Source organism: Pedococcus sp. P2_D7 (assembly GCF_056404295.1).
The window spans coordinates 1-55,890 of record NZ_JBFUEH010000009.1; the positions used below are offsets into that span (position 1 = coordinate 1).

General features: G+C 71.1%; 53 protein-coding genes, 2 tRNA genes and 1 other RNA gene (1 of these 56 only partly in view). 27 read left to right on the forward strand and 29 right to left on the reverse strand.

Annotated features, from left to right (window positions below; all coding sequences use genetic code 11):
- Nucleotides 1-253 precede the first annotated feature (253 nt).
- Nucleotides 254-330: transfer RNA gene (locus AC1DWJ_RS18670), tRNA-Ile, on the reverse strand.
- Nucleotides 331-562: 232 nt separating this feature from the next.
- On the opposite strand from AC1DWJ_RS18670, the gene AC1DWJ_RS18675 reads away from it, so the two are divergent.
- Both AC1DWJ_RS18675 and AC1DWJ_RS18680 read left to right on the forward strand, forming a co-directional pair.
- A complete protein-coding gene (locus tag AC1DWJ_RS18675) occupies nt 563-1,078 on the forward strand; it encodes a DUF3145 domain-containing protein (protein WP_457256658.1) in 516 nt (171 codons plus the stop codon).
- A 94-nt stretch (nt 1,079-1,172) separates the two neighbouring features.
- On the forward strand, nt 1,173-1,811 hold the full coding sequence (locus AC1DWJ_RS18680) for a hypothetical protein (RefSeq protein WP_477621642.1): 639 nt from the start codon (nt 1,173-1,175) through the stop codon (nt 1,809-1,811).
- A 45-nt stretch (nt 1,812-1,856) separates the two neighbouring features.
- Here AC1DWJ_RS18680 and AC1DWJ_RS18685 read toward each other — a convergent pair whose 3' ends face one another.
- From AC1DWJ_RS18685 to AC1DWJ_RS18710, 6 genes are all read right to left on the reverse strand, one after another.
- Nucleotides 1,857-2,417 (reverse strand): hypothetical protein, encoded by a 561-nt coding sequence (locus AC1DWJ_RS18685; RefSeq protein ID WP_477621643.1) that lies wholly within the window; start codon nt 2,415-2,417, stop codon nt 1,857-1,859.
- 104 nt (nt 2,418-2,521) lie between these two features.
- Complete coding sequence (gene fabF / locus AC1DWJ_RS18690; protein ID WP_457256653.1) at nt 2,522-3,766, reverse strand: beta-ketoacyl-ACP synthase II; 1,245 nt, start codon at nt 3,764-3,766, stop codon at nt 2,522-2,524.
- 133 nt (nt 3,767-3,899) lie between these two features.
- Nucleotides 3,900-4,148, reverse strand: a complete 249-nt coding sequence (locus AC1DWJ_RS18695) for an acyl carrier protein (RefSeq protein WP_457256651.1) — start codon at nt 4,146-4,148, stop codon at nt 3,900-3,902.
- A 92-nt stretch (nt 4,149-4,240) separates the two neighbouring features.
- On the reverse strand, nt 4,241-5,260 hold the full coding sequence (locus AC1DWJ_RS18700; protein WP_457256649.1) for a beta-ketoacyl-ACP synthase III: 1,020 nt from the start codon (nt 5,258-5,260) through the stop codon (nt 4,241-4,243).
- 1 nt (nt 5,261) lies between these two features.
- Nucleotides 5,262-6,230, reverse strand: coding sequence for an ACP S-malonyltransferase (locus AC1DWJ_RS18705; RefSeq protein WP_477621644.1), 969 nt, complete (start codon nt 6,228-6,230; stop codon nt 5,262-5,264).
- A gap of 151 nt (nt 6,231-6,381) precedes the next feature.
- On the reverse strand, nt 6,382-7,572 hold the full coding sequence (locus AC1DWJ_RS18710; RefSeq protein ID WP_457256646.1) for a PucR family transcriptional regulator: 1,191 nt from the start codon (nt 7,570-7,572) through the stop codon (nt 6,382-6,384).
- A 126-nt stretch (nt 7,573-7,698) separates the two neighbouring features.
- Between AC1DWJ_RS18710 and AC1DWJ_RS18715 the strand changes: the two genes are divergently transcribed.
- Nucleotides 7,699-8,865 carry a glycerophosphodiester phosphodiesterase gene (locus AC1DWJ_RS18715; protein ID WP_477621645.1) on the forward strand — a complete coding sequence of 389 codons (1,167 nt, stop codon included), beginning with the start codon at nt 7,699-7,701 and terminating at the stop codon, nt 8,863-8,865.
- Between the two features lie 2 nt (nt 8,866-8,867).
- Here the strand turns inward: AC1DWJ_RS18715 and AC1DWJ_RS18720 are convergent, their stop codons facing one another.
- From AC1DWJ_RS18720 to AC1DWJ_RS18770, 11 genes are all read right to left on the reverse strand, one after another.
- Nucleotides 8,868-9,755 (reverse strand): NAD-dependent epimerase/dehydratase family protein, encoded by an 888-nt coding sequence (locus AC1DWJ_RS18720; RefSeq protein ID WP_457256642.1) that lies wholly within the window; start codon nt 9,753-9,755, stop codon nt 8,868-8,870.
- Nucleotides 9,756-9,877: 122 nt separating this feature from the next.
- Complete coding sequence (aceE, locus tag AC1DWJ_RS18725; protein ID WP_457256639.1) at nt 9,878-12,643, reverse strand: pyruvate dehydrogenase (acetyl-transferring), homodimeric type; 2,766 nt, start codon at nt 12,641-12,643, stop codon at nt 9,878-9,880.
- A gap of 182 nt (nt 12,644-12,825) precedes the next feature.
- Entirely contained in the window at nt 12,826-13,515 is a 690-nt protein-coding gene (locus AC1DWJ_RS18730) for an SDR family NAD(P)-dependent oxidoreductase (RefSeq protein ID WP_457256637.1), read from the reverse strand.
- The gene (locus AC1DWJ_RS18735; protein WP_457256635.1) at nt 13,512-14,786 is read right to left on the reverse strand and encodes a sialidase family protein; all 1,275 of its coding nucleotides are present in this window, start codon (nt 14,784-14,786) and stop codon (nt 13,512-13,514) included. Before AC1DWJ_RS18735 ends, AC1DWJ_RS18730 begins: the two co-directional genes overlap by 4 nt.
- A complete protein-coding gene (locus AC1DWJ_RS18740; protein WP_457256633.1) occupies nt 14,783-15,574 on the reverse strand; it encodes an HpcH/HpaI aldolase family protein in 792 nt (263 codons plus the stop codon). The genes AC1DWJ_RS18735 and AC1DWJ_RS18740 overlap by 4 nt, the downstream gene beginning before the upstream one ends.
- Nucleotides 15,575-15,582: 8 nt before the next feature.
- Nucleotides 15,583-16,569, reverse strand: a complete 987-nt coding sequence (locus tag AC1DWJ_RS18745) for an aldo/keto reductase (RefSeq protein ID WP_477621646.1) — start codon at nt 16,567-16,569, stop codon at nt 15,583-15,585.
- On the reverse strand, nt 16,566-17,462 hold the full coding sequence (locus tag AC1DWJ_RS18750) for an ATP-binding cassette domain-containing protein (RefSeq protein WP_457256631.1): 897 nt from the start codon (nt 17,460-17,462) through the stop codon (nt 16,566-16,568). The genes AC1DWJ_RS18745 and AC1DWJ_RS18750 overlap by 4 nt, the downstream gene beginning before the upstream one ends.
- Entirely contained in the window at nt 17,459-18,379 is a 921-nt protein-coding gene (locus AC1DWJ_RS18755; RefSeq protein WP_477621647.1) for an ABC transporter ATP-binding protein, read from the reverse strand. Before AC1DWJ_RS18755 ends, AC1DWJ_RS18750 begins: the two co-directional genes overlap by 4 nt.
- A complete protein-coding gene (locus AC1DWJ_RS18760; RefSeq protein WP_457256628.1) occupies nt 18,379-19,278 on the reverse strand; it encodes an ABC transporter permease in 900 nt (299 codons plus the stop codon). The genes AC1DWJ_RS18755 and AC1DWJ_RS18760 overlap by 1 nt, the downstream gene beginning before the upstream one ends.
- A complete protein-coding gene (locus AC1DWJ_RS18765; protein WP_457256626.1) occupies nt 19,278-20,210 on the reverse strand; it encodes an ABC transporter permease in 933 nt (310 codons plus the stop codon). The genes AC1DWJ_RS18760 and AC1DWJ_RS18765 overlap by 1 nt, the downstream gene beginning before the upstream one ends.
- A gap of 3 nt (nt 20,211-20,213) precedes the next feature.
- Nucleotides 20,214-21,848, reverse strand: a complete 1,635-nt coding sequence (locus AC1DWJ_RS18770; protein WP_457256624.1) for an ABC transporter substrate-binding protein — start codon at nt 21,846-21,848, stop codon at nt 20,214-20,216.
- Nucleotides 21,849-22,078: 230 nt separating this feature from the next.
- On the opposite strand from AC1DWJ_RS18770, the gene AC1DWJ_RS18775 reads away from it, so the two are divergent.
- The 3 genes from AC1DWJ_RS18775 to AC1DWJ_RS18785 are packed head-to-tail and all read left to right on the forward strand — an operon-like array spanning nt 22,079 to nt 25,215.
- On the forward strand, nt 22,079-23,305 hold the full coding sequence (locus AC1DWJ_RS18775) for a four-carbon acid sugar kinase family protein (RefSeq protein ID WP_477621648.1): 1,227 nt from the start codon (nt 22,079-22,081) through the stop codon (nt 23,303-23,305).
- 41 nt (nt 23,306-23,346) lie between these two features.
- Complete coding sequence (gene pdxA / locus AC1DWJ_RS18780) at nt 23,347-24,381, forward strand: 4-hydroxythreonine-4-phosphate dehydrogenase PdxA (RefSeq protein WP_457256621.1); 1,035 nt, start codon at nt 23,347-23,349, stop codon at nt 24,379-24,381.
- Nucleotides 24,382-24,411: 30 nt separating this feature from the next.
- Nucleotides 24,412-25,215, forward strand: coding sequence for a DeoR/GlpR family DNA-binding transcription regulator (locus AC1DWJ_RS18785; RefSeq protein ID WP_477621649.1), 804 nt, complete (start codon nt 24,412-24,414; stop codon nt 25,213-25,215).
- 42 nt (nt 25,216-25,257) lie between these two features.
- On the opposite strand, the gene fdhD is transcribed toward AC1DWJ_RS18785, so the two are convergent.
- Nucleotides 25,258-26,094 carry a formate dehydrogenase accessory sulfurtransferase FdhD gene (gene fdhD, locus AC1DWJ_RS18790; protein WP_477621650.1) on the reverse strand — a complete coding sequence of 279 codons (837 nt, stop codon included), beginning with the start codon at nt 26,092-26,094 and terminating at the stop codon, nt 25,258-25,260.
- Between the two features lie 62 nt (nt 26,095-26,156).
- Between fdhD and AC1DWJ_RS18795 the strand changes: the two genes are divergently transcribed.
- A complete protein-coding gene (locus AC1DWJ_RS18795; RefSeq protein WP_477621651.1) occupies nt 26,157-26,678 on the forward strand; it encodes a PH domain-containing protein in 522 nt (173 codons plus the stop codon).
- Nucleotides 26,675-28,129, forward strand: coding sequence for a PH domain-containing protein (locus tag AC1DWJ_RS18800; protein ID WP_477621652.1), 1,455 nt, complete (start codon nt 26,675-26,677; stop codon nt 28,127-28,129). The genes AC1DWJ_RS18795 and AC1DWJ_RS18800 overlap by 4 nt, the downstream gene beginning before the upstream one ends.
- Here the strand turns inward: AC1DWJ_RS18800 and AC1DWJ_RS18805 are convergent.
- A complete protein-coding gene (locus AC1DWJ_RS18805) occupies nt 28,126-30,459 on the reverse strand; it encodes an FdhF/YdeP family oxidoreductase (RefSeq protein WP_477621653.1) in 2,334 nt (777 codons plus the stop codon). The genes AC1DWJ_RS18800 and AC1DWJ_RS18805 overlap by 4 nt on opposite strands.
- Before the next feature lie 137 nt (nt 30,460-30,596).
- Here AC1DWJ_RS18805 and AC1DWJ_RS18810 point away from each other — a divergent pair, with 137 nt between their 5' ends.
- The 9 genes from AC1DWJ_RS18810 (at nt 30,597) to AC1DWJ_RS18850 (ending at nt 37,550) form a co-directional block, all read left to right on the forward strand.
- Nucleotides 30,597-31,022: a DUF3052 domain-containing protein gene (locus AC1DWJ_RS18810; protein ID WP_457256612.1), complete on the forward strand. Its 426-nt coding sequence runs from the start codon at nt 30,597-30,599 to the stop codon at nt 31,020-31,022.
- Nucleotides 31,023-31,044: 22 nt separating this feature from the next.
- Entirely contained in the window at nt 31,045-31,515 is a 471-nt protein-coding gene (locus tag AC1DWJ_RS18815) for a peroxiredoxin (protein WP_457256610.1), read from the forward strand.
- 73 nt (nt 31,516-31,588) lie between these two features.
- Nucleotides 31,589-31,661 (forward strand) — tRNA-Val (locus AC1DWJ_RS18820).
- A 1-nt stretch (nt 31,662) separates the two neighbouring features.
- Nucleotides 31,663-32,523: a Nif3-like dinuclear metal center hexameric protein gene (locus AC1DWJ_RS18825; RefSeq protein WP_477621654.1), complete on the forward strand. Its 861-nt coding sequence runs from the start codon at nt 31,663-31,665 to the stop codon at nt 32,521-32,523.
- The gene (locus tag AC1DWJ_RS18830; RefSeq protein WP_477621672.1) at nt 32,520-33,260 is read left to right on the forward strand and encodes a zinc ribbon domain-containing protein; all 741 of its coding nucleotides are present in this window, start codon (nt 32,520-32,522) and stop codon (nt 33,258-33,260) included. The genes AC1DWJ_RS18825 and AC1DWJ_RS18830 overlap by 4 nt, the downstream gene beginning before the upstream one ends.
- 11 nt (nt 33,261-33,271) lie before the next feature.
- Nucleotides 33,272-34,420: a bifunctional RNase H/acid phosphatase gene (locus tag AC1DWJ_RS18835; RefSeq protein WP_477621655.1), complete on the forward strand. Its 1,149-nt coding sequence runs from the start codon at nt 33,272-33,274 to the stop codon at nt 34,418-34,420.
- Between the two features lie 217 nt (nt 34,421-34,637).
- Nucleotides 34,638-35,096 (forward strand): rhodanese-like domain-containing protein, encoded by a 459-nt coding sequence (locus AC1DWJ_RS18840; RefSeq protein ID WP_457256606.1) that lies wholly within the window; start codon nt 34,638-34,640, stop codon nt 35,094-35,096.
- The gene (locus tag AC1DWJ_RS18845; RefSeq protein WP_457256605.1) at nt 35,093-36,292 is read left to right on the forward strand and encodes an O-succinylhomoserine sulfhydrylase; all 1,200 of its coding nucleotides are present in this window, start codon (nt 35,093-35,095) and stop codon (nt 36,290-36,292) included. The genes AC1DWJ_RS18840 and AC1DWJ_RS18845 overlap by 4 nt, the downstream gene beginning before the upstream one ends.
- A gap of 22 nt (nt 36,293-36,314) precedes the next feature.
- Entirely contained in the window at nt 36,315-37,550 is a 1,236-nt protein-coding gene (locus AC1DWJ_RS18850; protein WP_477621656.1) for a low temperature requirement protein A, read from the forward strand.
- Between the two features lie 31 nt (nt 37,551-37,581).
- On the opposite strand, the gene AC1DWJ_RS18855 is transcribed toward AC1DWJ_RS18850, so the two are convergent.
- Together AC1DWJ_RS18855 and AC1DWJ_RS18860 are read right to left on the reverse strand one after the other, a co-directional pair.
- On the reverse strand, nt 37,582-38,760 hold the full coding sequence (locus AC1DWJ_RS18855; protein WP_477621673.1) for an ArsB/NhaD family transporter: 1,179 nt from the start codon (nt 38,758-38,760) through the stop codon (nt 37,582-37,584).
- Complete coding sequence (locus AC1DWJ_RS18860; RefSeq protein ID WP_477621657.1) at nt 38,720-39,469, reverse strand: YaaA family protein; 750 nt, start codon at nt 39,467-39,469, stop codon at nt 38,720-38,722. The genes AC1DWJ_RS18855 and AC1DWJ_RS18860 overlap by 41 nt, the downstream gene beginning before the upstream one ends.
- 74 nt (nt 39,470-39,543) lie before the next feature.
- On the opposite strand from AC1DWJ_RS18860, the gene AC1DWJ_RS18865 reads away from it, so the two are divergent.
- Nucleotides 39,544-40,992: an RNB domain-containing ribonuclease gene (locus AC1DWJ_RS18865; RefSeq protein WP_477621658.1), complete on the forward strand. Its 1,449-nt coding sequence runs from the start codon at nt 39,544-39,546 to the stop codon at nt 40,990-40,992.
- 199 nt (nt 40,993-41,191) lie between these two features.
- Nucleotides 41,192-41,589, forward strand: an RNA gene (rnpB, locus tag AC1DWJ_RS18870) — RNase P RNA component class A.
- Between the two features lie 34 nt (nt 41,590-41,623).
- Here rnpB and AC1DWJ_RS18875 read toward each other — a convergent pair.
- Entirely contained in the window at nt 41,624-42,916 is a 1,293-nt protein-coding gene (locus AC1DWJ_RS18875; RefSeq protein WP_457256599.1) for an MFS transporter, read from the reverse strand.
- Between the two features lie 109 nt (nt 42,917-43,025).
- Here AC1DWJ_RS18875 and AC1DWJ_RS18880 point away from each other — a divergent pair, with 109 nt between their 5' ends.
- The 5 genes from AC1DWJ_RS18880 to AC1DWJ_RS18900 all read left to right on the forward strand — a co-directional run bounded on the left by AC1DWJ_RS18880 (nt 43,026) and on the right by AC1DWJ_RS18900 (nt 46,850).
- A complete protein-coding gene (locus AC1DWJ_RS18880) occupies nt 43,026-43,457 on the forward strand; it encodes a DUF309 domain-containing protein (RefSeq protein ID WP_457256598.1) in 432 nt (143 codons plus the stop codon).
- Nucleotides 43,458-43,517: 60 nt separating this feature from the next.
- Nucleotides 43,518-44,177, forward strand: a complete 660-nt coding sequence (locus tag AC1DWJ_RS18885) for an MBL fold metallo-hydrolase (RefSeq protein WP_477621659.1) — start codon at nt 43,518-43,520, stop codon at nt 44,175-44,177.
- 71 nt (nt 44,178-44,248) lie between these two features.
- The gene (locus AC1DWJ_RS18890) at nt 44,249-44,461 is read left to right on the forward strand and encodes a hypothetical protein (RefSeq protein ID WP_457256595.1); all 213 of its coding nucleotides are present in this window, start codon (nt 44,249-44,251) and stop codon (nt 44,459-44,461) included.
- 17 nt (nt 44,462-44,478) lie between these two features.
- The gene (locus AC1DWJ_RS18895) at nt 44,479-45,303 is read left to right on the forward strand and encodes an ABC transporter ATP-binding protein (RefSeq protein WP_457256593.1); all 825 of its coding nucleotides are present in this window, start codon (nt 44,479-44,481) and stop codon (nt 45,301-45,303) included.
- The gene (locus tag AC1DWJ_RS18900) at nt 45,279-46,850 is read left to right on the forward strand and encodes a hypothetical protein (RefSeq protein WP_477621660.1); all 1,572 of its coding nucleotides are present in this window, start codon (nt 45,279-45,281) and stop codon (nt 46,848-46,850) included. The genes AC1DWJ_RS18895 and AC1DWJ_RS18900 overlap by 25 nt, the downstream gene beginning before the upstream one ends.
- Nucleotides 46,851-46,890: 40 nt before the next feature.
- On the opposite strand, the gene ppgK is transcribed toward AC1DWJ_RS18900, so the two are convergent.
- Both ppgK and map read right to left on the reverse strand, forming a co-directional pair.
- Nucleotides 46,891-47,664 (reverse strand): polyphosphate--glucose phosphotransferase, encoded by a 774-nt coding sequence (gene ppgK / locus AC1DWJ_RS18905; RefSeq protein WP_477621661.1) that lies wholly within the window; start codon nt 47,662-47,664, stop codon nt 46,891-46,893.
- A 29-nt stretch (nt 47,665-47,693) separates the two neighbouring features.
- Nucleotides 47,694-48,557, reverse strand: a complete 864-nt coding sequence (gene map / locus AC1DWJ_RS18910) for a type I methionyl aminopeptidase (RefSeq protein ID WP_477621662.1) — start codon at nt 48,555-48,557, stop codon at nt 47,694-47,696.
- 51 nt (nt 48,558-48,608) lie between these two features.
- Here map and AC1DWJ_RS18915 point away from each other — a divergent pair, with 51 nt between their 5' ends.
- Nucleotides 48,609-48,791: a methionine aminopeptidase gene (locus AC1DWJ_RS18915; RefSeq protein ID WP_457256587.1), complete on the forward strand. Its 183-nt coding sequence runs from the start codon at nt 48,609-48,611 to the stop codon at nt 48,789-48,791.
- Nucleotides 48,792-48,895: 104 nt separating this feature from the next.
- On the opposite strand, the gene AC1DWJ_RS18920 is transcribed toward AC1DWJ_RS18915, so the two are convergent.
- From AC1DWJ_RS18920 to panB, 4 genes are all read right to left on the reverse strand, one after another.
- Complete coding sequence (locus tag AC1DWJ_RS18920) at nt 48,896-49,522, reverse strand: class I SAM-dependent methyltransferase (protein ID WP_477621663.1); 627 nt, start codon at nt 49,520-49,522, stop codon at nt 48,896-48,898.
- Nucleotides 49,523-49,563: 41 nt separating this feature from the next.
- The gene (gene fgd, locus AC1DWJ_RS18925) at nt 49,564-50,571 is read right to left on the reverse strand and encodes a glucose-6-phosphate dehydrogenase (coenzyme-F420) (RefSeq protein WP_477621664.1); all 1,008 of its coding nucleotides are present in this window, start codon (nt 50,569-50,571) and stop codon (nt 49,564-49,566) included.
- 129 nt (nt 50,572-50,700) lie between these two features.
- Nucleotides 50,701-51,765 (reverse strand): M36 family metallopeptidase, encoded by a 1,065-nt coding sequence (locus AC1DWJ_RS18930; RefSeq protein WP_477621665.1) that lies wholly within the window; start codon nt 51,763-51,765, stop codon nt 50,701-50,703.
- 102 nt (nt 51,766-51,867) lie between these two features.
- Complete coding sequence (panB, locus tag AC1DWJ_RS18935) at nt 51,868-52,770, reverse strand: 3-methyl-2-oxobutanoate hydroxymethyltransferase (protein WP_457256582.1); 903 nt, start codon at nt 52,768-52,770, stop codon at nt 51,868-51,870.
- A gap of 326 nt (nt 52,771-53,096) precedes the next feature.
- Here panB and AC1DWJ_RS18940 point away from each other — a divergent pair, with 326 nt between their 5' ends.
- A complete protein-coding gene (locus AC1DWJ_RS18940) occupies nt 53,097-55,409 on the forward strand; it encodes an immune inhibitor A domain-containing protein (RefSeq protein WP_477621666.1) in 2,313 nt (770 codons plus the stop codon).
- 251 nt (nt 55,410-55,660) lie between these two features.
- Nucleotides 55,661-55,890, forward strand: the 5' portion of a protein-coding gene (locus AC1DWJ_RS18945; RefSeq protein WP_477621667.1) for a hypothetical protein. It continues 148 nt past the right edge of the window; 230 of the gene's 378 nt are visible here — the first part of the coding sequence; it begins with the start codon at nt 55,661-55,663; the stop codon falls past the right edge of the window.

Consider the following 55,890-nt stretch of genomic DNA (forward strand, 5'->3'; position numbering starts at 1 on the left):
CCGGCCGCAACATCGATGTCTGGGTCACCGGCCAGGTGCTGCAGTTCTACGACGGCGACTACCTGCTGCGCACCGAACAGCGCCGAAGCGCCGGGGAGGTCAGAGTCAAACGCGCCCAAGTCCCGGGCGGGCAACGTAGGGTCAGATCGAGTGACACCCATCAACCGAAGTAGGTGTCACCCATCAACCGAAACAGTGTTACCCAACAGCCGAAGCCCGGATGACCGGGATCAGCCGAAGTAACACAAGGCACTGGTGGGGCAGGTCGGGCTTGAACCGACGACCGACGGATTATGAGTCCGCTGCTCTGACCGACTGAGCTACTGCCCCGGCACCAGCTCGGCTTGCACCGGCTGGGCGCGGTGAGCCTATCGTCGCCGAATGCCGCGGAGAGGGCAGGTCCGTACTGGTGAGAACGGGGTTCGTGGTGGTGCTGGTGCGGATGTGGTTCGTGGTGCACAATGGGACCCGCACAGCCAACTGAACAACGCGGCAACACGCCGAGCCAGCAGGTGACGAGGTTCGTGGGGAAGACGTCCCTCGCACACCAAGGAGGCCCGGAATGTCTGTCGCGATGCCGCGTGTCATGACCCGCGGGGTGGTTTTCATTCACTCCACCCCCAAAGCGCTGTGCCCCCACATCACCTGGGCCCTCGAGTCCGCCCTCGACGGCCGGGTGGCCATCGACTGGACCCCACAGCCGGCCGGTGCCGCACTCGTCCGCGCGGAGTTCCCGTGGGCAGGAGTGCAGGGCACCGGCGCCAAGCTCGCCTCGACGCTGCGCGGGTGGGACAACCTGCGCTACGAGGTGACCGAGGAGCCGAGCGCCGGCGCCGACGGCTCGCGCTGGTCGCACACGCCCGCCCTCGGGATCCACCACACCTGGACGTCGGCGGCCGGTGACGCGGTGATCAACGAGGACCGGCTGCGGGACGTGCTGCGGCTCTCGCAGGGGTCGCCGGAGGCGATGGCCGAGATGCTCGACGAGCTGCTCGGCACCGACTGGGACGCCGAGCTCGAGCCGTTCCGGTATGCCGGCGACGGAGCCCCCGTGCGCTGGCTCCACAAGGTGGGCTGAGCGCTCTCGAGCAGCCGCGTGACCTGCACCATTGGGGGGTTCGGCGGGGTCTTCGGTAGCCTTTCGGGCTGTCCGATCGACTCTGGAGGAACGTGTGACCCGCCCCAAGCTCATCCTGGGGGTGCTGGCCGCAGCCTGTGTGGGGACGCTGCTCTGGTACGCCTGGCTGATCCTCGCCGCCGACCTGCCTCGTGGCGCCACCATCGCGACCTGGGTGCTCTGGCTGTTCTCGGCGGCCGCCGTCGCGACCTTGGTGGCCTACGCCCGCGAGTTCCTCGCCCACCGGGAGGCCGTCGGGCGCGAGGCCTCGTGGAAGCCCCTGCCGAGCCTGGTGCTCCTGTGGATCGGCGGGCTGACGGCGATGGTGTCGTTCGCGTTCGTGCTGCCCGGCAAGGCGCCGGCCGACAGTGCCGAGGACCCGGCCGCCCCCGGCGCATCGCTGAGCGCTCAGCAGTCCGACGCAACGACCACCAGTGCCGCAGAGGATGCGCGGTCGACGACCACCACCTCCCGGTCGAGCTCACCGAGGACGCCCGCACCCGTCTCGACGTCGGCCTCCACGACCCCGTCGGCGACCGGCGGCGGCTCCTCGAGCTCCACGTCGACCTCCGCCTCGACCCCCGCGTCAACCACCTCGACCGTCACCACGACCCACCATGGCACCGGCTCGCCGACCACGAGGCCGACCGGCGGCCCGCTGATCAGCATCACGCTTCCGCCGCCGCCCCGCTGACCGCCACCCCGCTGACCGCCACCTGACGTCAGGCGCCTGCCGCCGCTACGCCTGCAGCTCGGGCCAGAGCTCGTTGCCCAGGGCCCGGCGGCCGGCGCGAGCGCGCAGCACCTCGAGCGCCACGCCGTCGAAGAGCTCGATCGGCAGTGCCCAGAAGCGTGCGCCGAAGTCCACCACCACGACGTCCCGGAGCATGATGACGCCCCTCACGCACGAGTAGGCCAGCTCCGTGCACGAGTCATGGTCGCGGAAGCGGATCGTCTGGCTCCCGACCGTGAGACCGATGATCCGCCCCGGCACGAACTCCCGGTCGAAGTGCTTGCCGAGGCTGAAGACGGTGAAGCCGAGCGTCATGGCTGTCACCACCAGGTAGACCCCGGGTGCGGCCAAGAGCGTCGACGACAGGGCGCCGGGCTGTCCTTCCAGCAGGTCCGGGACCGAGACGCAGAGCAGGAGCACGGCTGCAGTCAGCACGGACGTGGTCCAGGTCTGCGGACGTCGCAGGACGTGCCGGCGGCCCGCTCGCTTCAGTCGCCCCGCCAGGTGCTCGTCGACGATCACGATGCGCTCGCGACCCCCGAGGGTTCCCCCCGACTTCCCCACCATCTGTGACCTCCCCGGGGCGCCCCTGCAGCGACCGTCGGGACACGATAGAGCGCCCACCCCGAGGTTCGGGGTGGGCGCTCCAGGTGTTGGCCGAACGGCTGAGGTCACACCGAGGTGAAGACCACCGCCACGTTGTGACCACCGAATCCGAACGAGTTGTTCAGGGCGGCGATGTCGCCAGCGGGCAGCTTGCGGGCTTCGCCGTGCACCACGTCGAGCTTGATCGCGGGATCGAAGTCGTCGAGGTTGATCGTGGCGGGGGCGATCCGGTGGTGCAGCGCCAGGATCGTGAGGACGCCCTCCAGCGCCCCGGCGGCCCCGAGGAGGTGACCGGTCATCGACTTCGTGGCGCTGACCGGCATACCGTCGGTGTCGTCGCCGAAGGCGCGCCGGATGGCGTTCGACTCGGCCACGTCGCCGACGGGGGTCGAGGTCGCGTGGGCGTTCACGTGCACGATGTCCTTGGGCGTCAGGCCGGCTCGCTGGACCGCCTCGACCATCGCCCGGGACGCGCCCGCGCCCTCAGGCTCTGGCGCCGCGATGTGGTGGGAGTCAGAGGACATGCCCACGCCACCGATCTCGGCGTAGATGGTGGCGCCACGCGCCTTGGCTGCTTCGTATTCCTCGAGCACGATCACCGCGGCGCCCTCACCGAGGACGAACCCGTCGCGGCCGGTGTCGTAGGGGCGCGAGGCGCGCTCGGGGTCGTCGTTGCGCGTCGAGAGCGCCTGCATGGCGGCGAAGCCGGCGATCGGCAGCGCGTGCACGGCACCCTCCGTGCCGCCCGCGACCGCGATGTCGGCTCGGCCGTTGCGGATCATCTCGTAGGCGTAGCCCATCGCCTCGAGCCCGGAGGCGCAGGCGGAGACCGGGGTGTGGGCGCCGGCGCGGGCGCCGATCTCCAGCGACACGGCGGCGGAGGAGGCGTTGGGCATGAGCATGGGGACGGCGAGCGGGAAGACCCGACGCGGGCCCTTCTCGCGCAGGTTGTCCCACTGGTCGAGCAGGGTCCAGACGCCGCCGATCCCGGTGCCGATGCAGGCAGCCAGGCGCTCGGGCTCGACCTCGGGGGCCCCGGCGTCGGCCCAGGCCTCGCGCGCAGCGATCAAGGCGTACTGCGCGCTCGGGTCGAGCCGGCGCACCTCCACCTTGGTCAGCACGTCGGTCGGCTGGGTGTGGATCGTGGCGGCGAACTTGACCGGGAGCTCGTACTTCTCCACCCAGTCGAAGTCCATCGTCTTGGCGCCCGACCGTCCGGCCAGGATGGCGTCCCACGTCTCGGGGACGGTGCCGCCCACAGGGGTGGTGGCTCCGAGGCCTGTGACGACGACGCGTCGTTCGGCGGTCATGGCTGGGTCTGCTCCTTCGTCGGGTCGTGCGGTGCGGCTGGTCGCCGGTGCGGGGTGGCGGCTGGTGCGACGGTGTCACTGAACGGCAGTGGTATGCCGCGTGGCCGCCACCCGCGCAGGGGTACTGCTGGGCTCAGCCCTGGTTCTTGGCGATGAAGGTCACGGCGTCGCCGACGGTCTTGAGGTTCTTGACCTCGTCGTCGGGGATCCGCACGCCGAACTTCTCCTCGGCGTTGACGACGATGGTCATCATCGACAGCGAGTCGATGTCGAGGTCGTCGGTGAAGGACTTCTCGGACTGCACCGACTCGGTGTCCAGACCGGTCTCCTCGTTGACGATCTCGGCCAGACCCTCGAGGATCTCCTGCTCGCTCTGCGCCATCCGGCTCAGCTCCTTCTGTTGGTGTGACAGTGGGTCGTCACGTGGTGTGGTCACTGCGGTGGCCCGGTTCACCCGCGGGCCGACGGGAGTCTTCAGGGGAGGACGACGACCTGGGCCGCGTAGACCAGGCCTGCGCCGAACCCGATCTGCAGGGCCAGCCCACCGTGCGGCACCTCACCCTCGCGCAGCATCCGCTCGGTCGCGAGGGGGATCGAGGCCGCAGAGGTGTTCGCGGTCTCGGCGATGTCGCGGGCGACCGCGATGTCGGAGGGCAGCTTGAGCTGCTTGATCATGGCGTCGATGATCCGCATGTTCGCCTGGTGCGGGATGAACGCGTCGAGGTCCTCGGCGCGCACGCCGGCGGCGTCGAGCGCCTTCTGGGCCACCGGGGCCATGCCCCAGACCGCCCAGCGGAAGACGGACTGACCCGCCATGCCGATCGCCGGCCAGCCGAGGTCACCGTCCCGCACCTCGATCCACGAGTCGCGCTGCGAGATGGTCTTCCACTGCGAGCCGTCGGAGCCCCAGACGGTGGGGCCGATGGCCGGGGTGTCGGACGGGCCGACGAGCGCGGCGCCCGCGCCGTCGCCGAAGATGAACGCCGAGCCGCGGTCGGTCGGGTCGGTGAAGTCGGACAGCTTCTCGACGCCGACCACGAGCACGTGGCGGGCGCTGCCGCCGCGCACCATGTCGCTGGCCAGGCTGATCGCGTGGCAGTAGCCGGCACAGGCGGCGGAGATGTCGAAGGCCGCGCCACGGATGCCCAGCCGGTCGGCGAGGATTGGTGCGGCAGCAGGCGTCTGGTAGGGGTGCGTGACCGTGGCCACCACCACGGCGTCGACGTCGGAGGCCTCGAGGCCCGAGGCGGTGAGGGCCTCACGGGTGGCCTCGACGGACATGTCGACGACGGACTCGTCCTTGGCTGCGAAGCGACGGCTCTTGATGCCCGAACGCTCCTGGATCCACTCGTCGGAGGAGTCGATCGCCTCGATGATCTCCGAGTTCATCACCACGCGCTCGGGTCGGTAGCCACCGACGCCCATGATGCGGGCGTAGGTCGCCCCGTCGGAAGGGGTGATGGAGCCGGTGCCCTTGGGGGCTGGTGTGCTCATGTCAGGCCTCTTGCGCGTCGGTCGGGAGGGATCCTGCGTCGGCGGGGTCTCCGCCGTGGTCGCGAACCAGCTGCTGCGCCGCCTCGAGGTCGTCGGGCGTCTTGACTGCCAGTGTGGCAACTCCGGGCATCGCGCGCTTGGCGAGCCCGACGAGGGTGCCGGCCGGGGCCAGCTCGACCAGCGCGGTGACACCGAGGTCGACCATGCTCTGCATGCACAGGTCCCAGCGGACCGGGCTGCTCACCTGCGCGACCAGTCGCGCCAGGGCGTCGGCGCCGTCGGCGACGGGCTGGCCGTCGGCGTTGGACAGCAGCGTGACGCCCGGGTCGCTGACGTCGAAGTCCGCGGACAGCCGCTCGAGGGCCTCGACGGCGGGGGACATGTGGGTGGTGTGGAACGCGCCGGCGACCTGGAGCGGGATGACCCTGGTCTTGGCCGGCGGGTCGGCGGCGAACGCCGCGAGCTGCTCGAGCGTGCCGGCGGCGACGGTCTGGCCCGCGCCGTTGGCGTTCGCGGCGGTGAGCCCGTACCGGGCCAGCGCCTCGGCCACCTCGGCGGGGTCGCCACCCAGGACTGCGCTCATGCCCGTCGGGGTGAGCGCGCTGGCAGCGGCCATCCCTGCGCCGCGCTCACGGACGAAGACCATCGCGTCGTGGTCGGACAGCACCCCTGCGAAGGCGGCGGCGGTGATCTCGCCGACCGAGTGCCCGGCGGTGACGCCGACCGTGCCTCCAGCTCCACCGGGCAGGACCACCGCGGCGGCGGCCAGGCCGGCCGCCACGATCAGCGGCTGGGCGACGGCGGTGTCCTTGATCGTCTCGGCGTCCGACGTCGTGCCGTGCGCGACCAGGTCGAGGCCGGCCACGTCGGAGAGCGACTCGAGCCGCGCACGGAAGCCCGGCAGCTCGAGCCAGGGCGCGAGGAAGCCGGGGGTCTGGGAGCCCTGTCCGGGGCAGACGATTGCTAGCACGCCTCCACCCTTGCGGTCGGACCGGGCCGCCCGCGTGACCGTTTGGCACGAACATCGACAAGGTCTTTTGGAGGATGTCTACAAAAGCAGCAGGGAAGTGCGCCCTCGACGCGGTGCGGTGTGAGCAGGGTCTCAGCGGGCTGCGGGCCGGTCACCGCTGGGGGACGGTCCGCTGGGTGACCGGGCGGCTGAGCCGTCCCAGGGCGAGGGCGATGCGCACGGTGTGGGCGTCGTGCGGGTCGGTCAGCTGGTAGCCGGTGAGCTCGGCGATCTTGCCCAGGCGGTAGCGCACCGTGTTCGGGTGCACGAACAGGACACGGGCGGTGCCCTCGAGGCCGCCGCCGGACTCGAGATAGGCCGAGGCCGTCTCGAGGAGGGCGCCGCTGCTGGACGAGAGGGGGTGCCAGATGCGGTCGAGCATGAGGGCACGGGCCGGCGCGTCGCCGACCAGGACCCGCTCGGCCAGGAGGTCGTCGGCGGTGACCGGCCGCGGTGCTCCGGGCCAGGCGTGCGCGCACGACTGGCCGGCCAGTGCCGCCCGCGCCGAGCGCCCGGCGGCGAACAGGTGGGGCACGGTCGGCCCGACCACGAGGGGGCCGTCGCCGAAGTGGTCGGCGACCGCCCGGGCGGCCGCCATCGGGTCGTCGACGTTGCCGAAGATGACGACCAGCCGACGCCCCTGCACGGCGGCCAGGGTGTCCACCCCTACCCGCTCGGCCGCACGCCGCAGGCCGTCGACGACCCCCTCCGACCCGCCCGGTGGGGTGCTGCCCGCGATCACCGCGACCCGTGTCGTGGAGCCCCACCCGAGGGCGGCGGCCCGGGACTGCATGGAGTCGTCGGCCTCACCGCGCAGCACGGCGTCGACGACCAGTCCCTCGAGGCGCGCGTCCCAGGCGCCGCGGGCCTCCGCGGCATGCGCGTAGACCTCGGCAGCAGCGAAGGCGATCTCACGGGAGTAGCGCAGGACCGACTCGCGCAGGGCCTGCTCCTCCCCGGGCTCGGCGAGGGCGGTGGCGTCCTGCTCCACGACGTCGACGACCGAGCGCACCAGGTCGAGGGTCTGGCGCAGCGTGATCGACCGGGTCAGCTCGCGCGGCGCGGTGCCGAAGACGTCGGCCGTGACCGGGGTCTGGTCGCCCCCTTGGCGCAGCCACGCGATGAAGGCCGCGATGCCGGCCTGGGCCACGAGCCCGACCCACGAACGGTCCTCGGCCGACAACACTCGGTACCAGTCGTGCGCCGACTCCATCCGCCGCGTCGCCGCGGACGAGAGCTCACCGGCAGACCGCTCGACCCGCTGCAGGGTGGCGGCCGAGGTGGTCACGCGAGCGGGCGGCATACCCCGAGTCTATTTGTATGCCGCCGACAACCCACCCCGTGTCGCTGGGCAGAGTTCGGCACCCTTTCACCCCCGCGTCACCGAGCGGTCGCCCCCCGCCGGGCGGCGCTTCCTAGCGTCGCCGGCATGACCAGACTCCTTCCCGTCCTTGCCGTCACCGGACTCCTCCTGGTGGGCTCCACCGCCGTGGCGGTCAGCACCGCCCAGGGTGCGCCCACCTCCTCCGCGGTCTCCGCCCACCCCGCAGTCGCCCAGCCCGCCGCCGACCAGCGCCGTGCCACGACCACCCCGCTCGTCCTGGCCCACCGGGGCGCCTCGGGCTACCGGCCCGAGCACACCATCGCCGCCTACGAGCTCGCCGTCGCGATGGGGGCCGACTACATCGAGCCTGACCTCGTGATGACCCGTGACGGGGTGCTCGTCGACCGCCACGAGCCGGAGATCTCCGGGACCACGGACGTGGCCGCCCACCCGGAGTTCGCCTCGCGCAAGACCACCAAGGTGCTCGACGGGGTCAGCACCACGGGATGGTTCACCGAGGACTTCACCCTCGCCGAGCTGAGGACCCTGCGCGCCGTCGAGCGGCTCCCCGCCGTCCGCCAGGAGAACACCCTGTACGACGGCCGGTACGAGGTGCCGACCTTCGAGGAGGTCCTGCGGGTGCGCGAGCGGTTGTCCCGGGAGTACGGCCGCGAGATCGGCATCATCCCGGAGATCAAGCACTCGACGTACTTCCACGCGGCGGGGCTCAACCCCGAGCGCGCCCTGGTGGACGCCGTCTCCCGGCACCACCTCAACCGCTCGTCGGCCCCCCTCTGGGTGCAGAGCTTCGAGCTCGGCAACCTGGTCGCCCTCCGCGAGCAGCACGGCTACCGGGCCAAGTCCGTCTTCCTCGCCAGCGCCAGCGGGGCGCCGTACGACCTCGTCGTCGCGGACGACCCGCGCACGTACCGCGACCTGCTGGCCCCGGCCGGCCTGACCTCGCTGTCCCGGTGGGTCGACGGCATCGGCCCGGACAAGGCCCTCGTCATCCCGAGGCGCGCCGACGGGACGCTGGGGAGCCCCACCGGCCTCGTGGCCGACGCACACGCGGCCGGGCTGAAGGTCACTCCCTACACGTTCCGGGCCGAGAACACCTTCCTCCCGGTCGACTACCGGGTCGGCACGAACCCCGCCGACTTCGGACGGGCCATCGACGAGGTCGTGGCCTACCTGCGCACCGGTGTCGACGGCGTCTTCTGCGACCAGCCGGACATCTGCGTCACGGCTCGCAAGGAGTTCCTGGGCTCGTGAACTCAACCAACATGGTCGCGCCAGGAGTGGGCCGGCTGGTAGCCCAGCAGTCGTCGGGCCTTGTCGATGCCGAGCAGGGTCTCGTGCTCGCCGAGCTCCTTGCGCACCTCGACCCCCGGGAACACCTCGGCCACCAGGTCCGCGCTCGAGCGGCTCATGACGGTGTCGGCGTTGGCGATGACGAAGACCTCGCACCCGGGCTCGGTCCGCTCGAGGCCCAGCCGCACCGCCTGCGCTCCGTCACGGCCGTCGATGTAGCCCCACAGGTTCCACCTGCGCAGCGAGGGGTCGGCGTCGAACGACGGGAAGGCCGCGTAGTCCTCGGGATCCATGACGTTCGAGAAGCGCAGGCCGACCATGACCAGCTCGGGGTCCCAGCGGCAGAAGTGCCGGGCCATCGCCTCCTCGAGCGCCTTGTTCAGCGAGTAGGTCGACTCCGGTCGCGGGTCGTACTCCTCGTCGACGGGCACATAGGGCGGGGGAGTGTCGAAGGGCAGGCCCAGGACTGTCTCGCTCGACGCCCACACCACCCGACGCACCTTCAGGGCACGGGCGGCGGCGAAGACGTTGTAGGTCGCGGCCGAGTTGTTGGCGAAGGTCGCCGCGTTCGTGGTCAGGCCGGACGCGGGGATCGCGGCCAGGTGGACCACCGCGTCCACCGGCGTCGAGTGCTCGTCGACACCCCCTGACAGCGCCTCGAGCACCTGGCCGTAGTCGGTGAGGTCGACGGCGACGAACGAGGTCGTGGAGCTGGCCGGCCGGACCCGGTCGAGCGCGAGGACGTCGTAGCCCTGCTCGACGAGGTGGGCGACGACCGTGCGGCCGAGCTTGCCGGTGGAGCCGGTGACGGCGACGCGGACAGGGCGGGTCGTGCTGGCTTGGGAGGTCACCGGTTCATCCTGCCCCACGGGCTCACCCCACCCCAAGACAAGGTATGCCGCCCGCTCAGGTGAGCGGGCGGCATACCTTGTCGTGCAAGGGGTTTCGTCGGATCAGCAGGGCCAGGCTGCGGTCAGCTCTCGCCGCCCGCGTTGCCGGACGTGCCGGCGGTGACGTCCAGCAGGCGGTAGCGCGAGGCCGCCTCACGGGCCACCCCGCCCTCGATCTCGCCACGCTGGACCAGCATCTGCAGGGCGCGCACCGCGACCGAGGGGCCGTCGATGTGGAAGAAGCGGCGCGCGGCCGGGCGGGTGTCGGAGAACCCGAACCCGTCGGCGCCGAGCGAGGCGAAGTCTCCCGGCACCCACGGCTGGATCTGGTCCTGCACCTGGCGCATGTAGTCCGACACCGCGATGACCGGACCGCGCGTGTGACGCAGCCGCTCGGTCACGTAGGGAGTGCGGGCCTCGCCGTCCGGGTGGAGGAAACGCTGCTCGTCGCAGGCCATGCCGTCGCGGCGCAGCTCGCTCCACGACGTCACCGACCACACGTCAGCCACGACGCCCCAGTCGTTGCGCAGGAGGTCCTGGGCCTCCATCGCCCACGGCACACCGACACCCGAGGCGAGCAGCTGCACGCGGGGGGCATCGTCCGGGAGGCCGTCCGGGATGCCCGGAGCGAAGAGGTGCATGCCACGCAGGATGCCCTCGCGGTCGACGTTCTCCGGCTCCTGCGGCTGGCTCATCGGCTCGTTGTAGACGGTCATGTAGTAGATGACGTTCTCGGGGTCGTCGCCGTACATCCGGCGCAGCCCGTCCTCCATGATGTGGCCGATCTCGAACGCGAAGGCCGGGTCGTACGACACCACCGCGGGGTTGGTCGCCGCCAGCAGCGGTGAGTGGCCGTCGGCGTGCTGCAGCCCCTCACCGGTGAGGGTCGTGCGACCTGCAGTGGCCCCGATGAGGAAGCCGCGCGCCATCTGGTCGGCGGCCGCCCAGATGGAGTCGCCGGTGCGCTGGAACCCGAACATCGAGTAGAAGACGTAGATCGGGACCATCGGCTGGCCGTGCGTCGCGTACGACGTGCCGGCGGCCGTGAACGCCGCCAGCGACCCCGCCTCGTTGATGCCGAGGTGCAGGATCTGGCCGTCCTTCGCCTCCTTGTAGGCCAGCATCAGCTCGGCGTCGACCGAGGTGTACTTCTGGCCGTGCGGGTTGTAGATCTTGATCGTCGGGAAGAACGAGTCCATGCCGAACGTGCGGGCCTCGTCAGGGATGATCGGCACCACGCGCTTGCCGAACTCCTTGTCGCGCATCAGCTCCTTGAGCAGTCGCACGAAGGCCATCGTCGTGGCGACCTGCTGCTTGCCGGTGCCCTTCTTGACGATGTCGTAGGCCGAGTGGTCGGGCAGCTTGAGCGGCTCGTGCTGGACCCGCCGCACCGGGATCGGTCCGCCGAGCTTCTCGCGCCGCTCGCGCAGGTACTGGATGCTCGGGTCGTCGGGTCCGGGGTGGAAGTAGGGCGGGGCGTAGGGGTCGCGCTCGAGCACCTCGTCGGAGATCGGCAGCTTCAGGCTGTCGCGCAGGCCCTTGAGGTCGTCGAGGGTCAGCTTCTTCATCTGGTGGGTCGCGTTGCGGCCGGCGAAGTGGCTGCCGAGGCCGTAGCCCTTGATCGTCTTCGCGAGGATGACCGTCGGCTGGCCGGTGTGGTTCATCGCGGCCTGGTAGGCGGCGAAGACCTTGCGGTAGTCGTGGCCACCGCGCTTGAGCTTCCACCAGATGTCCTCGTCGGACCAGTCCTTGACCATCTCGCGGGTGCGCGGGTCGCGGCCGAAGAAGAAGTCGCGGACGTACTTGCCGTCGTTGGCGCGGAAGGTCTGGTAGTCGCCGTCGCTCGTGGTGTTCATGAGGTGCACCAGGGCACCGTCACGGTCCTGGGCGAGCAGCGGGTCCCAGCCGCGGCCCCAGACCACCTTGATGACGTTCCAGCCGGCCCCGCGGAAGAAGGCCTCGAGCTCCTGGACGATCTTGCCGTTGCCCCGGACCGGGCCGTCGAGCCGCTGCAGGTTGCAGTTGACGACGAAGGTCAGGTTGTCGAGCTCCTCACCCGCGGCGAGCTGCAGCAGGCCGCGCGACTCGGGCTCGTCCATCTCGCCGTCGCCGAGGAAGGCCCAGACGTGCTGCTGGCTGGTGTCCTTGACGCCACGGTTGTGGAGGTACTTGTTGAACTGCGCCTGGTAGATGGCGTTCATCGGGCCGATGCCCATCGACACCGTGGGGAACTGCCAGAAGTCCGGCATCAGCCGCGGGTGCGGGTAGGACGGCAGGGCGAGCGGCTGGCCCGCGACGATGTGGCTCTTCTCCTGGCGGAAGCCGTCGAGCTGGTCCTCGGAGAGGCGACCCTCGAGGAAGGCCCGGGCGTACATGCCGGGGGAGGCGTGGCCCTGGAAGAAGACCTGGTCGCCGCCGCCCGGGTGGTCCTGGCCGCGCCAGAAGTGGTTGAAGCCCACCTCGTAGAGGGTCGCGGCCGAGGCGTAGGTGGAGATGTGGCCACCGACCCCGATGCCGGGACGCTGCGCGCGGTGCACCATGACCGCGGCGTTCCACCGCAGGTAGGCGCGGTAGCGGCGCTCGACCTCCTCGTCACCGGGGAACCACGGCTCCTGCTCGGGCGAGATCGTGTTGATGTAGTCGGTCGCCGTCAGCGACGGCACCCCGACCTGCATCTCCCGTGCCCGCTCCAGGAGCTTGAGCATCACGTAGCGCGCCCGCTGCCGACCGCCCTCCTCGATGACCCCGTCGAGGGAGTCGAGCCACTCCTTGGTCTCCTCGGGGTCGATGTCCGGGAGCTGGCTGGGGATGCCGTTGAGAATCGGTCCGGCTTCCTCGCGTGCGGCCACGGTCGTGAGTCCTTTCTCGCGCCAGTGTTGACGAGGGGCCGCGGGGTTGCCTGCGACCTCCGCGTCCATCTTCCACCCGGAAGAGTCGCAGGTCACAACCGGACCGCCCTACTGGCCAGTATCCGGAGCGTGTGCGACATATATCTCTGCCGGGCCCGCCGGGTGGGGCGGGACGGGGCGGCTCAGAGGGAGGCGCCGGCGCAGATCACCACGTGCTGTCCGGTGACCATCGCGCCGGTGCCTTCGAGGAGGAACGAGGCGTAGGCCGCGACCTCCTCCGCCCGGACCAGCCGACCCAGGGGAGGAGTGCGTGCCGGTGTCGCCGCGCGACGAGGGTCGGCGGTCATCGCCGTCTCCGTGGGACCGGGCTCGAGGACGTTGACGGTGATCTCCCGGTGGGCCAGCTCCATCGCCCACGACCGGCCCAGCGCCCGGAGGGCGGCCTTGGTTGCTGCGTACTGGCTCTTGCCCCAGGCGCCTTCGGCGGTGCGGCTGCCGATGAGCAGGATTCGGCCGCCGTCGACCAGGCGGGCCTCGAGGGACGAGGCGAGCCGCACGGCGGCGCCGACGTGGACCGCGTGCATGCGGTCGCCGGCAGCAGGGTCGAGGTCGGTCAACGGGCCCGACTCCTGGAAACCGGCGGCGTGGACGAGGGCATCGACAGTGCCGAGGTCGGCCACGGCTGCGACGACGCCGGACGAGACAGTGGTGTCGGCGAGGTCGACCGCGCGCCAGTCGAGCCCTGGGAGCTCCTCCGGCTTCGGCTGCCGCCGCGACAGACCCACCACCTGCCACCCGTCGTCGAGGAGACGTCGGGCGATGGCCCTGCCGATCCCGGAGCTCACGCCCGTGACGACGGCGGTCCGGCTCATGCGGAGGGCGACTCGGCGGTCGCGGTCCGTGCGTCGAGGGCGGCCGGCGAGATTCGCACGTGGCGGATGGCGCGACGGTGGTACGTGAAGGCCACGTGCACCGTGCCGGTCGCGTCCTGGCAGACCGAGGGGTAGCTCAGCTCGCGGTTCACGCCGTCGCGGGAGTTGTTGCTCAGGCAGTAGCCGTCGCCGTCCTCGAGGACCCACCGCACCGGCCAGGTCCCCCCGTCGTCATCCGAGACGGCGAGGGTCAGCGGCGCACGGGGAGCGCCCCAGAACGCGCCCCGGACTGCGGCGAGCTCTTCCTGCGTCACCGTCTCGGGCTCAGCTGGAGCGGTGTCGCTGATGCCGTCGTCGTCGATCTCGTCATACAGGGACACCCGACGCGCGACGGCGTCGAGTCGGCTGCTCTCGTTGAGCACCAACGCCGTTCGGTGGCCGGACAACGGCGCTGCCTGGATCGACGAGTTGTTGTTGGGCAGCCCGGTGGGCTGAGGGGCGGACCAGTCGAGTCCGTCGTCGGACACGCTGCGGTAGACGTGGTCCGCCCACCGGCTCCGGTAGTACGCGGCATACCCACCGTCGGCCCTGGGCACGATGCTCATGTGGACGCAGCCCGTCGAGTCCGGCACCTCGCGCTCGGTCCAGGTGCGGCCCTCGTCGGTCGAGACCCACACACTGCTGGTGTCGCGGTCGCCGACCCACTTCTCGCCGGGCACGCGTACGCAGGTGAAGGTGGGCAGCACCCATGCGCCCGAGGGCAGCACGACAGGGGGCTGGCGGACGAAGACCCCGCCCCGTTCGCTCTCGAGCAGGGTGCGGGCCGGGCCCCACGTCGCGCCGTGGTCCGGTGAGGTCCGCGCCCGCACGAAGGAGGTGTCCTGGTCGCCCGCATGCTGTGCCGTGTGGAACAGCCAGAGCTGGCCGTCCGGGGCGGGGAAGAGGACGGGGTTCTGCTCGGAGCGAGTCGGGTCGTCGGACAGCCGGACCGGTGCGGTCCACCGGTCGGTCCCGGGCACCAGGCGCGAGAACCACACGTCGATGTCGGCCACGCCCTCCTGCGTCCCGCCGAACCACACACAGCCGAGGCTGCCGTCGCCGAGCACCGACAGGTTGGCCGCGTGGGACTGCACCGTCGGGGCGGGCAGGAAGGCCTCCTCGACGCCCTCGACGCCCTCGACGCCCTCGACGCCCTCGACGCCCTCGACACCGTCGGCTCCGGTCCGAGGACGCAGGATGCCGTCGGTGTCCAGGGCGGCGGGGGCGGTCACGGCGCCCCAGCGGCCGCCGCCAGGTGCTCGGCAGCCGCGCGCTCGAGGTGGACCAGGTCGGACGAGACCGTCGCGAAGGTGAAGCCCTGGCCGAGCCGTCGCGCGGCGTCGGCCCCTGCAGGAGTGTGGATCCCGGCGGCCACGCCGGCCGCCTCCGCCGCCTTGCTGATGCGTACCAGCGCCGCCTCGAACTCGTCAGCGACGGCAGGGTCGCCGGGGAATGCGCCACCGACGGCCAGGCACAGGTCGGAGGGCCCGACGTAGATGCCGGTGAGGCCGGGGACGGCACAGATCTCCTCGACGTTGGCCAGGCCCTCGGGCGTCTCGATCATGGCCAGGCACGAGACCGAGGCATCGGCCTCCGCCGGGACGGGCCCGACCCGCAGTCCGGACCGCATCGGGCCGTAGGACCGGACCCCGGTGGGCGGGTAGGTCGCGGCGGCCACGGCGCGGCGGGCGTCGTCCGCGGTGTTGACCAACGGGACGATGACGCCTGCAGCCCCGGCATCGAGGGCCTGCCCGATGTGGAACGGGTCGTTGGCCCCGACGCGGACGAGCCCGACCGACGTGCGACCTGCGTCGACCGCCATCAGGCCGGCGAGGAGCCCGCTGTAGCCGAGCAGCCCGTGCTGCGCGTCGAGGCAGACGTAGTCGTAGCCGAGCCGCGCGATCCGCTCGGTGGCCACGGGTGCGTCGAGCACGACCCAGTAGCCGACGGCGCGCTGGCGCCCACTCAACCTCCGGGTGAAGTCCTGTGCGGTCGGGGTGGGCTGCTGCTCGGAACTCACCGAGGCTCCTATCGGTTGTAGGCCGGCATCGGACCGGCCAGGGTGGCGCCGACCTCGTCGCACGCGGCGATGACGTCGGGGGACAGGGGACCGCGTGCGGCCGCGGCGATGTTGGCCCGCAGCTGGTCCGGCTTGGACCCGCCGAGGAGGACGGCGTTGACCAGCGGGCGCGACAGCAGCCAGCGCAGGGCCAGCTCGGGCAGCCCCAGGCCGGCGTCGGCCGCGATGGTGGAGAGGGCGTCGACCGCCTCGAACAGACTGCGGTTCCAGTAGCGCTCGCGGTACATGCTCGAGAGCGCGGAGGAGCCGAAGCGACCCTCACCCGGGGCGTCGTCGAAGCTGTGCCGCCCGGTCAGGAGGCCACCGCCCAGCGGGTTGTAGACGATCGTGGCCAGCCCGTGGGTCGTGGCGAACTCGGCGTACTCGTCCTCCACGCGTCGCGCGACGAGGTTGTAGAGCTGCTGCGCGACGACCGGTCGCGGCGCACCCACCCGGTCACAGGCCGCGGCGAGGTCGGCGATCTGCCAGGCAGCGAAGTTGGACACCCCGACGGCCTTGGCCAACCCGGCCGAGACGATGTCCGCCAGGGCTTCGGCGGTCTCCTCGACACTGACCGAGCGGTCGGGCTGGTGGAGGTAGAACAAGTCGACGTGGTCGGTGTCGAGGCGGCGCAGGCTCGCCTCGAGGGAGGAGCGAATCCCCTTGCGGGACAACAGCGGTTCGCCCCCGGCGTCACCCGGGTAGATGCCCGCCTTCGTGGCCAGCGAGACCCGGTCACGGCGACCGGCGAGGACCTCGCCCAGGATCGTCTCGGTGCGGGTGCCGGCATACCCGTTGGCCGTGTCCAGCCACGAGATCCCGGCGTCGAGAGCCGTGTCGACCATGGCCCGCGAGGTGGCCGCGTCAGCGGTGTCACCGAAGGTCATCGTGCCCAGGACCAGCCGGGGGAGCGGGGTGTCCGGCCCGGCACCACCCGGGAGCTCGGTCTGGCTCATGCGCTCGCAGCGCTCTCGGCGATGCGGGCGGCGGCCACCCCGCGCACGACTTCGCGCGGCTTGCGCCCGACCATCCGCGCCGGTTCGAGTGCGGAGCGCCGCAGCCGGCGGGTGTAGGGGTCGGTGGGGTGGGCAAGCACCTGCTCGGTCTCGCCCCGCTCGACGACCGTCCCGGCTCGGAGCACCAGCACCTCCTCCGAGATGGCCCGCACGACGCCGAGGTTGTGCGAGATGAACAGGTAGGTCAGCCCGGTCTCCTGGCGCAGACGGGCGAGGATGTCGAGCACCTGCGCCTGCACCGACACGTCGAGGGCACTGGTCGCCTCGTCGAGGACCAGCAGGTCGGGCTCGGAGGCGAGGGCGCGCGCGATGCCGATCCGCTGGCGCTGGCCGCCGGAGAACTCGTGCGGCTTGCGCTGCAGGGCGGAGGTGGGCAGCCCGACCTGGTCGAGCAGCTGCGCGGCCCGCTGTCTGCGCACCGTCGCAGAGCGCTCGCCGCGGACCTGCATCGGCTCGGCCACGATCTGCTGCGCGGTGAGGTGCGGGTCGAGCGAGCCGTAGGGGTCCTGGAAGACCATCTGGATCCGGTGGCGCATCGGCCGCAGGGCGCGCTCGGACACGGTGGCGAGATCAGTGCCGTCGAAGACCATCGAGCCGGCCGTCGGCTTGACCAGCCGGACCAGGGCCTTGGCGATGGTGGACTTGCCACAGCCGGACTCGCCGACGACGGCCAGGCACCCGCCTCGGGGGACCGAGAAGGACACCTGGTCGACGGCCCGGAAGGTCTCGCCGCCGCGGCGGTACTCGACGACGAGGTCCCTGACGTCGAGCAGCGGGGTGCCCGTGGCGGGCGGGGTCAGGTCGTGCTGACCCGTGGGCGTGGTCGTGGTCATGGTCGGGAGCCTCCGTCGGTGGCGGGTATGCCGGCCTGCTCGGGTGCGATCGGTGCGTCGGCCTGCTCGGCCCCCGGGGCGGGCACCGGGTCGATCAGCTCTGGGTGCCCCGGGTCCTCGGGATCGTCCCACTCGCCCAGCTCGGGGATCGCGGCGAGCAGCGCTCGCGTGTATTCGTGCGCGGGGTGGTCGACGACCTGCTCCACGGGTCCGTCCTCGACGAACAGCCCGCGATGCATGACGTGGATCCGGTCACTCATCAGCCGGGCGACGCCAAGGTCGTGGGTGATGAGGAGGATGGCGACACCGGTGCGCTCCTGCATCTCCAGGAGCAGGTCGAGGATGCCGGCCTGGACCGTGACGTCGAGGGCGGAAGTCGGCTCGTCGGCGACGATGAGCCGTGGCTCGGTCGACAGCGCCATCGCGATGAGCACCCGCTGGAGCATGCCTCCGGAGAGCTCGTGCGGGTAGGACTTGACCCGCCGCTCGGGTGCGCTGAGGTGCACCTGGCGGAGCAGGTCGAGGGCTCGCTCGTGGGCCTGCGCCTTCGACAGCGACGGGTGGGCGTGCCGGATCGCCTCGACCATCTGCTTCCCGACCGTCGCGATCGGGTTGAGGGCGGTCATCGGGTCCTGGGGGATCAGGGCGACGGAGCGCCCGCGCAGGGTGCCGATGTGCTTGCGGGTGCCCACGACGTCCTGGCCGTCGATCTGGGCCGATCCGGAGATGACCGCGAGGTCGTCGGGAAGCAGTCGCAGCAGCGCCATGGCGGTGGTCGACTTGCCGGAGCCCGACTCGCCGATGATGGTGACGGTCTCTCCGGCGGCGATGTCGAAGCTCACGCCGTCGACGGCACGGATCACACCTCGGGGGGTCATCAGCTCGACCACGAGGTCGTTGACGGTGAGGACGGACATCACGCGTCACCGGCCTTGGTCCGACGGGTGCGGTCGCGCAGCCCGTCGCCGAGCAGGTTCACCCCGATGACGAGCAGGGCAATGGCCACACCGGGAATGGTGACGAGCCACCACTTGCCCGTCACGAAGAGCTCGCGGCCGTCCGAGATGATCCCGCCCCACGTGGGGTACGGACGTTGCACCCCGGCGCCGAGGAAGCTCAGGGCGCTCTCGAGCAGGACGGCCTGGGCCAGCAGGAGGAAGACCACGACGAGCACCTGCGGGAGGATGTTCGGGATGATGTGGCGGCCGATGACGCTGGGCCTGCGCAGGCCCAGCACCTGGGCCGCGGCGACGTAGGGCTTCTCGCGTTCGACGAGCACGAGGGCTCGGGTGAGGCGCGCTGGTTCGGGCCACTGGGCCAGGGCGATGACCAGCGTGATGACCGGCACCGATGGACCGAAGAGCGCCACGACGAGCAGCAGCATCAGGAGCAGGGGTAGGGACATCTGGGCTTCGAGGGCCCGGGAGATGATGGTGTCGACCCAGCCGCCGTAGTAGCCGGCGACGGCTCCGAGGACGATCCCGACGAGCCCGGAGATCACGATGGCCAGCAGGCCGATGACGAGGCTGGTCTGGCCGCCGAACAGGATCCGCGACAACAGGTCGCGCCCGTTGGGGTCGGTCCCGAGGAGGTGCCCCTCGGAGAACGGCGGCAGCGAGCTGTCACGCAGGACACCTCGGACCGGGTCGGGAAGGGGCAGGACGCGGGCCAGCGCGACCGGGATCACGACGATCGACGCGCAGAACGCACCCAGCCAGATCTTGATCGTGCTGTGCCGGGCCTGGCGGGCCGCAGAGGAGCGGCGCAGCTGCCGGGGCGTGACCGCGGTGGGGACGGGTTTCTGGTCCAGGGCCATCAGCGGGCACCCTCTCCGAGTCGGACCCGCGGATCGAGCAGCGGGTAGATCAGGTCGACGGCGAGCTGCACGAACAGCGCCAGGAGGACGGTCACGAGCACGGTGGCCTGGATGACGGGCAGGTCGCGACGCTCGAGGGCGTCGACGACGAGCTCACCGACACCGGGCCACCGGAAGACGACCTCCACGATGACCACGCCGTTGAGCATGGCCGCGAACCGGGTGCCGAGGGCGGTGACCACGGGGATCGCCGAGTTGGAGAACGCGTATCGCCAGGTCAGCCGGCGCTCGGACACCCCGCGGGACCGGGCGATGGTCACGTACGGCGCGCCCAGGTTGGCCGACATCTCACGCCTGACGAGGCGGGAGATGAGGGCCACCTGGAGCACGACGATGGTGAGCGTGGGAAGCACCAGCGAGGTGACCGACGTGAAGCCCGACGAGGGGAACCACTGCAGGTTCACGGCGAACAGGATGAGCAGGACGAACCCGATCCAGAAGTCGGGCATCGACTGACCTGCGATGGTCGCGATGTTGGCCCCGAGCTCTCCGGCCGTGTTGGCCCGTCGGGCCATCCACACCCCGAGCGGGATCGCCAGCAGGGCGGTGATGACGATCGCCGCCACGGCGAGGGTGATCGTGTAGGGCAGTCGATCCAGCACGACAGTCATCGCTGACTGCCGGAACTGGAACGACTGCCCGACGTCGCCTTGGAGCAGGTGGGCCATGAACGTCCAGTACTGGCTCAGCAGTGGCTGGTCGAGCCCGAACTCGGCCCGGATCGCATCCAGCTGTTCCGAGCTCGGGTTCGGCGGCGCGTAGCTGACGGCGGGGTCGCCGGGGGCGAGGCGCAGCAGCACGAACACCACCGTCACCGTGAACCAGGCGGTCAGGATCGTCTGGGCGACCCTCTTGAGGACGTAGCGGCCCATCGGTCAGCCGGAGACCTTGACGGTGGACAGGTCGTAGAAGTTGCCGGGCGACAGGTCCAACGTGGTGACGCGCTTGCGGCGCGCGAGCAGGTTGTTCGGGGTCCAGGCCCACATCGCCGGCCAGAGCGCCCAGATCTTCTCCTGGGCTTGCTTGAGCTGTGCGTCGCGGGCTGCCACGTCGGGGTTCTGCGAGGCCTGGTCGAGCAGCGTGGTCACCTCGGGGAAGACGAACCCGTGGTAGGTGTCGCGGGTCTTCTCCTTCTCGGCGGTGCCGCCGTACTGGCCCTGGAGGTTGGTGATGGCCAGACCGGTCTGGTTGCCGTAGCCGTTGCCCAAGATGTCCCAGTCACCGGCCTCGCCACGACGCCAGGCGTTGATGTCGCCGCCCTTGGGGATCTGCTTGAGCTCCAGCTTGACGCCCACGTCGGCCAGCATCCCGACGATCGCCTCCATGACCCGGGCAGCGCCCGCGAACTCGGAGTCCTCCCAGATGGCGCGGAGCTTGAGCCCGGAGACTCCCTCGGCGGCCAGCATGGACTTCGCCTTGGCGACGTCGAAGGTGTAGGTGCCGGTCGCCGCGAAGCCCGCCAGCGTGGACGGGACGACACCCTCGGCGGAGGTCACCTGCCCAGCCATCAGCGAGCTGATCAGGGCGTCGTGGTCGATCGCGTGGGACAGGGCCTCGCGCACCGCCGGCTTGCTCAGCGGGTGCCCGGCGGGCTTGCGGAAGTTGTAGAAGAGGTGGATCAGGCGGGTGCCCTTGGTCTGGAGGACCTCGATGTCCTTGTTCGTCTTGAGGCTCTCGGCCGACTCGGGGGTGATCGTGTCGATGACGTCGGTCTGGCCCGAGGTGAGGGCGATGACTCGCGCACCCTCCTCCTCCTGGTAGCTGACGTTGACCTCGTCGAGCAGGGCCTTCTCGCCCCAGTAGTTCTCGTTGCGCACCAAGCGGTACGTGCCGGTGCCCGAGTCCGCAGCCGCCACCGTGAACGGTCCCGAGCCGATGCCCTCGCGCAGCTCTTCGGCCTTGTTGGCCGCAGCCGGCGTGATGAGGATGTTGGACATCAGCGAGTCGAGGGTGACGACCGGCTTCTTGGTGGTGAGCGTGAAGCTCTTGTCGTCGACCTTGGTGAAGCTGGGCTGCTCGGGGAACTGCGAGGCGACGTAGCCGGCCTTGACCTGGAAGTAGAGCTTGATCGCGGTCTCGACGTCGGCGACGGTGACCGGCGACTTGTCGGAGTAGTGGATGTCGTCGCGCAGGGCCACGGTCCACACGGTGGGGGAGGTCTGGGTGAAGGACTTCGCCAGCACCAGCTCGGGCTTGAGGTCGAGCCCGATCCGGGTCAGCGCCTGGCGCACGGCCCGCTGGACGGTCACCGCGGCGTCGTACTGGTTGAGCTTGTTGTCCAGGCTCACGAGGTTGCGGTTGAGGGTGATGCTCAGCTTGCCGCCGGTGCCACCGGTCGCGGACCCGCCACCACCGGTGGTCTGCGGTCCGGCGCAGGCGGCCAGGGTCGGGCCGAGCAGGGTGCCGGCACCGAGGAACGCGGCGAGCTGCAGGATCGAGCGGCGGGATACGCCGCCCTCGGCGACCACCTCTGCACCGCTCGTGCCACCCATGGGGATGTTGTGGGTCATCGAACTTCCTCCTTGAAGTTTATGAGCGGCCCTGACGATGGGCGCCGTGTTTCGCGTTCCAAACATTGACACAGTTGCGCGTTGTGCGCAATACCTGTAGCGTCATTCGCGTCGGAAATCTCACTCAGCGAGTCGGAAGGCGCGCATGCAGGCGAGGTTGTCGCACCGGCATACAGCATCAATGATGTTGCTGTATATGGAGATTGCGCGATGTTCCAGAGGAGGTCACCGTGCTCGAACGACTGGTCGTCGCGGATGATCTCTCAGGTGCGGCCGAGTCTGCGGCGACATTCCTCCTGCGCACAACGCGCATCGCGGTGCTTCTTGCGTCTGACCGTTTCGAGGTCCCCGACCTCGGCGACGCGGGCCCCCGGGTGGTCGTCCTCGACTCCGACACCCGTCATGCGTCACCGGGTGACGCGGGCGAGGCAGTGGCCCGGTATGCCGCGCAGCTCGTGGGCGCGTCGCGCACCACGCGCGTGGTCAAGAAGGTCGACTCACTCCTGCGCGGCAACCTCGGCTCCGAGGTGGCCGCGCTCGCCGCCATGCTCGACGGCACGGCCGTCATCGCCACCGCACTGCCGTCGGCGCGACGCACCGTCGTCGACGGGGTGCCGCTGGTGGAGGGCACCCCGCTGGCCGCCACGAACCTCTGGGGCGCGGAGGACGGCCCGGCTCCCGCGACGGTCGGTGACGTGCTGACCGGCCTCGACCACGTCATCGTCCCGCTCGGGGTCGTCCGCGACGCTGCCCTGCTCCGGGCCGCCCTGACGGCGGCCGAGACGCAGGGCACGGCAGCGGTCTGCGACGCGGAGACCGACGCGGACCTCGATGCGGTCGTGGCCGCCGCGACCGTGCTCAGGAGTCCTTTGCTCGTGGGCTCGGCCGCGCTCGTCGCCGCAGCCGCCAGGCAGCTCCCGCCGGACCCGGTCCGCAACCCCCCGACCACCAGCTCCGGTGACCACGTGGTGGTCGCCGTCGTCGGGTCCGCCGCGCCGGGGATCACGGAGCAGGTGGCTCGGCTGGCCGAGCTCGGGCTCCCCGTCCTGACGCTCGACCCCCACCAGCTCCTCGAGTCACCGCAGGGGGCGGCTCACCGGGTCGCCGAGGCGTGGGCGGCGAACGGGCTGGTGCTTGCGCTCGACCAGTCGGTCTCCGTCGACCGACGCTCGGCCCGGCGCCTCAGTGCGGCCCTGGCCGCAGCCGCCGCACCTGCGACCGGCCGGGCCACCGTCCTGTTCGCGACCGGGGGGGAGACCGCCCGGGCCGTCCTCGACTCCCTGGGCGTGAGCACGCTCACGCCCGACTCGACCCACGCCGCAGCCGTGACGTCACACGCCCCGGACGGGCTGGTCGTGATCACCAGGCCCGGCAGCCACGGGGCCTTCGCCTCGTCGCTGCACGACGCACTGGCACCGTTCGCCACCGCCCCCCAGACCGACCCGTCCACCACCTGATCCCCACTGATCTCGACCGCACACCTGACCTAGGAGCCACGATGACCGTCCTGCCCAGCATTGCCGTCACGATGGGGGATGCCGCCGGCATCGGCCCCGAGGTGATCGTGCGCGCCCTGCTCGACCCCGAGTGCGCGGGTCGTTCGAACTGCGTGGTGGTCGGCGACGCCGCCAGGCTGCGTCGAGCGGCCGAGCTCGTCGGGCTCGAGCCCGACATCGTCACGGTCGCCGACGTCTCCGAGTGCGAGTTCGTCCCCGGTCGGATCAACGTCATCGACCTGGGGCTGATCCCCGAGGACCTGCCCTTCGGTGAGCTGTCCGCGGTCGCCGGCGACGCGGCCTACCACTACGTGCGGGTCGCGTCCGAGCTGGCGATGGCGCACCAGGTGCAGGCCATCTGCACCGCGCCCCTCAACAAGGAGGCGCTCCACGCGGGAGGGCACATCTTCCCGGGCCACACCGAGCTGTTGGCCAAGCTGACCGGCACCACCGAGGTGTCGATGATGCTGGCGACACCGCGGGTGCGGGTCATCCACGTCACCACCCACATCGGTCTGGTCGACGCCGTCGACCGCATCGAGCCCGGCCTGGTCGAGCGCACGATCCGCCGCGGCTACGGCGCCCTCGTCGACGCCGGGGTGAGCGAGCCGAAGATCGGCGTGTGCGGGATCAACCCCCACGCCGGCGAGGGTGGCCTGTTCGGACGCGGTGAGGAAGAGGACAAGATCGCCCCCGGTGTCCTCGCCGCGCAGGCCGACGGCATCGACGTCGTGGGCCCGCTGCCGGCGGACACCCTGTTCTTCCTCGCCGGGCGTGGCGACTACGACCTGGTCGTCGCGATGTACCACGACCAGGGCCACGGGCCGGTGAAGATCCTCGGCCTCGAGGCGGGCGTCAACATCACCGTCGGACTTCCGGTGATCCGCACCTCGGTCGACCACGGCACCGCGTTCGACATCGCGGGCAAGGGGATCGCCGACCACCGGTCGATGGTCGAGGCCCTGCGGCTGGCGGCCGAGATGGCGCCGACCCCCACCGCACCCACCGCGACCACCACCCCGGAACCGGCTCGGTGACCAGATGATCTCGGATAGGGTGCGCCACTGATGGCACGGTCACGGTCTGAGCACCGCCGCAACGAGATCGCTCGGCTCGCGGCGTCCCACGGGCTGACCAGCGTCGAGGAGCTCTCGGCCAAGCTCGGGGTGACCGCCTCGACCATCCGTCGTGACCTGGCCCTGCTCACCGCCCAGGGCAAGCTGGCCCGCACCTACGGTGGGGCGCTCAGCCTCGAGCCACACCCCGAGGCGTCCCTGCGACAGCGCCTGGGCGAGGCGCACGAGGCCAAGCAGGCCATCGCCGCCTGGGCCGCGGCCCAGGTCATCCCTGGCGAGAACGTCGTGCTCGACGGTGGGTCGACCAACGCCGCACTCGCGGCCGAGCTCAAGCACTTCCGCGGGCTCTCGGTGGCGACCATCGGCCTCACCTCGCTCGAGGCCCTCACCGACGCGGAGGACATCGAGGTGATCCTCCTCGGCGGACGGCTGCGCACCGTGAGCCAGAGCTTCGTCGGGCCGGTCACCGAGGCCGCCCTCGAGCGGATGTCCTTCGACCGGGCCTTCATCGGTGCCGACGGCGTGCGCGCCGATCGTGGCATCTGCGAGAAGGACCTGGAGCAGACCCGGCTCAAGGAGCTCATGATGAGCCGGGCCGACCACGTCTACGTCCTGGCCCACGGCGCCAAGCTCGGGGAGGCGCCGTTCCACGCCTGGGCTGTCATGCCGGCCCGCTGGACCCTGGTGACCGACGACAGCGCGACACCGCAGCAGATCCGTCCCTTCGAGGCGGCGGGTGTCGAGGTCGTCGTCGTCGACGTCTTCCCCGAAGACGCGGAGGACAGGGGGGCCTGATCCCCGACCCGGCCAGAGCCGGAGCCAGAGGCCCTTCCAGGGCTAGAGCCCGAGCCGGTGGGCGCCGGCGTAGACGGTCAGCCGCGGCGCCCGGGCGAAGCCGACCAGCGTCAGCCCGCTCTGCTCCGCGAGCTCTGCCGCCAGGGACGACGGCGCGGACACCGCGACGAGGGCGGGCAGGCCCGCCATCACCGCCTTCTGCACCAGCTCGAAGCTGGCTCGGCCGCTGACCACCAGCACGTGTCCCGTGAGTGGCAGTCGCGCTTGGCGGGCGGCCCAGCCGATCACCTTGTCGACGGCGTTGTGGCGGCCGACGTCCTCACGCACGACCAGGGCCTCCCCGTCGGGGCTGTAGATCCCGGCGGCGTGCAGCCCCCCGGTCTTGTCGAAGACCCTCTGGCTGGCCCGCATCGCGTCGGGCAGCCCGGCGACCACCACCGGTGAGAGCACGACGGGATCGTCGGCCACGGCATACGGGCTCGTGGCGGAGATGGCGTCGATGCTGGTCTTGCCACACACGCCGCAGGCGCTGGTCTGGTAGCCGGTGCGGGCGCTCCGATCGAGGTCGGGCACGACCCCGGGGGCGAGCGTGACGTCGACGACGTTGTACGTCGGGGAGCCGGACTCGTCCTCGTCGAGGCAGTGCATCAGCTGGGCCACGTCGTCGCCCCGGCGCAGCACCCCTTCGGTGAGCAGGTTGCCCAGCGCCAGGTCGAAGTCGTCGCCAGGGGTGCGCATCGTCACGGTGACGGACCTGCCACCCACCCGGATCTCCAACGGCTCCTCGACGGCGAGCGTGTCCGGGCGCGCGGTGGTGCGCACACCGTCCGGGGTCACCTCGACCCTGACCGCTGGCGTCCGCCTCGTCACCCGTCCCACGCCTGCAATGTATGCCGCGCGGTGGATGCCGGGCACGAGGGGTCGCCGGATAAGTTGGAGGGGTGAGCGACGCCCCGCACGACCAGCCCCCGTCCCCGACCGAGGTGCGCCTCTTCGGCGACGCCGGTATGCCGTGGCGGCCGGTGTCACCCAAGCTCGCCACGGCGCGGCTGCTCGTCCTCTCCGTGTTCCTGGTGCCGCTCCTGCTGGCGCTGCTCGGGCTCGCGGCGTTCGTGTGGAAGGACTTCTGGATCGGAGCGCTCGTCGTCGCGGCCGCGCTCGCCTTCGGCACCTGGCTGATCCGTCGACAGGTCCCGGCGATCACCTGGGCCGAGGGGGCCGAGGAGCTGGTGGTGCGCCGCGGCCGGATGTTCCGCACCCTCGTCAGCGTCCCGTACGGCCGGCTGCAGTTCGTCGACGTGCAGTCCGGGCCGCTGGAGCGCCGGTTCGACATGGCGACGGTCGAGCTGCACACCGCGTCGCCCCAGAGCGGCGGCCAGATCCCGGGGCTGCCGACGGCCGAGGCGGAGGCGCTGCGCGAGCGGCTGGCCGCCCGAGGCGAGTCGCAGCGGGCCGGTCTGTGACCACCGAGGAGCCGGGAGCTGCTCGCCCCGGCGACGACTCGGGGGAGTGGCGGCACCTGCACCCGCTCTCGCCCCTGCTCAGGGGTGGGATCGCCTTCCTGGCGGTGCTGGCCTACATCGTGTCGCAGCAGGCGGACTCGCTGTTCGGTGCCGATCGCGACGACCCCACCCAGGGCCACCTGGGCCTCGCGGCCATCGGGGTCGTCGTGGTCCTGCTCGCCATCATCGCGGGGGCGTGGGTGTCGTGGCGCTTCTCGCGCTTCCGGGTCGCCGAGACGCTGATCGAGCTGCGCACCGGAGTGCTCTTCCGCCAGCACCGGCAGGTGCGGTTCGACCGCATCCAGGCCGTCGACCTCGGGCGTCCGCTGCTCGCGCGCCTGACCGGGCTGTCGGAGGTCGTGGTCCAGTCCGCGGGTGGAAAGGACTCCCACCTCAAGCTCTCCTTCCTCACCGACGCGCAGGCCCAGCAGGTGCGCGAGCAGCTGATGGCGCTGGCCGGCCGCAGCGACGAGGCCACCGGCTCGTGGGCCTCGGCAGCCGACGGCGTCGCGGGCCGGGTCGGCGTCGACGCGTCGGGCCTCACCGAGGCCGACTACGCCGACCTGCCGGCGCCCGCCCCGGCTGGCGACCGGGTGCTGGCCATCCCCAACGCTCGGATCCTGCAGTCGGTCCTCTACAGCGGTCCCGGCCTGGCCATCGTGGTCGCGGTGCCCGCGCTGGTGCTCTCGGTCGCGCTGGGGGTGCCCGAGATGGTGGCCTGGCTCGGCCCGATGACCCTCGCGATCGGCAGCGCCCACCTCAAGCGGCTCACCCAGGAGTGCAACTTCGAGCTGGTCCACCAGGGCGACCGCCTGCGCATCCGGCACGGCCTCACCGACCTGCGCACCACGACGGTGCCGGTGCACCGCATCCAGGCGGTCGAGGTCAGCCAGTCGCTGCCGTGGCGGCTCACCGGCTGGTGGCGCATCCAGGTCAACGTCGCCGGCGCAGGCACCGGTGACGCCGAGACGCAAACCGTCCTCATGCCGGTGGGCAACCGCGAGGAGGCCCTGCGCGTGCTCACCCTCGTGCACCCCGGCATACCCCGTGACGCGGCCCTGGCCGCGCTGGAAGGGCAGGGAGCGGCGGAGGGTTTCGTCACCTCGACCGCTCGGGCCCGCCGCCTCGACCCGCTCAGCTGGAGCCGTCAGGGGTATGCCGTGCTGCCCGACGGGCTGCTGACGCGCCGGGGCGCGTGGTACCGCGCGGCGCAGTTCGTGCCCCACGCCCGGATCCAGTCGCTGAAGGTGGAGCAGGGGCCGGTGCAGCGCCGCAGGGGCGTGGCCACCGTCCGCATCGTCTCCACGGTCGGTCCGGTGTCACCGACCGTCGCCCACCTCGACGAACCCGACGCGGTCAGGCTGCTCAACGAGCAGGTGCTGCGCTCCAGCCGCGCCCGGCAGCGGGTCTAGGGCTGGCGAGCCTCGAAGCGGACGACCAGCGCCTTGGCCACCGGGGTGTTCGAGCGCAGTGCGACGTGGTCGGCCGACATGAGCACGTTGGTCTCGGGGTAGTAGGCCGCGGCACAGTCGGCGGCGGTGGGGTAGGCGACGAGGGTGAAGCCCTCGGCCCGCCGGTCGACGCCCTCGAACTCGCTCACCACGTCGACCACCTGACCGGCATGGAACCCGAGCCGGTGGAGGTCGTCGGGGTTCACCAGGACCACCCGGCGGTTGCCGGAGATGCCGCGGTAGCGGTCGGCGTGGCCGTAGATGGTGGTGTTGAACTGGTCGTGGCTGCGGATCGTCTGCAGCAGCAGGCGGTCCTCGGGCACCTCGAGCTGGGGCACGGTCCCGGCGAGGAACTCCGCCTTGCCGCTCGGGGTGTCGAACTCACGCAGGTCGCGCGGCTTGTGGGGGAGCAGGAACCCGCCCGGTTCGCGGACCCGGTCGTTGTAGTCGGTGAAGTTCGGGACGACGCGGGAGATGCGGTCGCGGACGAGGTCGTTGTCCTCGCCGAGCGCCCGCCAGTCGATCGTCCCGACCCCGGGCACGATCCGGTGGGCGAGGCCGGCCACGATCGCGACCTCGGACCGGCAGTGCTCCGAGGGCGGGTCGAGCCGCCCTCGTGAGAGGTGCACCTGCCCCTGGGAGTCCTCCACGGTGACGCCCTGGTCGCCCTTCGGCGTGGAGTCGCGGTCGGTGCGGCCCAGGCAGGGCAGGATCAGTGCCTCCGTGCCGGTCACGGTGTGCGAGCGGTTGAGCTTGGTGGACACGTGCACCGTCAGGTCACACGCGCGCAGGCCCTCGTGGACCACGGGAGTGTCGGGCGTGGCCATCGCGAAGTTGCCGCCCATGCCGACGAACACGCGCACCGACTTGTCGCGCAGTCGCTGGACGGTGGCCGTCGCGTCGACGCCGTGCGCGGTCGGAGGGGTGAAGCCGAACTCGGCGCCGAGCGCGTCGAGGAACGACTGGGGCATCTGCTCCCAGATCCCCATCGTGCGGTCGCCCTGCACGTTCGAGTGGCCGCGGACCGGGCACGGTCCCGCTCCGTCCTTGCCGATGTTGCCCTGGAGCAGCAGGACGTTCACGATCTCCTGGATCGTCATGACGGCGTGCACGTGCTGGGTCAGGCCCATGGCCCAGCAGACGACGGTGGCCCTCGACTCGGTGAAGCGCTGGGCCAGCGCCGCGATCTCAGAGCGCTGGAGCCCGGTCGCGAGCTCCGTTGCGTCCCAGTCGATCTCGCGCACCGCGTCGACGTAGGCGTCGTAGCCTGCGGTGTGCGCCTCGACGAACGCGCGGTCGACGACGGTGCCGGGGGCAGCCAGCTCGGCCGCGACCAGCAGGTGACCCACGGCACGGAACAGCGCGTGGTCACCCCCGAGCCGGATCTGCAGGTGGTCGTCGGCGAGCGCCGTGCCCGCGCCGACCAGGCCGCGCGGGGACTGGGGGTTCTTGAACCGGATCAGCCCGGCTTCGGGCAGTGGGTTGACCGCCACGATGACGGCGCCGTTCTCCTTCGCCCGCTCGAGGTGCGTCAGCATGCGTGGGGCGTTCGTGCCGGGGTTCTGCCCGGCGATGACGATCAGCTCGGCCTGCTCCAGCGACTCGAGCGTGACGGCGCCCTTGCCGATGCCGATCTGCTCGCTCATCGCGGTCCCGGAGGACTCGTGGCACATGTTGGAGCAGTCGGGCAGGTTGTTCGTGCCATAGGCCCGGACCATCAGCTGGTAGAGGAACGCCGCCTCGTTGCTCGTGCGCCCGGAGGTGTAGAAGACCGCGTCGTCGGGGGACGGGAGGGCTCGCAGGTGGCGGGCCATGATCGAGTTGGCCTCGTCCCAGGACACCGGCTCGTAGTGGGAGCCGCCGGGTCGCAGGTGCATGGGCTCGGTGAGCCGCCCCTGCTGCCCGAGCCACCACTCGCTCTGCGCGTCGAGGTCGGCCACCGAGTGCTTGGCGAAGAAGTCGCGGTCGACCCGCCGCTTGGTCGCCTCCCACGCGACCGCCTTCGCGCCGGACTCGCAGAACTCGGCGACGTGGCGGTGACCGGCCTCCGGGTCGGGCCACGCGCACGACGGGCAGTCGAACCCGTGGTCCTGGTTGAGCCGGCCGAAGACCCGCGCGGTCCGCGGCAGCCCCATCTGCTCGATGCCGTGGCGGAAGGAGTTGGCCACGGCCGGCAGCCCGGCGGCCCACTGCTTGGGCTCGTGGGCGTCCACCGCACCGGTCGGGTCCACGACGCTCAGGGCCTCGGTGGTGGTCTCGGGGTGCCCGTCGGAACGCTGCTGGTCAGCCATGGTTCCGACCCTAACCCCGCCGGCGCGGCTGTCCACGCGGTGGGAAACTGTGCGTATTCCGGCGACTCGGTTGAAAAACCCGGCCCAACCCGATGGACTTACCTGCAACTGACCGACTCGAGGGGATGGAGAAGGGTGTGACCACGCCAGCGCAATCTGCGCTGCAGACATCGGTGGGCCGACTTGGCTTCACCGCCGGACAGGTGATCCAGGAGTTCGGCTACGACTCTGACGTCGACGACGACTTCCGCTTCGCCATCGAGGACCACACCGGCACCGACCTCGAGGACGATGACTACCAGGACGTCGCCGACTCGTCGCTGATCTGGTGGCGCAAGGACGACGGCGACCTCGTCGACGCGGTCGTCGACGCACTGACCAACCTCGGCGACGGGGGCTCGGTCGTCGTGCTGACGCTCAAGGCCGGCCGCCGCGGGCACGTCGAGGCGAGCGACATCGAGGAGGCCGCCACGACGGCGGGCCTGCACACCTCGGGCACCGTCAACGCCTGCGACGACTGGACCGCGACCAAGCTGGTCGCACCCAAGACCGGACGGCGTTGACCCCGCTGGCAGACTGCCGACCATGACGTCACCGATCGCAGTGGGCACGCCGGCTCCGGACTTCACCCTCAGGGACCAGAACGGCCAGGCGTTTTCGCTGGCCGACTTCCGGGGCACCAAGAACGTCGTGCTGGTGTTCTACCCGTTCGCCTTCTCGGGCATCTGCACGGGTGAGCTCTGTGAGATCCGCGACGACCTCGGTGGGTTCGTCGGCGACGACGTGCAGGTGCTCGCCGCCTCCTGTGACCACATGTTCAGCCAGCGTGCGTGGGCCGACAAGGAGGGGTACTTCTTCCCCCTCCTGTCCGACTACTGGCCGCACGGGGCGGTCGCCCAGCAGTACGGCATCTTCAACGAGCAGGCCGGCGCCGCGCTGCGCGGCACCTTCCTCATCGACACCGAGGGGATCGTGCGCTGGTCCCTGGTCAACGAGATCGGCGAGCCCCGCGACTTCAGCGGCTACCACGCCGCCCTGGCCGAGCTGCGCGGCTGACCACACATCGCGCGGTGACCTGACAGAATGACGCCGCTGTCCGATCGCGGCGTGCCCGCGGCGTGACGACACGGGGCCTGTAGCTCAGTTGGTAGAGCGCCACGTTTACACCGTGGATGTCGTCGGTTCGAGCCCGGCCGGGCCCACATGCACACCACCCTCGCCGAGGTCGTCCGGGTGCTCGACCACCTCTACCCACCGTCGACCGCCCAGTCCTGGGACCAGGTCGGGCTGGTGGCCGGTGACCTCAGCCAGCCGGTCCGCAGGATCCACTTCGCCGTCGACCCGACGCTCGCCGTGGTGGAGGAGGCGCGGGCCCTGGGGGCCGACCTCCTGGTGACGCACCACCCCTTGCTGCTGCGCGGCATACACAGCGTGGCCACGACCGGCGCCAAGGGCGCGACGGTCACGGCGTTGGTGGTCAACGACCTCGCGCTCTACGTGGCCCACACCAACGCCGACGTCGCGCAGCCCGGTGTCAACGACGCGCTGGCCCAGGCCTGCCGCCTCACCGACGTCGAGCCGCTCGCCGTCGTCGAGGGACAGGCGCTGGGCCGGGTGGGCCGGCTCAACCCACCCGTCACGCTGGCCGAGTTCACCGCCTCCCTGCATGCCGCCCTGCCGCCCTCCCCGGGTGGGCTCCGGGTCGCCGGGCCACCCGACGCCCGCGTCGAGCGCATCGCCGTGATGGGGGGTGCCGGTGACGACCTGTTCGACCACGTCCGGGCCAGTCGGGCCGACGTCTACGTCACCGCCGACCTGCGTCACCACCCCGTGCTCGAGGCGCGCGAGGAGGCCCGGGGTGGCCCGCCCTACATCGTCGACGCCGGGCACTGGGCGACCGAGTCGCTGTGGCTGGCCGGTGCCGCGGTTCGGGTGCGGACGGCGATTGCGGCGACCGGCGACGGCACCTCTAAGGTGGAGACCCACATCTCAACACTGCGCACCGACCCGTGGGACTTCGTGGTCGGAGCCGAACCGCCCGCTGGCCCTGGAGGTACGTCCTGAAAGCCGACCCGTCGCGTCAGTGGCGACTGCTCGACCTGCAGGCGATAGACACCCGTCTCGACCAGATCGAGCACGCCCGCAAGAGCCTGCCCGAGCACGCCCGGCTGGCCGACCTCGAGACCAAGGCCGAGGGCCTCGACTCCCTGCTGGTGCGCGCCAGGACGGAGCTGGGCGACATCCAGCGCGAGGTCGCCAAGGCCGAGGCCGACGTGCAGCTGGTGCGCGACCGCGCGGCGCGCGACCAGGCCCGGCTCGACGCCGGCACCGGCTCCGCCAAGGACCTCCAGGCGATCCAGCACGAGCTCACCTCCCTGCTCCGGCGACAGTCCGAGCTGGAGGACGTCGAGCTCGAGGTCATGGAGCGCGCTGAGGACGCCGAGTCGGCGGTCACCCAGCTGGACGCCGAGCGCGCCACGCTCACCGAGCAGCTGACCGCCGCCCAGGAGGCCCGGGACGCCGCGCTCGCCGACCTCGAGGCCGAGGCCGTCAAGGTCGCCGCCCCGCGGGCCGACATCGTGGCCGGCGTCGGCGACGACCTGGTCGCCCTCTACGAGAAGATCCGCGCGCAGAGCGGTGGCCTCGGCGCCGCGCCGCTGCGCCAGCGCCGGTGCGGTGGCTGCCAGCTCGAGCTCAACAACGTTGACATGAACCGCATCAAGGCGGCTGCCGCGGACGAGCTGCTCCGGTGCGAGGAGTGCCGTCGGATCCTCGTGCGCACCGCCGAGTCCGGCCTCTGACCCGTGTCGGCATGACTGGACGCACGCTCGTCGTCGAGGCGGACGGTGGTTCCCGGGGCAACCCTGGCGTCGCGGGCTATGGCGCGCTGGTGCGCGACGGTGCCAGTGGCCGGGTGCTCTGGGAGGGCGCTGCCCCGCTGGGCAAGGAGTCCAACAACGTCGCGGAGTACTCCGGCCTGATCGCCGGGCTCGGGGCGGTGCTGCGGATCGACGCGAGCGCCGACGTCGAGGTGCGGATGGACTCCAAGCTGGTCGTCGAGCAGATGGCCGGGCGCTGGAAGATCAAGCACCCCGACATGCGCCAGCTCGCGCTGGAGGCCCGCGACCTGGCCGCGCAGATCAGCGCTGCCGGCGGATCGGTCACGTTCACCTGGATCCCGCGTGAGCGGAACAAGGACGCCGACGCGTTGTCCAACGACGGCATGGACGGCAAGACCATCGACCGGATGCTCGTCGGCGAGGGCGACTCGGCTGATGACGCGACCGTGGCCGAGGTGGTCGACGAGGTGATCGACCCGGCGCCCAGCCCGGCCCCACCCGGCCCGGGGGAGGGCACGCCGACCCGCATCGTGCTCGTGCGCCACGGCGTCACCGACTTCACGGTCGCCTCCCGCCTCGACGGACGTGGGGGCTCCGACCCCTCGCTCAACACCGCCGGGCAGGCGCAAGCCGCCGCCGCCGGCCGGGCGACCGCCCACCTGCTGGGTGGCGCCCCGGCGCGCGTGGTCACCTCGTCACTGGCGAGGGCCAGGGAGACCGGCGCGGCGGTGGCGGAGGCCATCGGGGTGACGCCCGCGGTCGACCCCGACTGGGACGAGCAGGACTTCGGCGACTGGGACGGCGCCAGCATCCCCGACCTGGTCCGCGACCAGGCCGACGCGCTCACGGCCCTCCGGGTCGACCCGGCCTACGCGCGTCCGGGCGGGGAGTCGCACGACCAGCTCGCTGCGCGGGTGGTGGCGGCGTTCGACCGCATCGTCGCCGCAGGGGGCACCACCGTCGTCGTGTGCCACCGCAAGCCGATCATGTGCGTGCTCGCGCACGTGCTGGGCATCCCGCACGACAAGGTCTGGCGGCTTGCCGCGGCACCCGGGTCGCTGACGGCGCTCGAGGTCTGGCCGGACGGCAACGTCTCGGTCGCCTTCACCAACCGCACGTAGGCTCGCGTCTCACGCCTGCCATTGCCGGCACCGGTGGTCACCACCCGGCGCTGATCCATACAAAAGGCGAGTGAGCGACCTGCGACCGGCGCTAACTCGCCTTTTGCATGGACAAGCGCCGCAGGGCCTGGCTGCCGATGCGCGCGATGCCCGTGCGAGACGTCCACGAGGTGGGCCGCTCGTCTCGCCATGTGGCGAGAGTCCTACGCTGGGCGACATGAGCGCGGAGTCAACCAACGCCGGGGCCACCAACGCTGCGTCGAGCACCTATGCCGGAGACGTCACCCCCGACGACGCGTATGCCGCGCTGGCAGCCGACGACGACGCGGTCCTCGTCGACGTGCGGACGAGGGCCGAGTGGAGCTACGTCGGGCTGCCCGACCTGAGCGCGCTCGGCAAGCGCGTGGTCTGTGTCGAGTGGCAGCGCTATCCCGACGGAGCCGTCAACGGCGACTTCGTCGAGCAGCTCCAGGACGTGGGCCTGCCGGACGGAGCCCCCATCTACTTCATCTGCCGGTCCGGCGTGCGGTCTGCTGCCGCCGCCAAGGCCGCGACGCGAGCGGGGCTCGGTCCGGCCTACAACGTCCTCGAGGGCTTCGAGGGACCGCACGACGAGCACCACCACCGGGCCGTCTCGGGGTGGAAGAACGCCGGACTGCCGTGGCGCCAGGGATGAGCGAGCTGACCCCGGACTCGGGGGAGGGCCCCACGTTCCGCCCCGACACGGTCGCCGTGCGAGGCGGACTGGCGCGCAGCAACTTCGACGAGACCGCCGAGGCTCTCTACCTCACCTCGGGCTTCGTCTACGAGAGTGCCGAGCAGGCCGAGGCGGCGTTCAAGGACGAGGTCGACCACTTCATCTACAGCCGCTACGGCAACCCCACGGTCACCATGTTCGAGGAGCGGCTGCGCCAGCTGGAGGGTGCCGAGGCCTGCTTCGCCACGGCGTCGGGGATGTCGGCGGTGTTCGTCGCGCTGGCCGCGTTGCTGGGCCAGGGCGACCGGGTCGTCTCCTCGCGCGGGCTGTTCGGTTCCTGCTTCGTCATCCTCGACGAGATCCTGCCGCGGTGGGGCGTGGAGACGGTGTTCGTCGACGGGCCCGACCTCGACCAGTGGCGCGAGGCGCTGTCGGTGCCGACCCAGGCGGTGTTCTTCGAGACGCCGAGCAACCCGATGCAGGAGCTCGTCGACATGCGCGCGGTGTCCGACCTCGCGCATGCGGCCGGCGCCCAGGTGGTCGTCGACAACGTCTTCGGCACGCCGGTCTTCTCCAAGCCGCTCGACCACGGCGCCGACATCGTCGTGTACTCCGCGACCAAGCACATCGACGGCCAGGGCCGCACCCTGGGTGGCGCGGTGCTGGGCACGGCGGAGTTCGTCAACGGCCCGGTCAAGAACCTGATGCGGCACACCGGTCCGTCGATGTCGCCGTTCAACGCGTGGGTCCTGGTCAAGGGGCTGGAGACCCTTTCGCTGCGGGTCGAGAAGCAGGCCGCGAACGCGCTGGCCGTCGCGGAGGCCCTCGAGGCGCACCCGCGCGTCACGACGGTGCTCTACCCGTGGCTGCCGTCCCACCCACAGCACGACCTCGCCCGGCGCCAGATGCTGGGTGGGGGCACGGTGGTGACGTTCGAGATCGACGGCGGCAAGGACGAGGCGTTCGCCCTCATGAACGGGCTCCGCGTCGTCGACATCAGCAACAACCTCGGTGACGCCAAGTCGATGGTGACCCATCCGGCCACCACGACCCACCGCAGGCTCACGCCCGAGGCGCGCGCTGCGGTCGGCATCACCGACGGTACGGTCCGGATCTCGGTCGGCCTCGAGGATCCGCTGGACGTGATCGAGGACCTCGTCCGCGGGCTCGGCTGAGCCGCACCCCTAGGCTGCCCGCATGGCCACGACGCACCGGCTCAGCAGGATGACCGGTCGGAGCGAGGACGAGTCGCACCGCACCGCGACGCCGCTCGAGCTGTTCTTCGACCTGAGCTTCGTCCTCGCCTTCAGCGCGGCCTCCGCGCAGTTCTCCCATGCCGTCGCGGCCGACCACCTCTCCAGCGGGCTGGTCGGCTTCGTCTTCAGCATGTTCGCGATCGTCTGGGCGTGGATCAACTTCACCTGGTTCGCCTCGGCCTACGACACCGACGACTGGCTGTTCCGCGTCACCACGATGGTGCAGATGGTCGGGGTGCTCGTCCTCGCCATCGGCATCCCGCCGCTGTTCGCCTCGCTCGAGCACGGCGAGCACCTCGACAACGGCCTGATGGTCGCCGGCTACGTGATCATGCGGCTCGCGATGGTCTTCCAGTGGCTGCGGGCCGCCAAGCAGGACCCGGCCCGTCGGTCCGCCTGCCTGGCCTACGCGAAGGCCATCGCCCTGGCACAGGTCGGCTGGGTGGTGCTCATCGCCGTGCACACCACACCCTGGCAGACCTTCGTCCTGATGCTCCCGCTCTACGTCGTGGAGCTCGGCGGGCCGCTGTTCGCCGAGCGTCGACGCGGTGGCACGCCCTGGCACGCGCACCACGTCGCCGAGCGGCACGGCCTGCTGGCCATCATCGCGCTCGGCGAGTGCCTGCTCGGCACCATCGCCGCGCTGTCGGTGCTCGTGGAGGAACAACACGGGTTGAGCGTCGACGTCGTCGTGCTGGGTCTGGCCGGCACCGGTCTGGCCTTCACCATGTGGTGGCTGTACTTCACTCTCCCGTCGGCTGACGTGCTGCACCGCAGGCGCCGGCTCGGCTTCCGCTGGGGCTACGGCCACATCGCCGTCTTCATGGCGATCGCCGCCACAGGCGCCGGGCTGCACGTCGCCGCCTACTACCTCGAGGGCGAGTCGACGCTCGGCCCGGTCGGGGTCGTCCTCGCCACGGCGGTGCCGGTGGCGGTGTTCGGCCTCTGTCTCGCCGCCCTCTACGCCCTGCTCGTCGGGTTGGACCAGGCGGCCCTGCGCAACGGGCTCGCCTCCCTGGTGCTGCTCACGCTCGCGGTCGTCCTCGCCGCCTCCGGGGTCGGGGTGCCCTGGTGTCTCCTCGTGGTGATGCTCGCGCCGGTGCCGGCGATCGTCAGTGACGAGCGGGTCGTGGCCCGTCGCCGCGAGCAGGCGTTGGCCAGGCTCCTCGACGACTGACCGCGCGCGCGACCGGGCGAGCCAAGGCCGACTAAGCGCTGACGACGAGGGCGCCCAGCGCCAGACCGCCCGCCACGACAGCGCACAGGAGCCCTTGGACGGCGAGCGACCACATCGAGATCTGTATGCCGCGCGCGCGGCACCGCTGAGCCCAGAGCAGGGTGGCCAGCGAGGCCCACGGCGTCACCAACGGTGCGACGTTGACCCCGATGAGCAGCGCCATCAGTCGTTGGGGGTCGTCCGAGGTCACGGCCTCGAGGGCGATGTAGGCGGGCAGGTTGTTCACGGCGTTGGCCGCGACCGCTCCCGCACCGGCCACCTGCGCCAGGTCCGCGGCCGAGGTGCCGTCGCCGGCCAGCGACGCGAGGGCGGGCTCAAGGCCCAGCTGGAGCGCGGCGTCGATCACGACGAAGAGCGCGGCCACCGCCAGCGCCATCTTCCACGGCACGGTGAGGTGGCGCACGAGGTCGCGGTCGCGCGACCACGCTGCGACGACCAGGACGACTGCGGCCATCCCCGAGACCCAGGCCGGGGGCAGCCCCACCGCGAACAGCGGACCGACGGCCACGCACACCGCGGCCGAGACCCGCAGGAGGACCTGGTCGTGCGGGTCGGGCGGGGCGTCCGGCAGGTAGCGCCCTGCGAGCTCGCGCCGGTGCAGGACGACGAGGACCAGCACCGTGCCGACCACCGCAGCAACTGCGGGCAGGACGGCCAGCCGGACGTACCCCGTGTGCCCCACACCAAGCAGCTCGAAGTGATGCAGGGCAAGGAGATTGGTGAGGTTCGATACCGGCAGCAAAAGGCTGGCCGTGTTGGCGATCCACAGGGTGGTCAGGGCGAACGGCACGGGGGAGATGCCGAGCTGGGCGGCGATCGCCAGCCCGACCGGGGTGAGCAGTACAGCCGTCGTGTCGAGGCTGAGGACGACGGTGCACGCCACCGCGACGAGGACGAACAGCAGCCACAACACCGGCGTACGGTGCCGTCCGGCCCGGGACGCCCAATGACCCGCGACGTCGAAAACCCCTGCGGCGTCGGCGATCTCGGCCACCACGGTGATCGCCACGAAGAAGATGAGGACCGGGAGCACCCGCAGCAGGACATCGCCCAGCTCGGCGGCGTTCACCGCGTCGACCGGGACGACCGCAGCGACTGCGGCGCCTGCGTCACGCGCGTGCAGTGGTGTCGATGACCCAGGGCCGCCCAGCCTTGCCCGGCGGCGTGAGCTCGACGTCGAACGACTCCTCGAGCACGGTGACGAGGTCGGGCACCCGCCGGACGTCGCGTCCCACGCGGCACAGCTCGCGGGCGACGAGGCCCCTCGTGTGCTTGGCCATGTGGGTGGCGCCCGGGACCCGGACCTGCACCCAGCGGTCGGCGAGGTCGCCCGTGGGCGTCCACGCCGCGGCATACGTGCTGGAGCGGCAGTCGACCACGACGCCCCGGCCGGCGACCTGGGGAAGGACGCCGGTGAGCTCGGGCTTCCAGGCACTCGCGAGCGGTCCGACGCCGGGGAGGTTCACGGCCATCGAGAGGCGGTAGGGCGCGATCGCGTCGGTGGGTCGGACGGCACCGTAGAGGGCCGACACGACGACGATCCAGCGGTTGGCCCGGCGTTTCGCAGCGGGGTCGAGGTCGGCGTAGCCGAGCGCGTCGTAGAGCACCCCGGAGTAGACGCGGGAGGCGGGCAGGGCCGGCGCGGTGTGCAGCACGAGGTTGCGGGCGATCTCGGCGGTGAGGTTGGCGCTGACGCCCAGCGTGGCTGCCGCGTCGGGGTGCGCACTCACCTTGGCGACCGCGTCGGCGACGGCTTGGCGGGTCGGCGCGAGCTCGGGGAAGGACAGGTGCTCGGGGACCACCGACCGGCCCCGGGTGCGCCCGGTCTTCGACTCCGACGGAGGCAGCAGGATGAGCACACGGACAGCCTAGGACCAGCGGTCCGGCGGTTCGCCGACGGCTCCCGGCGGTGGGTGCTGGTTAGGTTGGGGTCATGCCCAAGCGCAGCATCCACGTCCAGGAACCCACCCGCGAGCAGACCGTCGAGCAGTCCGCAGCGCTGGTCGCGAGGTTCGACGCCATCCGTGCCGAGCTCAAGGTCCCCGAGGCGTTCCCGCCCGAGGTGGAGTCCGAGGCGAAGGCTGCCGCGGACGCCCCCGATCTGCCCGAGCGCGACGAGACCGCCCTGCCGTTCCTCACCATCGACCCGGCGGGGTCGATGGACCTCGACCAGGCCCTGCACATCGAGCGTGCCGGTGACGGCTACCGCGTCCGCTACGCCATCGCCGACGTGCCCGCCTTCGTCCGCGCCCGGGGAGCGGTCGACGCCGAGACCCGTCGCCGCGGCCAGACCATCTACGCCCCCGACCAGCGCACCCCGCTCCACCCGCCGGTGCTGAGTGAGGACGCCGCGAGCCTCCTCGCCGGCCAGACCCGCCCGGCGTTCGTCTGGGACATGACCCTGAAGGCCGACGGCGAGGGCACCGACGTCGTGGTCTACCGCGCGATGGTGCGCAGCACCGACCGGCTGGACTACGAAGGAGTGCAGAAGGCCATCGACGACGGCTCGGCCGACGAGCGGCTCCTGCTGCTCAAGGAGGTCGGGCTGAAGCGGATCGAGTTCGAGCGTCGCCGGGGTGGCGCGAGCCTGCCGATGCCCGAGCAGGAGGTCAACGAGGACGACCACGGCCACTACCGGCTCTACTTCCGGCCACCGCTGGAGGTCGAGGACTGGAACGCGCAGATCTCGCTGATGACCGGCATGGCCGCGGCCGAGATGATGATGAAGGCCAAGGTCGGCATCCTGCGCACCATGCCGGCCCCCGACCAGAACGCCGTCGGCCGGTTCCGCCACGCGAGCCGCGCGCTCGGGGTCGAGTGGCAGAAGGGCACGCCCTACGGCGAGTTCCTGCGCACCCTCGACCGCACCAACCCCAAGCACCTCGCGCTCATCCACGAGGCGACGTCGCTCTTCCGTGGAGCCGGCTACACGCCGTTCGACGGGGAGCTCCCCGAGCAGACCGAGCACGCGGCGGTCGCCTCCCCCTACGCCCACGTCACCGCGCCGTTGCGCCGGCTCGTCGACCGGTTCGGGCTCGCCATCTGCGAGGCGGTCAGCTCGGGCGCGGAGGTGCCTGCCTGGGCGCGTGCGGCGCTGCCGTCGCTGCCCGAGGTGATGGCCGCCTCGGACAAGGTGGCCAGCGGGGTGGAGCGCGCCTGCGCCGACGCAGTGGAGGCCGCGGCCCTCGAGGACCGGGTCGGCGAGGTGTTCGACGCGATGGTCGTCGACCAGCGCGAGAAGGGCGGCGCCGTCGTGCAGATCCAGGACCCCGCCGTGCTCGCCAACGCCGCCGGGCAGGCCGAGCTCGGCACCACGGTCACGGTCCGGCTCACCGAGGCCACCGTCGCGACCGGCACCGTGCACTTCGAGATCATGCACTGACCCAGGTCGCCCCGTCGCCGGGCGACCACGGTTCGGCAGCGTGAGGGGTGTGCCGCCCGATCCGAGCAGGACCCGACCGGTGACTACCTGGGTAACCCTCGACCGTGGTCGCCCGCCGACGCCCACCGGCGCGATCGCGACGGCGAGGTATGCCGCGTGGCGGGCCGCGCGGCATACCTGCCCTATCCTTGGCGACGGATGAGTCGGTCAGGCGGTCGCGTCGGTGAGCAATCACCGCCGAGGAACGTCCGGGCTCCGAAGGGCAAGGTGGTGGCTAACGGCCACCCGGGGTGACCCGCGGGACAGTGCCACAGAGAACAGACCGCCACGGTGGACCACCCGGCTCCGGCCGGACAGGCACCGCGGTAAGGGTGAAACGGTGGTGTAAGAGACCACCAGCGGGCCAGGTGACTGGTCCGGCTAGGTAAACCCCACCTGGAGCAAGCTCAGACAGTGCACGTTCGAGGGCGGCCCGCCCGAGTGCACGGGTAGGGCGCTGGAGGCAGTCGGCAACGGCTGTCCTAGATGGATGACCGTCTCCCGCTGGCCGGCAACGACCAGCGGTGACAGAACCCGGCGTATCGACCGACTCATCCACCCCACCTCGGCCCGGGCACTGCCGCGGTCGTGGTCAGGCGGGGGCGGTGGGGGCGACACCGGGCGTGGTGGGGCTGGACGTGACCCGGTCGGCAGGGGCGTTCTGGCGACGTGAGAGCAGGAGTGCGGGCACCGCCAGCGCCGAGATCGCGGCGCCGACCAGGTACGACGGTCCGTAGCCCCACACGTCAGCAGACTTGCCGAGGACCGGCTGGCCCCAGACCCCACCGCTGGAGCCCATGAGCGAGTCGAACGACAGGATCGTGGCGCGCTGCTTGGAGGGGATCAGGCCGTTGAGGTAGGTCTGGCGGATCGGCATCGCCGCCGCGAAGAGCAGACCCCACACGCTCACCAGGGTGATGACGACCCAGAAGCTCTGCAGGAGCCCCATCAGCGCGAGGGAAAGGGTCCCCAGGACCGAGATCGCGACCAGGGCGCTCGTCCGGCGGTGGACGAAGTGGCGCAGCCGGGGACCGAGCAGGCCCCCGAGGATCTGGGCCCCGGCCACGATCGCCGCTGCGAGGCCGGCGATCTGGTAGGCGTGCGGGTCGCCGTAGAGCTCCAAGAGGTAAGGCTGCAGGGCGTAGAACGCGTAGATGGCGACACCACCGGTGAACAGCGACTCGACCATCAACCACTTGACGGCGGGCACCCGCCACCCGAGGTCCACCGAGGTCGCCACGATGTGCCGCATCTCGGCGAGCGGGCGGCCGCGCGGGTCGGGTGTGAAGCCGATGTCGTGCATCACGACCGACGCGAAGAGGAACATCACCGCGAGGATCGCCGCGCGCAGCACGAAGGGCACCCCGACCGACGTGTGCTGGGCGATGACGCCGCCGCCGAGCGAGCCGACCAGCATCGCGGCCCCGCCCACGACCTGACCGCGGCCGAACACCGACTCGACGGTGCCGGTGAAGTTGACCGCGGCCAGGGCGTCGATGAGCCATGCCTCGACCGCGCCCGAGAAGAACGTGAAGCCCAGTCCGAGCCCGATGGACGCCAGGGCCCACAGCCAGAACGGCGAGTGCCAGTGCCAGAGCGCCACGTAGGCCAGGGTGGCCGCGCTGAGCGTGATCGTGCCGAGCAGGTACGACGCGCGGCGACCGATCGTGTCGGCCACCACCCCGGTGGGCACCTCGAAGATCACCATGCCCGCGGTGAAGAAGGCGTTCGCCGCAAAGGCCTCGAGGTTCGACAGGCCGGCGTCGAGCAGGAAGATCGTGTTGATGCCCCAGATCAGCGCCTGGGCAAGGGTGTTGCCGAGGAGCAGCATCAGGTAGGTCCGCTCGACCTCCCGTGCCGTCGTGACGGGAGAGGCATTCGACACGGAACCACTAAAGCGCGCCGACGGCTCGACGTCGACGGGCGAACGGATGAGTCGCGCTGCTCGGGCCGTGCACTGGGCACCCGACGCCGCTCCTTGGGAGACTGGTCGCATGACTGACTCTGATCGTGACAGGGACACCACCGGCCGCGCCCGCCAGGCCAGGCCGCGTGACGCCCTGGGCCGACCGCTGCCCTATGGCGCTGAAGGTGTCGAGCCGGTCTCGGAGGAGCCGCTGCCCCCCGAGGAGACTCTCGCGGCAGCTCGGGAGCTCGTGGGAGCAGGACGACCGTTTTCCGCCCACGAGGTGCTGGAGGCGCGGTGGAAGGCCGGACCGGTCGAGGAACGCGACCTGTGGCAGGGGCTCGCCCAGGTCTGCGTCGCCATGACCCATGCGGCCCGCGGCAACCAGGTGGGAGCCGACCGGCTCTTCGACCGTGCCGCGGAGCGGCTGACGGCATTCGCTGCGACCGGACGCTCGGCCTACGGAGTCGACCTGGCTGCCGTTTTGGAGTCGGCGCGAGGTCACGTCGGAAGGCTGTGAAGGGCCCGTGCGCGGGTCCGCCGAGTGGGCCGGGCCGGCCACCCGGCATACCGTGGGTCCATGCGAATCACCCACCTCGGTCATGCCAGCCTGCTGCTCGAGGTCGCGGACACCCGGCTCCTGCTCGACCCCGGCGCCTGGTCGCCGGCGGCCCAGGAGCTGCGCGACCTCGACGCGGTGCTCGTCACGCACCAGCACCCGGACCACCTCGACCAGGAGCGGCTGCCCGACCTGCTGAAGGCGAACCCGGGTGCGCAGGTCGTCACCGACCCCGACACCGCGGCGATCCTGCGGGACAAGGGCATCGACGTGACGGCGTTCGCTGCGGGCGACACCGCCACGGTCGGGTCGGTGACCGTGGCGGGCGTGGGGGAGCTGCACGCCCTCATCCACGAAGAGATCCCCCGGATCCACAACACCGGGATGCGGATCAGCGCCGACGGCGAGCCCACCTTCTTCCACCCCGGTGACTCCCTCGACGCCGAGCCCGAGGGGGTCGACGTGCTGGCCTTTCCCCTCAACGCCCCGTGGGCGCGCAGCCGCGAGATGACGGCCTTCCTGCGCCGGCTGGCCGCCCCGCACGCGATCCCGGTGCACGACGGGCTGCTCAACGCAGCAGGCCGCACCCTCTACCTCACCCAGGCGGGCAACCTCGGGTCGAAGGAGACGCGGATCCACGACCTCGCCGGGGGAGAGCCGCAGGAGTTCGCCGCCGGCTGACCAGGCCCAGTCGTCCGTCCACGGGGCGAGTCGGATTTTGTTCTTAGGTTAGCCTCACCTACTCTCCTTCCGTGCCCAAGAACTCCAAGGCCCCCAAGGGAGCCAAGGTCGCCAAGGCGAAGAAGAAGTGCTGCAAGGACAAGCCCCGCTGCGCGCTCTGTCCTGTGGTGCTCATGCGCCTGGAGAAGATGGGTTACGCCGAGCGCGACGCGGACAAGCCGCGGCGCTACACGGTCGAGAAGAACGTGCCGAAGAAGGCAATGCTCGTCGCGCGACAGCGGTGACGGGTTAGCGTCGTCCCATGTCGGACCCGCAGACCACCACCGAGCCAGCCGCAGGGGCCACGCCCGTGACCACGCGAGTGCCCGAGGTCGCCCTGGGCCTGCGCGGGCTGACCAAGCGCTTCGGCCAGACCACCGCCGTCGACCACCTCGACCTCGATGTGCCCAGGGGCTCGTTCTACGGCCTCGTGGGCCCCAACGGAGCGGGCAAGACCACGACGCTCTCGATGGCGACCGGGCTGCTGCGCCCGGACTCCGGCACGGCCCACGTGCTCGGCGTCGACGTCTGGGACGACCCGGTCGCCGCCAAGTCCCAGATCGGCATCCTCCCCGACGGCTTGCGCCTGTTCGACCGCCTCAACGGCCAGCAGCTGGTGACGTATGCCGGCCTGTTGCGCGGCATGGACCGCCAGCTCGTCGCGGAGCGCACCGCCGAGCTCCTCGCGGCCCTGGGGCTGACCGACGCCAAGGACAAGCTCGTCATCGACTACTCCGCGGGCATGACCAAGAAGATCACCCTCGCCTGCGCCCTCATCCATGCCCCGCGCCTGCTGGTCCTCGACGAGCCGTTCGAGGCCGTGGACCCGGTGTCCGCCCGGACCATCCGGGGCATCCTCGAGGACTTCGCGGCCAACGGCGGGACCGTGGTCCTCTCGAGCCACGTGATGGACCTCGTCGAGCGGATCTGCACCGACGTGGCGATCATCGCCGCCGGCGTCGTGCGTGCCTCGGGCGCCCTGGAGGAGGTCCGAGCCGGCGCGAGCCTGGAGGACCGGTTCCTCGACCTCGTCGGCGGCAGCACGACCGTGGAGGGGCTGGCGTGGTTGCGCACCTCGTCCGACTGAAGCTCCACCTGCTGCGCAACGGCCTGCGGCGCAGCGTCGCGGCGGTCGTGGGAATGGTGATCGGCGTGATCTACGGCGGTGGGTTCGTGGTGCTCGCCCTCGCCGGTCTGGTGGCGCTGCGCGCGCAGGGCGACCTCGAGCTCCCCGGGTCGGTCGTCGTGGTGACGGGGTCGGTGCTCGTGGCCGGCTGGTCACTGCTGCCGATCATCCTCTTCGGGGTCGACCCGACCCTCGACCCCACCAGGTTCGCGACCTTCGCCGTCCGAGAGCGGACGCTGGCGGTCGGCCTGGTCCTCACGGCCCTGGTCGGGCTGCCGGGGGTCGCCACGATCCTGTTGGTGCTCGGGACCGTGGTGGCGGGTTCGCGCTCGGTGTCCGCCACCGTGGCCGCGCTCGTCGGTGGGTTGCTCGGCCTGCTGACCTGTGTCCTCCTCAGCAGGATCGTCACCGCAGCAGCCGCGGCCGTCCTCGCCACCCGTCGTGGCCGCGATGTGGCGGGGGTCGGGGGTCTGTTGCTGTTCATCGTGGCCGGCCCGCTGATCGGCGGGCTCTCCGACGGGGGCATCGACCGCTCCACCCTGGACAGCGCGGCCCACGTGCTGGCCTGGACCCCCTTGGGCTGGGCCTGGGCGGCGGCCGGCGACTTCACCCTGGGGGAGTGGAGCACGGGGCTCACGCACCTCGCCCTGGCTGCTGCACTCGTCCTGGTCCTCCTCGTGGTCTGGGAACGGCTCCTCATCTCCGTCCTGCGCAACCCGCGGTCGGCTTCCGCGGACGGCGGCAAGGTCTCGGCGGGACTGGGGCTGTTCGGGAGGCTCCCGGCGACCCCGATGGGCGCGATCGCGGCGCGGGCGGGCACCTACTGGGTCCGCGACCCCCGCTTCAACGTCCCGGCCATCATGACCATCCTGCTGCCGGCCGGGCTGCTCATCCCGGGCCTCGGCTCCGGGTCCCAGGCGGCCCTCCTCGGGATGCCTCTGGCGTCGGCCTACCTCATCGGCTGGGGACAGCACAACGACGTCGGCTACGACTCCACGGCGTTCTGGCTGCACGTCGCCTCGGGGGTCGACGGGGTCAGCGACCGGTTGGGCCGGCTCTTCCCCTCAGGACTGATGGCCGTGGTCTGCATCCCCGTCTACTGCCTGCTGGGACCCGTGTTCGGCGCGCCGTGGCGCATGCTGCCGGCGACCTTCGGCACCGCATGCGCGTTGGCGCTCAACGGTTTCGCGGTGGCCTGCGTCACCAGCGCGGTGAAGCAGTATGCCGTGCCGGCACCGGGCGAGAACCCGTTCACCAGCCGTCCGGGGTCGGCCGGGGTGACGCTCGGCGTCCAGGCCGTCTGCGGCGTTGCGGTGTGGACGCTGTCGCTCCCGGCGCTGGGACTGGCGGTCGCGGCATACCTCGGCGTGGAGTGGGCGGCCTGGGCCGCGCTCGTGCTCGGCCCATTGCTGGGCGGGGTGGCGCTGGCGGTCGGGACCCGGCTGGGCGCCGACCTGTTCCGTCGTCGCCAGGCGCTGCTCCTGCAGGACCTCGTCGCGATGCGCTGAGGACCCGGCGGCGGCCGCCGGGTCCCTCGAGCGGGCTGGCCTACTTGTGGGCGGCGAGGTGGGCAGCGCCGATGATCCCCGCCTTGTTCTCCAGCGTCGCCGGCACGATGGGCGTCTTGAGCTTGAGGAGCGGCAGGAACTGCTCGGCGTCCTTGGACACTCCGCCACCGACCACGATGAGGTCGGGCCACAACAGGGCCTCGAGGTGGCTGTAGTAGCGCTGCAGGCGCTCGGCCCACACGGGGTACGAGAGGTCTTCCTTGTCCTTGATGGAGGAGGCCGCGCGCGACTCGGCGTCGAAGCCGTCGATCTCGAGGTGCCCGAGCTCGGAGTTGGGGATGAGCACGCCGTCGTAGATCAGCGCCGTGCCGATGCCGGTGCCCAGCGTCGTCATGACGACCAGGCCCTTCTGGCCCTTGGCAGCGCCGTAGTGCAGCTCGGCGACCCCTGCGGCGTCGGCGTCGTTGACCAGGACGATGTCGTGGCCCAGGACCTTCTCGAGCATCGGCTCGGCGTCGAAGTCGAGCCAGGACTTGTCGATGTTGGCGGCGGACCGGACCATGCCGTGGGTCACCACCCCGGGGATGGTCACGCCGATGGGGGAGTCGCCTCGGACGTCGTCGAAGTGGTCGACGATCTGGTCGATCACCGCAGCGACGGCCTCGGGGGTCGAGGGCGTGGGGGTGTCGATCCTCATCCGCTTCGACGCGAAGGAGCCCTTCGCCAGGTTGACGGGCGCACCCTTGATGCCGCTGCCACCCACGTCGATCCCCAACGGGAGTCCGTGCTTGGCCTGCTTGGCTTCCTTCGCCATCGGTCCGCCTTCCGTGCGGTGTTGCCGTGCTATGCCAGCGTGAGGATCTCGTTGCCGGTCTCGGTGATGAGGATGGTGTGCTCGAACTGTGCCGAACGACGGCGGTCTGCTGTCACGACCGTCCACCCGTCGTCCCACATCTCCCACTCGGGGGTGCCGAGGTTGAGCATCGGCTCGATGGTGAACGTCATGCCCGGCTCGATCACGGTGCTGTAGGAGGGCGCCGCGTCGTAGTGGGGGATGACCAGGCCGCTGTGGAAGCTGCGCCCGATCCCGTGCCCGGTGAAGTCCCGCACCACGCCGTAGCCGAAGCGCCGCGCGTAGCTCTGGATCACCCGCCCGATCACGTTGATCTCGCGGCCGGGGATGGCGGCCTTGATGCCGCGCATCATCGCCTCGCGGGTGCGGTCGACCAGCAGCCGCGACTCCTCGTCGACGTCGCCGCAGAGGTAGGTGGCGTCGGTGTCGCCGTGCACCCCGTCGATGAAGGCGGTGATGTCGATGTTGACGATGTCGCCGTCCTCCAGGCGACGGTCGTCGGGGATACCGTGGCAGACGACCTCGTTCACGGAGGTGCACAGCGACTTCGGGAAAGCCTTGTAGCCCAGGGTCGAGGGGTAGGCGCCGTGGTCGAGCAGGAACTCGTGGCCGACCCGGTCGATCTCGTCCGTCGTGACTCCCGGCGCGATGACCGCGGCGGCTGCCGCCATGGCCTGGGCGGCGATCCGCCCGGCCACCCGCATCCGGTCGATGGTCTCCGGGTCCTTGACCTCCGACCCGGTGTCCCGTGCCGGCGCGGGCCGGTCGACGTACTCGGGCCGCACGATCGAGGCGGGCACCGGACGGCGTGGGGAGACCACGCCCGGTGCCACGCTTGCGTACGTCAACGGCATACGGTGGAGTCTAGGGACGTACGCAGATCCGTCGAGTTGGAGGGCACCCCCATGGCCTTTTGGTACAACGTCAGCAGCGGTCAGGTCGAGAGCGACGACAACAAGAGCCAGGGGGACGACCTGATGGGTCCCTACGACTCGCAGGAAGAGGCGTCCAACGCGCTGCAGACCGCACGCGAGCGCACCGAGAAGTGGGACGCCGAGGACAAAGCGTGGGAGGAAGGCGAGGACTGAGCCGCTCCCGGGTCCCACGCTCCGCGTGGGCGGACTGAGCGGTCGGGGGCTGCTGCCCCCTCAAGCCATCGGTCCCCTCAAGCCCCTCAGCCGCCTCCAGCCCGTCAGCCGCCGAGGCGGTGGACGGACACGGCGTAGCCGGAGTCGGGCCGCCACGACTCGCGGTCCCACGTGCCGTGCCGCCGCACGAGGGTGAGTCCGGCGACCTCGCAGGCCCGGTCGTAGTCGTCCAGGGGGGTCACCGGGCAGCCCTGGGGCAGGTGGGCGGCATCGAGCCCGAAGCCTGCCACGAGCAGGCCGCCGGGCTGGAGGTGGGCGGCCAGCCGCTGCACGGCGGCGAGCAGGGTGCCGGGGGCGAGCAGCGGGATCACGTTGCCGGCGAGCACGGCGAGCTCGAACGCCTGCGACCGCAGCTGCAACCGGCTGAGGTCCTGGCGCACCCACGTCGTCGCGGGGTCGCGTTGCGCGGCCACCTCGATCATGGCGGCATCGGCGTCGACCCCGACGCAGTGGTAGCCGAGGGCGGTGAGCTGCGTGGCGACCCGACCGGTGCCGCAGCCGGCGTCGAGCACCCGGGCGGGCGGCGACAGGACCGAGGCGACGAAGGCCGCCTCGCCGTGGATGTCCATGCCCTGGGCGGCCAGGTCGTCGAACCGGCGCTGGTACGCGGTCGCGGCGCCCGGGCCGCCGGACACCTCCGACCACCGGGTGCGGGGCTCCATCTCGGTCATGTCATCCAGCCTAGATTCGGTTGGGGTGCAGGGGAACCCGGTCAGCCCAGCTCGCGCAGCCCGGGCAGGACCCGGTCGGCGAACGTGGTGAGGAAGCGGGCCTGGTCGTGCCCCGGCCCGTGGAAGACCAGGTGGTTGAAACCCCAGTCGACGTAAGGCTGCACGGCGGCGACGACCTCGTCCGGGTCGTCGGAGACGATCCATCGTGAGGCGATCTGCTCGTCCGACAGCGCGTCACCGAGCCGCCCCAGCTCGACCGGGTCACTGGTGCCGTGCTTCTGCTCGGCGGTGAGCGACAACGGCGCCCAGAAGCGGCAGTTCGTCACGGCCTGCTCGCGGTCCGGGTCCCAGGAGAGCTTGATCTCGATCATCCGGTCGAGGTCGTCGCGGGTGCGGTCGGATTTGGCCAGCCCCTCGTCCACCGCGGGGAGCAGCTTGTCGCGGTAGAGCTCCTCGCCCTTGCCCGAGGTGCAGATGAACCCGTCACCGGACCGACCGGCATACCGCGCCACGAGGGGGCCGCCGGCGGCCACGTAGACGGGCACCGGCCGGTCGGGACGGTCGTAGACCGTGGCGTCCACGACGCGGTAGTAGTCGCCGTCGAAGGTGACCCGCTCCTCGGTCCAGAGCGTGCGCATCAGCGTGACCGCCTCGCGCAGCCGCGCGAACCGCTCCTTGAACTCGGGCCACTCGTCGACCGACCCGACGACGACCTCGTTGAGCGCCTCCCCGGTGCCGATGCCGAGCATGACGCGACCGGGGTACAGCGCGCCGAGGGTGCCGAAGGCCTGGGCCACCACCGCCGGGTTGTACCGGAACGTCGGGGTCATGACCGAGGTGCCGACCTGCACCCGCTCGGTGCGCTCGCCGAGCGCCGCGAGCCAAGCGAGCGAGAAGGGGGCGTGCCCTCCGTCGTGGCGCCACGGCTGGAAGTGGTCGGAGACGAGCACGCTGTCGAGCCCGACCTGCTCGGCGAGCACCCCGAAGTCGAGCAGCTCTCGGGGCGCGAACTGTTCGGCGGAGGCCTTGTAACCGATGCGCAGGGTCATGGCCCCACCGTATGCCGCGTGGCCGGCCGTGCGTTGTCCGGTCGGGCTGCCCGGGGGAGCCGCCCGACATGGCGCTGGGCTGTGCCGTCCTGGCGCTGCGGCGGTGCGGTGCACCGCCGCAGCGGGGGACTAGAAGCTGATGCCGCGCGCTGCGAAGCGCGCCTTGACCAACGCCGCGGCGGTCGCGCCGTCACGGGCCAGGGCGGTGTCATAGGTCGTCTTGGCCGCAGCCGAGAACGACGTGTCCGGCGCGAAGCGGAACTGCGCGTCGATGAGCGTGGTGTCCCAGTTGCGGGTCGTCTTGCCCATCGCGACGTACCCGAGCCGGATCTCCCAGAGCGCCTGGCTCCAGATCTGGCCGTCGGCGTGGACCTCGCCCTCCCGGGTCTTCACGGTCATCCCGGTGTCGAAGCGCCGGATGCAGTGCGGCGCAGCGGTGTAGGACGTGGCGTCCCAGTCCATCGGGCAGGCCTGCTCGGCGCGCACCGGCCAGCCGTACTGACCTGCGGCGGCCAGCCCGACCGACACCGCGAGGTAGTCGCCGAACGACTCACCGATCGAGCCGGCATCCAGGGTGCTGCCGAAGCCGGGGACCTGGGACTCGTGCACGGCGTGGCCGTACTCGTGCACGATCACCTCGGCGTCCTCCGCGTCGTCGACGCCACCCTTGCCCAGACGGATCCGGTAGGGCTTGGAGGTCTGGTAGGAGTTGTCGCCGCCGTACTGGTCGATCTTGACGTCGAAGGGCTGCTTGACGATGCCCGGCAGGGTCGACCCGAAGCCGAGCGACTGCAGGTACTCCTGTGCCTGGTTGACCCAGAAGTAGCCCATCACCTGCTCGAACTGGTCCTGGTGCCGGGTGTAGTTGAAGGTGTTCGTCGTGCTGAATGCCGGTGTGCCCGTGGAGGACTCGACGTTGGCCCACTTGCCGCGCAGGTAACCGGAACCGTCGAGGTTGCGCAGGGGGACGGTGGCGTAGGCGCTGGCCGGCACCGCGGCGTCGGAGTCCTTCTGGTCGGTCAGCGTCTGGTCGCCGGACGACTGGACGGGGTTCACCATGAACACCTTCCCGGTGCCGGTCGCGCTGCCGCTCCCGGGCTTGGTGGCCGCTGCCGGGGTGGCGGCAGCCAGCGCCAGGGCGGTGCAGGCGGCGGTGACGGTGACGAGCGCAGTGGTGCGAAGTCGCTGGGGCACGGGTGTCCTCCTCGGTGTGGGGCGGGCCCGGTCGGGACCCACCGGGGGGACGCTAGCGGGTGAGATCCCCGAGTCGCGTCCTACCGATGCGGGAGTTTCGGCTCACTCGAGGAAGGAGTTCTCCCCGGCGGGGAACGCGCCGGAGGCGACGTCCGCGGCATACGCGGCGGCTGCCCTGGCGAGCTCGCCACGGAGGTCGGCGTACTTCTTGACGAACCGCGGCGCCTTGCCGCCGCGCAGTCCGGCCATGTCCTGCCACACGAGGACCTGCGCGTCGCAGTCGGGTCCCGCACCGATGCCGATGGTCGGGATGGACAGCACCTCGGTCACCCGCGCGGCCAGTGGAGCCGGGACCATCTCCATGACGATGGCGAAGCAACCGGCCTTCTCCAGCGCGACGGCGTCCTCGACGAGGCGGTCGCCGGAGTCGCCACGGCCCTGGACGCGGTAGCCGCCGAGGACGTGCTCGCTCTGCGGCGTGAAGCCGATGTGGCCCATCACCGGGATGCCGGCCCGGACGAGGAGCTCGACCTCGGGCACCATCGGCTTCCCGCCCTCGAGCTTGACCGCGTGGGCCAGGCCCTCCTTCATGAAGCGGGTGGCCGTGGCCAGGGCCTGCTGCGGACTGGCCTGGTAGGACCCGAACGGCAGGTCGGCCACGACCATCGCGTGCTTGGCCGCCGACGTCACCGCGCGCACCAGCGGCACGAGGTGGTCGACCGTGACCGGCACGGTGGTCTCGAAGCCGTAGACGTTGTTGCCGGCCGAGTCGCCGACGAGCAGCACGGGGATCCCGGCCTCGTCGAAGATCTCCGCGGAGTACATGTCGTAGGCCGTGAGCATGGCCCACTTCTCGCCCTTTTCCTTCATCGCCCGGAGGTGGGGGATGCGCACGCGGCGCTGCGGCGCGGCCTGGGCGCCGGTGCCGTAGGGCGCGGCCACCTCCCCGGCTGCGGCGGCGGTGGAGCCGGGGACCGGCGCGGAACTCGGGGGCTGCTCGCTCATGCAAGGACCCTATCGACGGGCCGGACCCCGTGGGAGTCGACCGTGGGTGCCGACCGTGGGAGCCACCTCCGTCCTCCCGGCCCTCCGGGCGCTGGCTCCGGAAGATCGGCTATTTCGGGCGAGGGGAACAGTTGCGGCGTTGTCGGGCACGGGCGCGGTGGACCGCGGATCTTTCGGGGTTCGTGCTCCCACGTACGCCCTTCTCCACCGTTCAGAGGTTTCTTTACCAAGTTCTTAACCACCGAACCATTGGTCTGGTAGCGCAACCGTGTTTGGGTCGCCCTTGCGTGTCCGAACAAGGACCGCCAATTTCAACTGGAGGATTTGTGAAGAGACGTCATCTGAGCGCTCTCTCGGGTGCGGCCATCGCGGCCGTCACCCTGAGTCTGGTTTCCGCTCCTGCGCAGGCGACCCCTGCGTCCAAGGACTCGGAGCCCAAGGCTGCCAACCGGGAGCACGACCTGCCGAACCCCCTGGGCGACGCCGCACGCGCGCTCCGCAAGGAGGCCGTCGACAAGCTCGTCAAGGGCGAGGCCACCACCGAGATGCGCGGCGGCCAGCGCGTCATCAAGCTCGCGGGCAACGCCAAGGCTCCGAAGGGGAGCAAGGCCGCGACGGACCGGTTCGTGTCCTACCCGGTCGAGCGCGAGGAGGACATCTTCACCGTCCTCACCGACTTCGGCACCCAGACCAAGACCGGCTTCGACGCGACGCCCGGCCCGGTGCACAACCAGATCCCCGCGCCCGACCGCGTCTGGGACGGCAACGCCACCGACGACAACTCGACGTACTGGACCGCGGACTTCAACCGCGCCCACTACCAGGACATGATGTTCGGCGAGGGTGAGTCGTTCAAGGACTTCTACCTGAAGCAGTCGAACGGTCGCTTCGTGGCCAAGGGTGACGTCTCCGACTGGGTCACGGTGCCCTTCAACGAGGCTCGCTACGGCAAGAGCAACAACGCCGACGGTTACTGGAACTACGTCAAGGACACCGCGACGGCCTGGTACAACGCCCAGAAGGCCGCCGGCAAGAGCGACGCCGAGATCACGACCTACCTGAAGCAGTTCGACAAGGTCGACCGCTACGACGCGGACCAGGACGGCAACTTCAACGAGCCGGACGGCTACATCGACCACTTCCAGGCCATCCACGCCGGTGAGGGCGAGGAGGCCGGCGGTGGTGCACAGGGCACCAACGCCATCTGGTCGCACCGTTGGTACGCGTACTCCACCGACGCCGGCAAGACCGGCCCGGAGGGTGCGAAGCTCGGCGGCGTGCCGCTCGGCAACTCCGGCATCTGGATCGGTGACTACACCACCGAGCCCGAGAACGGTGGCCTCGGTGTCTTCACCCACGAGTTCGGCCACGACCTCGGTCTGCCGGACTACTACGACACCGCGGGTGGCGACAACGGCACCGGCTTCTGGACGCTGATGTCCGGTGGCTCGTGGCTCAACCACGGCACCGACTCGATCGGCACCACCCCGGGCTACATGGGCCCGCTCGAGAAGCTGCAGCTCGGCTGGCTCGACTACAAGACCGTGCCCTACGGCACGGACATGACGGTCAAGCTCGGTTCGGCGGACCAGCCCAAGAGCACCTCGACCTACCAGGCCCTCGCGGTCACGCTGCCGGACAAGACGGTCAAGACCGACTACAACACCCCCCACGGTGGCTCGTACGAGTGGTGGGGCGGGGCGAACGACAGCCTCAACAACACCCTGACCCGCACGGTGGACCTCACCAACGCGACCACCGGCTCGGTCTCGGCCTGGCTGCAGTACAACATCGAGCAGGACTACGACTACCTGTACGCCGAGGTGAGCACCGACGGTGGCGCGACCTGGAAGGACGCGGCAGCGCCGATCTCCGGTCCGTCCGACAACGCCGGCCTCACCCCGTGGGCCCAGAAGTCGTGGGACCTCACGCCGTACGCCGGCAAGAGCGTCCAGTTCCGCTTCCGCTACGCCACCGACGGCGGCCTGCACTTCGAGGGCCCGTTCCTCGACGACCTGGCCATCACGGTCGGCGGCACCACCGTCACCGACGACGTCGAGGGCGGCACCAACGGCTGGACGGCCAACGGGTTCACCCGCATGACCGGTTCCACGTCCGAGGTCGTCAGCCACTACTACCTGGCTGAGAACCGCACCTACACCGGGTACGACAACACCCTCAAGACCGGCCCGTACAACTTCGGCTGGGGCAACACCAAGCCCGACTGGGTGGAGCGGTTCCCCTACCAGAACGGCCTGCTGGTCTGGTACGTGGACGGCGAGTTCACGGACAACAACACCTCGGGTCACCCGGGTGGCGGCCAGTCGCTGCCGGTGGACGCCCGTCCGGCCCCGGTGACGTTCGCCGACGGTGTGAAGCTGGGCAACCGGCGTCAGCCGTGGGACGCCACCTTCGGGCTCGAGCGCACCGACGCGGTGACCTTCCACCGCAACGGCACCGCGCTGAACGTCCCGTCGCAGCCGGCCATCCCGGTCTTCGACGACAGCGACCCGAACAGGTACTGGTCCGCAGCCAACCCTTGGTCCTCGGTCAAGGTTGCCGGCTCGGGCACGGTCATGAAGGTCAACAAGTCGGAGGACGGCGGCAACCAGCTGCAGGTCCAGGTCAGCTTCAAGTGACCTGACGCGCTGACCGAGGTCAGTGCGCGCACGACACGGCAGGGCCCCGGGATCACCGATCCCGGGGCCCTGCTTCGCTGTCCCTGGGCGACAGCGGCGCTGGCCGCGTGCACTCCCGGCAGCCGCGTCCACCCCCGGCAGCCGCGTCCAGCTCCGCCAGGGTGGAGGACTCCAGTGGTGCGATCCGGGTCGCGGGGACAGACTCGAAGCAGGTCGCCCGACCGTGCGGCGACACGACTGAGGAGGAGTTCATGGGAGATAGCTTCGAGGTCGCACAGAGCAGCTCGGAGGACGAGCTGACCGAGGAGCAACGGCACGAGGTCGTCGCCGCGCAACTGCGCGGCGAGGCGAAGGCGGCCGGCCAGGGGCCCGACGCCGTGGTCGCCGCCGTGGCGTCCGAGCTGGAGGAGATCGGCCTGGAGCCGGACGCCTCCGAGCTGCACCGGCGCTACGAGGAGATCGACCCCGAGATCCCCGAGCT

Bases quoted from the DNA above. Each gene is read 5' to 3' on its own strand.
- AC1DWJ_RS18675 (WP_457256658.1), top strand. From the start codon at position 563: ATGTCTGTCGCGATGCCGCGTGTCATGACCCGCGGGGTGGTTTTCATT.
- AC1DWJ_RS18685 (WP_477621643.1), bottom strand. From the start codon at position 2,417: ATGGTGGGGAAGTCGGGGGGAACCCTCGGGGGTCGCGAGCGCATCGTG.
- fabF (WP_457256653.1), bottom strand. From the start codon at position 3,766: ATGACCGCCGAACGACGCGTCGTCGTCACAGGCCTCGGAGCCACCACC.
- AC1DWJ_RS18695 (WP_457256651.1), bottom strand. From the start codon at position 4,148: ATGGCGCAGAGCGAGCAGGAGATCCTCGAGGGTCTGGCCGAGATCGTC.
- AC1DWJ_RS18700 (WP_457256649.1), bottom strand. From the start codon at position 5,260: ATGAGCACACCAGCCCCCAAGGGCACCGGCTCCATCACCCCTTCCGAC.
- AC1DWJ_RS18710 (WP_457256646.1), bottom strand. From the start codon at position 7,572: ATGCCGCCCGCTCGCGTGACCACCTCGGCCGCCACCCTGCAGCGGGTC.
- AC1DWJ_RS18715 (WP_477621645.1), top strand. From the start codon at position 7,699: ATGACCAGACTCCTTCCCGTCCTTGCCGTCACCGGACTCCTCCTGGTG.
- AC1DWJ_RS18730 (WP_457256637.1), bottom strand. From the start codon at position 13,515: ATGAGCCGGACCGCCGTCGTCACGGGCGTGAGCTCCGGGATCGGCAGG.
- AC1DWJ_RS18745 (WP_477621646.1), bottom strand. From the start codon at position 16,569: ATGAGCCAGACCGAGCTCCCGGGTGGTGCCGGGCCGGACACCCCGCTC.
- AC1DWJ_RS18750 (WP_457256631.1), bottom strand. From the start codon at position 17,462: ATGACCACGACCACGCCCACGGGTCAGCACGACCTGACCCCGCCCGCC.
- AC1DWJ_RS18755 (WP_477621647.1), bottom strand. From the start codon at position 18,379: ATGTCCGTCCTCACCGTCAACGACCTCGTGGTCGAGCTGATGACCCCC.
- AC1DWJ_RS18760 (WP_457256628.1), bottom strand. From the start codon at position 19,278: ATGGCCCTGGACCAGAAACCCGTCCCCACCGCGGTCACGCCCCGGCAG.
- AC1DWJ_RS18765 (WP_457256626.1), bottom strand. From the start codon at position 20,210: ATGGGCCGCTACGTCCTCAAGAGGGTCGCCCAGACGATCCTGACCGCC.
- AC1DWJ_RS18770 (WP_457256624.1), bottom strand. From the start codon at position 21,848: ATGACCCACAACATCCCCATGGGTGGCACGAGCGGTGCAGAGGTGGTC.
- pdxA (WP_457256621.1), top strand. From the start codon at position 23,347: ATGACCGTCCTGCCCAGCATTGCCGTCACGATGGGGGATGCCGCCGGC.
- AC1DWJ_RS18785 (WP_477621649.1), top strand. From the start codon at position 24,412: ATGGCACGGTCACGGTCTGAGCACCGCCGCAACGAGATCGCTCGGCTC.
- AC1DWJ_RS18805 (WP_477621653.1), bottom strand. From the start codon at position 30,459: ATGGCTGACCAGCAGCGTTCCGACGGGCACCCCGAGACCACCACCGAG.
- AC1DWJ_RS18815 (WP_457256610.1), top strand. From the start codon at position 31,045: ATGACGTCACCGATCGCAGTGGGCACGCCGGCTCCGGACTTCACCCTC.
- AC1DWJ_RS18825 (WP_477621654.1), top strand. From the start codon at position 31,663: ATGCACACCACCCTCGCCGAGGTCGTCCGGGTGCTCGACCACCTCTAC.
- AC1DWJ_RS18835 (WP_477621655.1), top strand. From the start codon at position 33,272: ATGACTGGACGCACGCTCGTCGTCGAGGCGGACGGTGGTTCCCGGGGC.
- AC1DWJ_RS18840 (WP_457256606.1), top strand. From the start codon at position 34,638: ATGAGCGCGGAGTCAACCAACGCCGGGGCCACCAACGCTGCGTCGAGC.
- AC1DWJ_RS18845 (WP_457256605.1), top strand. From the start codon at position 35,093: ATGAGCGAGCTGACCCCGGACTCGGGGGAGGGCCCCACGTTCCGCCCC.
- AC1DWJ_RS18850 (WP_477621656.1), top strand. From the start codon at position 36,315: ATGGCCACGACGCACCGGCTCAGCAGGATGACCGGTCGGAGCGAGGAC.
- AC1DWJ_RS18865 (WP_477621658.1), top strand. From the start codon at position 39,544: ATGCCCAAGCGCAGCATCCACGTCCAGGAACCCACCCGCGAGCAGACC.
- AC1DWJ_RS18880 (WP_457256598.1), top strand. From the start codon at position 43,026: ATGACTGACTCTGATCGTGACAGGGACACCACCGGCCGCGCCCGCCAG.
- AC1DWJ_RS18885 (WP_477621659.1), top strand. From the start codon at position 43,518: ATGCGAATCACCCACCTCGGTCATGCCAGCCTGCTGCTCGAGGTCGCG.
- AC1DWJ_RS18895 (WP_457256593.1), top strand. From the start codon at position 44,479: ATGTCGGACCCGCAGACCACCACCGAGCCAGCCGCAGGGGCCACGCCC.
- ppgK (WP_477621661.1), bottom strand. From the start codon at position 47,664: ATGGCGAAGGAAGCCAAGCAGGCCAAGCACGGACTCCCGTTGGGGATC.
- map (WP_477621662.1), bottom strand. From the start codon at position 48,557: ATGCCGTTGACGTACGCAAGCGTGGCACCGGGCGTGGTCTCCCCACGC.
- AC1DWJ_RS18915 (WP_457256587.1), top strand. From the start codon at position 48,609: ATGGCCTTTTGGTACAACGTCAGCAGCGGTCAGGTCGAGAGCGACGAC.
- AC1DWJ_RS18920 (WP_477621663.1), bottom strand. From the start codon at position 49,522: ATGACCGAGATGGAGCCCCGCACCCGGTGGTCGGAGGTGTCCGGCGGC.
- fgd (WP_477621664.1), bottom strand. From the start codon at position 50,571: ATGACCCTGCGCATCGGTTACAAGGCCTCCGCCGAACAGTTCGCGCCC.
- panB (WP_457256582.1), bottom strand. From the start codon at position 52,770: ATGAGCGAGCAGCCCCCGAGTTCCGCGCCGGTCCCCGGCTCCACCGCC.